Genomic DNA, 57671 nt, shown 5'->3' with positions numbered 1-57671 from the left:
GCCCTCGGCCGTCGCCTTCATCTGGAAGCTCGCCTTCATGGATGGCCGCGTCATTGCGGACCTCCTCATGCGCATCGGCCTCATCGACGGGCACATTGCCTGGACATCCTCGATCTGGCTGTCCCGCCTGACGCTGATCGTCGCCGATATCTGGCAGTGGACGCCATTCCTCTTCATCATCTTCGTGGCCGCGCTTCAGGGGCAGGACGAGGAAGTGGAGGAAGCCGCCCGCCTCGATGGCGCCAGTTGGGGCGCGATCTTCTGGAACATTTCACTGCCAATGATGCGGCCTGTGATCGCCGTGGCGGTGATCCTGCGCGGCATCGACATCACCACCATGTTCGCCAACGTCTTCATCATGACCCAGGGCACACCCGGCGGCGCGACGGAGACGATCAGCTATTTCATCTACCGGATCGGCTTCAAGACCTTCAACTTCGGCTACGCCTCGGCAGCCTCGGTGGTCATGCTGGTTCTCACCGTCATCATCGCGCAGCTTGCCGTCAAGCGCGCCTTCCGTTCCGGGAGGGACTAGGCCATGGCCTCGCAGCGCCGCAACAAGGGCGAAAAGCTCTTCCTGCGTTATCTCATCCTCGGGGCCTGGGCCCTGTTCTGCCTCGCCCCCGTGCTCTGGTTCCTGTCCATCGGCTTCCGGCCGAGGACAGAAATCATCACGCCCCAGCCGATCTACCTGCCGGGCTTCAGCCTTGATGCCTGGCACATGATCTGGCGTGACTGGCCGATGGGCCATTACCTGCGCAATTCGCTGCTGGCGATTGCAGGGTCCGTCGTCATCGATCTGGTGCTGGCCGTGCCGGCCGCCTTCTCGCTCGCCCGCTACCGTTATAAGGGCCGGGAGGACATCGGCTTCTATATCCTCTCCACCCGCATGATGGCTCCCGCTATTGTGGCGATCCCGATCTTCTTCCTGTTCAAGACGATGGGGCTGCTCAACACGGTCTGGGCGCTGATGCTGATCTATGCGGCGGTCAACCTGTCGGTCGTCACCTGGATCATCCGCTCCTACATGCTCGACATCCCGAAAGAGCTGGAGGATGCGGCTCGCACGGACGGAGCCTCGGACCTGCGCATCCTGTGGGAGATCATCATCCCGGCCATCCTGCCGGGTATCATCACCGCAGGCGTCATCGCGGCCATTTTCGCGATCAACGAGTTCCTCTTCACCCTTCTGATCGCCTCCACCAAGGATGCCTATACGCTCTCGGTGGCGCTCGCCAACTTCACCGGCGGATCAGACGGGGTCATCTACAACGCAATTGCCCTCGTCGCCTTCCTCGCGTTCGTTCCGGTGTTCCTGGTGGTGGCTGCCATCCAGAAGCATCTCTCGCGCGGGCTGACGATGGGCGCGGTCAAGGGATAAGCACCATGGCACGTATCGAACTCTCCGGCATCCAGAAGTCCTGGGGCAGCTTCTGGGGCGTGCGCGATGTGAACATCGACATCGCCGACAAGGAATTCATCGTCTTCCTCGGCCCCTCGGGCTGCGGCAAGACCACCACCATGCGCATGATCGCCGGACTGGAGGACCCCAGCGAAGGCGAGATCCGCATGGATGGCGAGGTAATGAATGCCGTGGACGCCCGCGACCGGGATGTGGCCATGGTGTTCCAGGGCTATGCGCTCTATCCCAACATGAGCATCTACGAGAACATCCGCTTCCCCTTGCGCATGCGCGGCGTGCCGAAGGCCGAGCATGACCGGCGCGTGCGCGAAGCTGCCGCCCTCGTGGAGCTGTCGGACTATCTCGACCGCAAACCGGGGGCGCTCTCTGGCGGCCAGCGCCAGCGCGCCGCCCTTGCCCGTGCCATCGTGCGCCAGCCGCAGGTGTTCCTGATGGATGAGCCGCTGTCGAACCTCGACGCCAAGCTGCGGCAGGCGATGCGCGTGCAGATCAAGCACATCCAGCGCCAGCTGGCCATTACAACCGTCTACGTCACCCATGACCAGATCGAGGCCATGACGCTGGCTGACCGGATCGTCATCATGCAGAACGGCACGATCCAGCAGACCGGCACGCCGGACGAGATCTACAACGACCCGGCCAACACCTTCGTTGCAGGGTTCATCGGCTCTCCCCCGATGAACCTGGTGCCGGGGCGGCTGGAGAACGGAACGTTCTCCGCCCCCGGCATCTCCATCCCGGACGTGCGCCTTGCCCACAGCGGGGACGTGACACTCGGCGTGCGCCCGGAAGACTGCCATGTCACCGACAGCGGCGGGCACATGAGCGCGCCGGTCTATGGCGTGGAGCCGACCGGCGATCTCACCTATCTGACGCTGAAGCCCGGCAGCCTGCTGTTCGAGGTGAAGGCCGACCGCAGCTACCGCTCCGATCTCGACCGGACGCAGGCTATCGCCTTCGATCTGTCCCGGCTGTATTTCTTTGACACGGCCAGCGGTCAGCGGCTGCGGTGAGGTGGGCCATGCGGGCAGATTACACATCCATGGGCTTCTACACGTTTGACGCCCTCTGCCGCCCGGTGAACGAGCTTCCTGCGGGCGGCGGCACCCTGTTTGTCGAGGACTTCACGCTGGCCGTTTCCGGCGCGGCCGGCAGTGCCGCCATCGTCGCGGCCAAGCACGGGCTGAAGGTGCGGGCCGTGGGCGGCGTCGGCCAGGACGACATGGGCGACTGGGTGCTGATGAAACTCGGCCGCTTCGGCGTCGACACCAGCCTGATGCAGCGCTGCGAGGGCTTTGCCACCTCTTCCTCCATCGTCACCACGAGGCCAGATGGTGCCCGCCCTGCCCTGCACAAGCGCGGCGCCACGGCCGGCTTTTATGTGGACGATGCGCAGGCCGAAACCGTGCTCGACACGAAGATCCTGCATGTGGGCGGTGTCGGGCTGATGGACCGGATGGACAAGGGCCGCAATGCGGAACTGATGGCGGAAGCCAAGAAGCGCGGTGTCACCACCACGCTCGACGTTTTCGCCTCCACCCGCGATGACCTGCCGCTGGTCAGGCCGCTGCTGGCGCATACGGACTATTTCATGCCCTCCGAGGAAGAAGCCCGCGCCCTGTCCGGGCTGGAGGACTTCGAGGACATTGCCAAATTCCTGCTCGATCAGGGCACCGGGGCCGTCATCCTGACCCTTGGCGCGCTGGGCGCCATGTACCGGGACAACAAAGGCCTTGCCTTCGATCTTCCGGCCTATGCGATCGACGTCGTGTGCACCTGCGGCTGTGGCGACTGCTTCAACGCGGGCTTTGCCACCGGGCTGCATCTCGGCCTGCCGATTGAGGACTGTGTGCGCATGGGACAGGCAAGCTCGGCCCAGAACGCCATGGGCCTTGGCTCGCAGGCTGTTGTGAAAGATCTCGATACGACGCGGAGGTTTATGGCCAACACGGCGCTGCGCCCTTATACTTGGGCGGAAGATCAGGAGTTGCGCCATGAAGCACCCGCCCGTTCCGGGGCCTGAGGAACTTGTCCTGCCGCTCAGGGACATTCTGCGCGGCCTGCGCCAGAAAGCACCGGTGCCAAAGTCGCTTATCGAACCGGCCCTCAACCTGCTGCCGCGTGACATCCGCGCATCGCTGAGCCGCATCGTCGAGGACGTTGCCGGTGAAAAGATCGGCCGCCTGCGTGTGCGCGCCCCTGATACTGCCTCTCTGCAGCGGGCCAGCCTTGCCTTGAAAGGCGGACCCGCTGCCCCTGCGGATTTGGCTGGCGCGCTCGCCTGGGGCGGCGCGGTTTTTCTGGCAGAGGCAGGGCTTTCCACCCTCCTCGTCAGCGAGACGGTGGCCGCGCTCTGCTGGCATGAGGCGCTGGATGAAAGCTTTGACAGCCCGGCGCGTGCGGCGGCGCTGGTGCAGGGGCTAGACCGGCACAGTTTCATCAGCCCGGCCCCCGGCATCGTTTCTGCCGCCATCCCGGACAGCGGCATGGAACCGGCGCGGCTGCGCCTTGCCATGACGGCGCTTGTGGTGTGGTTGCTGGCAGAGCGCTCCGGCACGCCGGGCAGCCTCTCCGGCGAGCATGAACTGCTCCGCATCGCCCTGCTGCTTTGCGACAGCAGCAAGGACGGAATTTTGCACGCCTTCCGCGACCGCGAAGCGCTGGGCAGCCTGCTGCAACAGCTCGCCGAGAGGATCTGACATGAGTGGCCCGCTTGCCAGTTTCGACCAATCCCGCTTGCCGGTACGCAAGGCAATCCGCCGCCTTCGCTGGTTCATTGCCTCCTTCCACGAACATGCAAACGGCCTGAAGAGCGAAACCGGACAGCCCTTCACCGTGGATGACGGCAAGCTGACCGCCGCCTTCATGAGCTGGTACCGCGCCTTTGAGGCGCAGAAGCACAAGGCGGATGCGGACCGGCGCGGCTATGTAACCTTCGCCGCCGGCCTGATGCTGCGCGAGCTTCTGCATTTCGGCCCGCTGACAGCAAAGCGCAGCGAAACCGCAGCGGATGTGCCCGCCCCGCCGGGCGGCGGTGCCCCGGCCGTCTTCTGGCCGGAAGGCCATGCCTATGTCACCTATTGCCTTGCCGTGCGCGCTGCGGTTCTGGCGCAGGAATTCCACACAGAGCCGCATGAAGTGCCGGAGCTTTCGGACCTGCGGACCTGGTGGTCCTTCCGGGAAAACATCCTCGAAGACCCGGACCTTGCCATCAGCTTCCTGGAACTTTTCAGCGGCGAGCAGCCACACTGGACCGCCTCCGCCATCTTCGCCCCGCATCAGGATATTCCACCCTTGCCCCGGCAGCAGTGAGGCCAGACCACTTGCTTTCCTCTCCATCGTCATCCCGGGCCGAACGAAGAGAGGACCCGGGACCGGTGAGCCAAGGGCGGTCGCTTACATCTCAGAAGCCCAATCGGCACCCCGGCTCACCGGCCCCGGATCTCCGCTTCGCTGCGTCCGGGGTGACGATTGAAAGGCTTTTATGCAAGAGAGGCGCGCCCTCACTGTGCCCCGTGCCACGGGCGGGTGCGGATGGGGCGGGCCCATTGCAGGTGCGTGATCACCACCCTGCCCTCCACCACCTCCAGCCAGAGGGCGAGTGCGCCTTTGTCCGTGCGCTCCGGCCCGCCGATGGCCAGCGCCTTTGCGCAAGAACGCGGCAGGGTGAAGCTGCTGATGACCATATCCGCAAGGCGGCAATCCTCCTCCAGCGCCTCAAGGCTGCGGCTGAGAGCCACGCGAAGTGGCGCCACCGCAGCCCCGTCTTCCGAAGGCAGCGGATAGGCATCAACCACGCAGCCGGACGGATCACAGGCCATGTCCCGCGGCAGCAGGCGGCGCGCGTCAAATTCCATCGGCGGAACCCCATCGCCCCGCAGCCAGGTCTCCGCCGCAAAGCCGACCTTGGAGGCCGTGACGCGCAAATCCCCTGAGGCATCGCGCACCGCCACCAGCGCGCCCCTGTCCGCCACCATGATATCCGGCGGGCGGAAGAGCATCAGCGAGGCAAGACCAATGCCGAGCGGCACCGCCGCAAGGGCCCGCCAGCGCCCGTTCGCCAGCAGCAGCATGAAGACAGAGGCCGTGAGCATCACCGCCGCAAGGGCTGGCATCTGCCCCGTCACCCCGTCAGTGTCGCTGAGCGAGGCGGTGAAACTGGCTGAGGCGAGCATCAGGTCAATGCCCCAGGCCATCACCGCCAGCGGCAGATCCGCAAGGCCAAAGGGCAGCAGCAGGAAGGCCAGCACCCCGGCAGGCATGACGATGAAGGAGACGGCGGGCATGGCCAGAAGGTTGCCGAGCAATCCATAGGGCGATACCCGGTCGAAGTGATAGGCCCCGATCACGCCCGTCGCCACACCGGCCACAAGCGATGTCATGGCAAGCCCTCCCGCCCATAACATGACAGATGAAAAAATGCGGTGCGCAAGTCCAAGGCTTGCCCGGCGTGCCGCATTCATCTTCGTGGCCGGACGGCGGGCCCAGTCGTCATAGACCGCAACCAGACAAAGAACGGCGGCAAAGGACATCTGAAAGCCGGGGTCATAGAGATCCTCCGGCGCCACGATCAGCAGCGCCAGCGCCACCAGCGACAGGCTGCGCAGGCTGAGGCCCCGCCGCCCGGTCAACAGCCCCAGAAACACCAGCGAAATCATCAGATAGGAGCGCTGCGTCGGCACACTGGCGCCTGACAGCAGCAGATAGGCGGTTGCCGTCACCAGGGCCACACAGGCGGCGATCTTGTGGATGGGAAGCCGCAACGCCAGCAACGGAAAGGCCGCCAGCAGCGCCAGCGCCGCCGCATAGACCCCGCCCGCGAACAGCGCCATGTGCAGGCCGGAGATCGACAGCACATGCGCCAGCCCGGATTCCCGAAGGTCCTCGACCGCTTCATCTGAAATGAGACTTCTGTCCCCGACAAGTAACGCAGCCGCCAGCGCCGCCCGGTCGCCCTCGCCAAGGGCGGCGCGAATGCCTTCGACAAGGCCCGCTCGCACCGCCTCGATCTGCCGGAGCGCCTTCAGCCGGAGCCCCGGCGGCGGCAGGTCTAGTGTCTCCGGCGCACCCAGCACGAAGCCGGTGGCACCGATCCGGTCATAATAGGCGCGGAAGGCAAAGTCATAGCCGCCCGGACGCACCGGGCCGGAAGGCGGCACCAGGCGGGCCCGCACCTTGATGGCATCGCCAATGGCAAGCTTCTGCGCCTGCCGCAGCACCAGCCGAACCCGCGCAGGCGGTTCACCCCGGCGCGACCAGTGTGCCACATCAACCGTCACCTGCCGGGATCCCCCCGCTCCGGCGATGCCTGAAACGTGGCCGGAAATCTCTGCTGAAACCGGCCCCTTCAGCACGGGCGCAGCAATGCTGACCGTGCGCATGGCCCCTGCCGCTGCCCCAGCCAGAGCCAAGGCCAGAACCAGCGCCACGGCATGAAGCCGCCCGCGCCAATGCGCCCACAGAGCAAAGGCAAGCGCCGCAAAGGCCAGCGCCATCAGCACCCAGCCATTGGGCTCATGCGGGGAGGAAAAATAAAGCGCAATGCCACCGCAGAAGGCAAAGGCCTGCAGCACGGGGGCAAGATCACGCGGGGCCTTACGGCTGACCGCTGCAGCCGGTTTCAGCAGTCCGGCATCGGGCGCATGCGGCTGCTTGCGCCACAGGCGCTCACTATGCCGGTAAAACCAGTCAGGAATGGAGAAGGGGCGGCGCGGCGGCGGCGCCCTGTCATCTGTTGCAGAGCCTGTCAGCCCTGCATCGGCCATGGCCCTGCGGCCCCTGCTTCATACGCCAAACGCAAACCCACCCCACACTGCCGGTGCGCCTCAGAGGCGACAATTCCAGCGGTTTATTCCCTCTGGTTTTGTCTGTTCGCCACCCCTGAATTTTACAGACAACGCCAGACATTTGCCCGGCCGCGCGCCTGTGCTAAAGAGCCAGCAACCGGATTCCGGTTCTGACCGGCATCCCCTCACTCTGACAGAGAAACAACATCCTGACCATGGCTGACCAGATCGTCACGCGCTTTGCGCCTTCCCCGACCGGCTACCTTCATATTGGCGGCGCCCGCACGGCTCTCTTCAACTGGCTCTTTGCCAAGCGCCACGGCGGCAAGATGCTGCTGCGCATCGAGGACACCGACCGCGCCCGTTCCACCAAGGAAGCCGTGGATGCGCTGCTCGACGGCCTGACCTGGCTCGGCCTCGACTGGGACGGCGAGCCCGTGTCCCAGTTCGGCCGCGTCAAGCGTCATCAGGAAGTGGTGGAAGAGATGCTGGCGCGCGGCACCGCCTACCGCTGCTATTGCTCGCCGCAGGAACTGGAAGAGATGCGCGAGAAGGCCCGCGCCGAAGGCCGCCCGCCGCGCTATGACGGCACCTGGCGCGACCGCGACGCCTCAGAGGCTCCGGCTGGCGTTGCCCCGGCCATCCGCCTGCGCGCGCCGCTCGAGGGCGAGACCATCGTTGATGATCAGGTGCAGGGCCGCATTACATTCCCGAACAAGGATCTGGATGATCTGGTCCTGATGCGCTCGGACGGCGTGCCGACCTACATGCTGGCCGTGGTGGTGGACGATCATGACATGGGCGTGACCCACATCATCCGTGGCGACGACCACCTGACCAACGCCGCCCGCCAGACCCTGATCTATCAGGCCATGGGCTGGGACGTGCCCAGCATGTCGCACATCCCGCTGATTCATGGTCCGGACGGCGCCAAGCTTTCCAAGCGCCACGGTGCGCTGGGGGCGGAAGCCTACCGCGCCATGGGCTATCTGCCTGCCGCCATGCGCAACTACCTCGCCCGTCTCGGCTGGAGCCATGGCGACGACGAGATCATGTCCACCGAAGACATGATTTCCTGGTTCGGCCTTGAGTCCATCGGCCGTTCGCCCGCCCGCTTCGATTTCAAGAAGCTGGAGAACCTCAACGGCCACTACATGCGTGCCACCGCCGATGCGGACCTTCTGGTGCACTGGAAGGCCTGCATTGCCCATAACGAGGGCGGCGCCGCCATTCTCGACTGGATGGCTGCCCCCGGCAATGAAGCCAAGGTGCTGGCAGCCCTGCCCGGCCTCAAGGAACGCGCCAAGACGCTGGTGGAACTCACCGAAAGCGCATCATACCTTTGGCGGGTGCGGCCAATTGACCTCGACGAGAAGGCCGGCACCATTCTGGACGCGGAAGGCAAGTCGATCCTTGCCCGCCTCCTGCCGCAGCTCGAGGCTGACGGCACGTGGTCGCTGGAAAGCACGGAAGCTGCCGTCAAGGCCTTCGCGGAAGCCGAAAACCTCAAGCTTGGCAAGGTGGCGCAGCCTCTGCGCGCTGCATTGACGGGCCGCGGCACCTCGCCCGGCATCTATGATGTGCTGGTGGTTCTGGGCAAGGACGAATCCCTTGGCCGCATTGCCGATCAGGCTGCTTGACGCCTGATCGGACAGGTATTTTCAGAATAACGTTCAGCGTTATTTGTTGGAACCAGGCCCATGGCGCAGACGTTTTCGCGCCATGGGCAGTGCAGCATGCAGCTTGCAGCCCCTGCTCAAATGGGATACGCAATCCGGGGCTATTTCAACCGCCGTGCAAGCATCAGGCAGATCAGTCAAGGTCTGCGGCGCTCCCAACGCCAGAATGCACCGGCAGTTCCAGACGAAGGGGTTACCTGAATGGGCGACACGAAAGCCAACCTGACCGTTGACGGCAAGGCCAGCGATTTCAAGATTCTCGATGGCTCCATCGGACCGTCGGTCGTGGACATCTCCACTCTCTACAAAGAGACGGGCATGTTCACCTACGATCCGGGCTTCACTTCGACCGCATCGTGCGAATCCAAGATTACCTACATCGATGGCGACGAAGGCGTGCTTCTGCACCGCGGTTACCCGATCGAGCAGCTGGCCGAGAAGGGTGACTTCCTCGAAGTCTGCTATCTGCTTCTCTACGGCGAACTGCCGACCGCCGCCCAGAAGAAAGACTTCGACTACCGCGTCACGCACCACACCATGGTGCATGAGCAGATGAGCCGCTTCTTCACCGGCTACCGCCGCGACGCTCACCCGATGGCCGTCATGGTCGGCACCGTGGGTGCCCTCTCCGCCTTCTATCACGACTCGACCGACATCACCGATCCGCACCAGCGCATGGTCGCTTCGCTGCGCATGATCGCCAAGATGCCGACGATCGCTGCAATGGCCTACAAGTATCACGTCGGCCAGCCCTTCGTTTACCCGAAGAACGACCTCGACTACGCCTCCAACTTCCTGCGCATGTGCTTTGCCGTGCCCTGCGAGGAGTACAAGGTCAACCCGGTCCTGTCCCGCGCCATGGACCGCATCTTCATCCTGCACGCCGACCACGAGCAGAACGCCTCGACCTCGACCGTGCGTCTTGCCGGCTCGTCGGGCGCCAACCCCTTCGCCTGCATCGCAGCCGGCATTGCCTGCCTCTGGGGCCCGGCACACGGCGGCGCCAACGAGGCTGCGCTCAATATGCTGATGGAAATCGGCTCGGTTGACCGCATCCCCGAATATATCGAGCGCGCCAAGGACAAGAACGATCCGTTCCGTCTGATGGGCTTCGGCCACCGGGTCTACAAGAACTACGACCCGCGCGCCAAGATCATGCAGAAGACCATGTACGAAGTGCTGGAGGCCACCGGCCATGCGGATGACCCGCTGATGCAGGTTGCCCTCGAGCTGGAAAAGATCGCCCTCAACGATCCATACTTCATCGAGAAGAAGCTCTACCCGAACGTCGACTTCTACTCAGGCATCACGCTGCGTGCGCTCGGCTTCCCGACCACCATGTTCACCGTGCTCTTCGCTCTTGCCCGCACCGTGGGCTGGATCGCACAGTGGAACGAGATGATCGAAGATCCGTCCCAGCGCATCGGCCGTCCCCGCCAGCTCTACACCGGCGCTCCGAAGCGCGACTACGTGCCGCTCGCCAACCGCAGCTGAGATCTTCTGATCTGATAAATTCGGAAAGGGCGCCAGACGGCGCCCTTTTTGCTATGTGCATGCAGAGCACGAAAAGGCGGGCTTGAGCATTTTCAAGGCGTGATGCGTCAGCACCAAAAGCCTTGGTATTACGACTTGAGGAGATCCAGCACGATCCGGGCCGCGGCCTCGCTCTGGGAGCGGCCATCGGGCAAGCGCATCATGCCGTCCAGTGCGGTGAAAGCATCCACCTGTGTGTGGCGCTCAGGCGTATCCGTCAGAAGCTTCGAGAGCACCGGCACAAGACGCTCCGGGCTCACTTCCTCATCGAGAAATTCCGGCACGACATTGCGCTCCAGAATGATGTTGGGCAAGACCATGGAAGAAACGCTGGCAATGGGTATGATCTGGTGCAGCTGCTTCAGGCGGCGGTAGAACCAGTCAAGCCGGTAGCAGATGGCCATGGGAACGCCGGAGACAGCCAGTTCCAGCGAAACGGTGCCTGAAGCGGCAAGTGCTGCACGGGCACGGCGGAAGGCCGCAAACTTCGCCGCCTCTCCCCGGATGATCTGCGGCTGCACCGGCCAGCCGGCAACACGCTCCGTAATCCGGTCAGCCAGATGCGGCACAGCAGGCAGCAAAACCTCCAGCCCCGGATGAAGCGGCGCAAGCTGTGTAAGTATCCGGCCGAAATCATCCAGAAGCGCATCCACCTCGCTGCTGCGGCTGCCCGGCAGCAGCAGAAGCACGGGAGCGCCCTCGCCCACCGCCTTGCGCTCACCGGCAGCCGGGCGCAGCAGAGCCGCCTTCTCGATCAGCGGATGACCAACATAAAAGGTGGGCGGCCCGCCGAGGCGCTTGTGGGCCGCCGGTTCAAACGGCAGCAGCGCCAGAACCCGGTCCACATAGACGCTCATCTTCTTCGCCCGGCCAGGACGCCAGGCCCAGACGGAAGGCGACACGTAATCGACAATGGGAATATGCGGCGCGCGCTTGCGCACCCGCTTGGCGACATTATGCGTGAAATCCGGGCTGTCGATGATGATCAGCACATCCGGATTGGCCGCAATCGCCGCGTCGACAGATTGATAGACGCGCCGGACGATGGTGGGCAGACGCTTCAAGACCGCCGTCAGTCCCATCACTGCAATGTCGGACAGCGGAAAGAGGCTCTCCAGCCCCTGATACGCCATCCGCTCACCGCCAACGCCCTCAAAAACGATAGCGCCGCTGTGCAGCTGCTTTAGCGAGGCCATAAGATTGGCACCAAGAGAATCGCCCGATTCCTCGCCAGCCACCAGAAACACCTTCAGCGGACGCCCCGGATTGCCGGTCATCACCTCAGTGTCCATGCTGCATCGCTCCCGTTTCGTGTCAGGCCGAAGAGGAACAATCCGCCTGCTCTGGCGGCCGCCGCCGTCTCGGCTTCATCGGCCACCAGCGCATAGCCCGCTTCCACCGCAATGCCGGCAAGCCCGGCCGCCTTGGCAAGCTCGACCGTCCGCGGGCCTATTGTCGGAAGATCCACTCGAAGGTCCTGCCCGGGCTTTGCCGCCTTCACCAGAACACCCGCCGCCCCCTTGGTCTTGACCCGGCCAATACGCCGCAGCTCGGCGCAACGCGCCAGCATCGCATCGGTGCCCTCGGCCCCTTCCAGCGCGATCACACGCCCGCCGATGGCGACAGCGGCCTGCCCGATATCCAGCTCGCCCAGCCTTTGCACCGCCTTGTAGGCCAGCGCCATATCTGCGGCGGCTTCCTCATCCGGCGTCTTTCCGGCGAGCAACCCGGCACGCGCCAGCAGCGCAGGCGCCACATCGCGCACACCAACAGCCTTGAGGCCTTCCGCTTCAAAGATGCCGATCACACGGGTCAGAAGACTGTCATCGCCGCCGATCATCGCCTTCAGGATGGCCGGCAGGCGGCGCATGGTGCCAAGATCGCCCATGACGGAGGTGAAATCCGGCCTCTTGGTGATGCCGCCAATCAACAGCACCCGGTCGCAGTGGGCCTGTTTGAGGCTCTTGAACAGCTGTCCGATCTGGCCCCAGCCCAGCTCGATATCGGCCTGCGCCGCAAGCTCCGGCTCGGCCTCGCCTTTGATGGCGACCAGATGCACGGGCTCGCCACGGGCCTGCAGGTCGGCCAGGATCAATCCCGGCAGACGGCCGCCGCCCGCGATGATGCCGAGGCATCCTGTGGAGGCCCCGGTCTTTCCGGCATCGCTGGCGGCAGTCATGTCAGGCATCGCCTGCAGGGCCGCGCGGCGTGCAGAACCGGCGCTCACCCTCGACAAGGATGAAGTCTGTTACCTGCTTCACCAGCGGCTGATCCGCCACGCTGTCCGCAATCTTCTGCGCACGGTCACGCAGCGTGCCTTCCTCGCTCTCGAATAGCTCGCGGTAGGCGGCGCGCAGGGCATGGATCTGCTCACGCGGGAAGTTGCGCCGCTTCAGGCCGACGAGATTGAGCCCGCCAAGCCGGGCCCGGTTGCCGGTGACCATGCCAAAGGGGATGAGGTCATTCTCAAGCCCCGCCAAGCCGCCGACAAAGGCGTGATCGCCAACGCGGGTAAACTGGATGACGGCCGATCCGCCGCCGAAAATGACGTGGCTGCCCACTTCGACGTGACCGGCAATCATCACATTGTTGGACAGCACGCAGCCATCCCCCAGATGGCTGTCATGGCCGACGTGAGAGTTCGCAAGGAAAGCACAACGGTTGCCAATAGTTGTCGTGGAGCCGCCCCCTTCCGTTCCGGCGTTCATCGTCACGCCTTCCCGGATGATGCAGTCCTCACCAACGCTCAGCGTTGCATGTTCGCCCTTGAACTTGAGGTCCTGCGCCTGATGACCAATGGAAGCGAAGGGGAAAATCACCGTGCGGGCACCGATGCGGGTATGCCCGGCAACGACGGCGTGGGACTTCAGCTCCACTCCATCGCCCAGCACCACATCCTTGCCGACGTGGCAAAAGGGGCCGATGCGCACGCCATCACCCAGGACGGCCCCATCTTCAATGATTGCAGAGGGATGAATGTGGGACATGATTTCCTCAGGCGTCGACAAGCATGGCGCTGATCTCAGCTTCAGCAACCTTAGCGCCATCCACCTTGGCAATCGCCTCGAATTTCCAGATGTTCGAGCGGTTGCGGATCTTCTTCACATGGAATTCGACCCGGTCACCGGGAACCACGGGCTTGCGGAACTTGGCCTTGTCGATCGTCATGAAATAGACGAGCTGCGGCGTGTAGTCCGAGCCGAGCGAGCTGACGCAAAGAGCACCTGCCGTCTGGGCCATGGCCTCGATCAGCAGGACACCCGGCATAACCGGACGGGCCGGAAAATGCCCCTGGAAATGCGGCTCGTTGATCGTGACGTTCTTGATGCCGATGCAGAATTCGTCGCCATTCATCTCGATGATCCTGTCGATCATCAGGAACGGATAGCGGTGCGGCAGGAGCTCCATGACGCGCATGATGTCTGCGGCGTCGAGCGTTGTCTTCTGGTCTTCCATATCCATAGCCCTCTTGCAGGGAAACCTGTCTTTTGCTGCTGTTTATCGCAGTAGAACGCGCCTGTCAGGCGTCAGATCCACGTTCTGCCAGTTTTTTCAGTGCGGTGATTTCACGGAACCACTGTTTCACCGGTTTGGCGGGCACGCCGCCATAGCGCCCGCCTGCCGGAACCGCGTCATTGACGACGCTGACCGCAGCGATCTGTGCGCCCATGCCGATTTCCACATGGCCGGCAACACCGGACTGTCCGCCAATGGCTACATAATCGGCCAGGGTCGAACTTCCGGAAAGCCCGACCTGCGAAACGATCACGCAGTGGCGGCCGATAACAACGTTGTGGCCAATCTGGACCTGATTGTCGATCTTGGTGCCCTCACCAATCACCGTGTCCCGGTTGGCCCCGCGGTCAATTGTGGTGTTCGCCCCAATCTCCACGTCGTCCTGAATGATGACACGGCCGATCTGAGGCACCTTCAGATGCCCGCCAAGACCCATGGCATAACCGAAACCATCCTGCCCGACACAGACGCCGGGATGAAGGATGACCCGGTTGCCAAGCAGGGCGTGCTGCAGCACGGCATTGGCGCCAATACGGCAATCGCGGCCGACACGCACATTGCAGCCGATGACGGCATTGGGGCCGATATGAGAGCCCGCACCAACTTCGGCGCCTTCTCCGATGACGGCACCCGGCTCGATGACGGCACCCTCCTCGATGACGGCTGCCGGATGCACGGTCGCCCGCTCTGAAATGCGTGTCTCGCCGTAAAAGGGCTCAGGCTTCATGGCCGCAGGAAACAGGCCCGCCAGCACAAGCGCCCAGGCTCTGTACGGATCCTTGCAGACGATGACAGCCACCTCCTCCGGCACTTTGGCCACATGCTTCGGCGCAACGATGCAGGCACTTGCCCGGGTGCTGCCGAGCTCAGCGAGATACTTCACATTGTCGAAGAAAACCAATGCACCCGGCTCCGCATCCTCAAGCGGTGCCACCTTGCTGATCAGAAGAGCCGGATCACCGCGCTGAAGCTCGCCGCCGGACAGGGCCACGATCCGCTCAAGCGGCTGCTCTGCCATGGGCGGGAAAAAGATGGGATCGGACATGAACTGTCTCCCGCAAGATGTTCTGACGAAAAAAGAAAACGGCCGCCGTTTGATGCGGCGGCCGTTGAATTCCTGCTTCTCCGGCTCAGAACCGGGTGCCGCCACCGAGACGGAACACCTGGGTCTTGTCGCCCGTTTCCTTGACGACCGGCACGGCAAAATCCATGCGCAGCGGGCCGAACGGCGACTGCCAGCGGATACCGGCACCCACCGAAGCGCGCACCTTGAAGCTGTTGCTGTTCACACCGTTGGCGCCCACAGCCTGAACCAGCTTGTTGTCCGCATCCCACAACGAACCGGCATCGGCAAAGACGGCACCGCTCAAGCCGAACTCTTCCGGAATGACCGGGAACGGGAAGGTCGCTTCCAAAGTACCCGCCACGTAGAAGCGGCCACCGATGGCATCACCCGTCGTCGCATCACGCGGACCGATGCCCTGGCTTTCGAAGCCGCGCACCAGCTCACCACCCATCATAAACTGATCGGAGATGCGCAGACGCTTGCTGCCGAAGCCCTGGATATGACCGGCACGCAGCGTGACATTACCGACGATCCCGGCATCCGGGAAGATCTCCCGGTAAGCGCGGCCTTCAACGGTCGAGCGCATGAACTGCGTGTCACCGCCGATACCCGCGAATTCCTGCTGGAACTTGCCATAAAGGCCGTTCGACGGGTTCAGGTTGTTATCGAGCGTGTTGTAGATCAGCGCGTAGCCAGCCAGCGACGTCAGATAAGTACCAAGGGCATCGCAAACCGCAGGAGACAGATTCGAGTTGTTCGAACAGGTCGCCAGATTGGTGGCGAGGTTCTTCGGATCCTTAATCTTGGTCTCGTAAATGTTGTAGAACAGCTTCAGAGAAAGCTCATCCTCACGCAGCGGCAGGGTGAAGCCGAAACCACCACCGGTGATCTCTTCATCATAGCTGCGGTAGTCATTGTTCTTCGAAACACGGCGATAGGCTTCGAGATCCAGAGCAATACGGCGGCCCAGGAAGAACGGCTCCTGAAAAGCAAACTCGTAGGACTGGGTGCTCTCACCACCGCCAACGCCAAGCTTGATATACTGACCACGGCCGAGGAAGTTCTTTTCGCTGATGGAGATATCGCCGATCACGCCATCGGTGGTCGAGTAACCAACACCGAACGACACTTCACCGGTTGCCTGCTCTTCCACATCCACGTTGATGATAACGCGGTCGGGCGAGCTGCCACGCTCGGTGGTGATGCGCACTTCCTTGAAGAAACCAAGGTTCTTCAGGCGGCGCTCGGCCTTGTCCATGAGAACACGGTTGAAGGCATCGCCTTCCGCCAGATCGAATTCGCGGCGGATGACATATTCACGCGTCCGGTCGTTGCCGCGGATATTGATCCGCTCGACATAGGCGCGCGGGCCTTCCTCGATGTTGTAGACAAGATCAATCGTCTTGGTCTCGTAGTTGCGCAGGGCACGCGGACGCACCTCGGCAAAGGCATAGCCTTCCCTGGACACCTGCATCGTCAGGTCTTCCATAGACTGCTCGACACGGCGGGAGTTATAGGTGTCGCCAGAGCTTGTGCGCACGTAGGACTTCAGGCTCTCGGGGTCGATAGACGACAGGGAGCTCTGAACTTCCACATTCCCGATCTGGTACTTCTCGCCTTCATCAATCGTGAAGGTCACATAGAAGACGTTCTGCTCGCGGTCGAGATCGGCACTGGCAGCAATGATCCGGAAATCGGCATAACCATTCTGATAATAGAACTGACGCAGCAGTTCCTGATCCGCCGCAAGACGGTCCGGATCATAGGTGTCGGAGCTGCGCAGCCAGCTCAGCAGACCGCTTTCACGCGTGCGGATCACATCGCGCAGGCGGCGGTCACTGAAGTTCTTGTTACCGACGAAGCTGATGCGTTCGACGCCGGTTTTTTCGCCTTCATTGATCTCGAACACCAGATCGACGCGGCCATTGCCACGGTCGATTGTCTTGGGATCAACCGAGGCGCGGTAACGGCCCGAGCGGCGGTATGCTTCCAGAATGTTCTGAACGTCGCTCTGCACCCTGCTGCGGCTCAGCATGGAGCGCTCGGTGGTGCGCACGACGCCCTTGAGGGTTTCCGCGCTCAGACGCTTGTTGCCTTCGAAAGACACACGCGAGATGACCGGGTTTTCCACAACCGTGACAACCAGAGTGCCGCCCTGCTGCGTGATGCGGACATCCTCGAACAGCCCCGTCGCAAACAGCGCCTTGAGCGATTCGTCGATATCGGCCGCAGAATACTGCTGCCCCCGCTTGATGGTCATGTAGCTCGCGACGGTTTCGGCCTCGATGCGCGTGTTGCCACGCACGACGATGGACCCCGCAACGGCTGCCTCCGCAGTGGAAACAAACGACCCGAACGGGTCAGGCAGCATCCCGCCGGTGACAAGGAGCGGCGCCGACAAAATCACGGCGCGGGAGATTTTCCGCAGTCGCTGCATATTCGAGCTATGCCTTTTTTACAAAACTGATCCCGAAGGATCATAGTCAGATTCTTAGCATCCGGCCTTGGTTTTACATCCTTTTGCCGAATACGCAACCGCACGATCCACACGAAACAGATTTCATTTGAATGCGTTGCGGGCATGTCACGCAGGCAGCCAGCGGCCAACAAGACGTGACAGGTCATTCCAGGTCGCAAAAACCATGAGCATCAGCACCAGCGTGAGGCCGATGCGGAAGCCGAATTCCTGCGCTTTCTCACTGAGCGGCCGCCCTCTGACAGCTTCCGCAGCATAATAAACCAGATGCCCCCCATCCAGCATCGGCACCGGCATCAGATTGAGCAGGCCAATGCTGACCGAAAGCACTGCGGCAAGCTGCAGCAGCGGAATGAAGCCAAGCGTCGCCACCTGACCGGCCACTTCCGCGATGCGGATCGGGCCGCCAAGCTGGTCGGCTGGTTCGCGTCCGCGCACGACCTTGCCGATATACTCCACGGTCCGCACCATAACGAACCATGTTTCGTTAATACCCTCTTTCACTGCAGCTGCAGGACCATAAGTTATCTGGATCCGGTCGCCTTGCTGCACAGTCCGCGACACCCCCAGAAGGCCGATACGCTGCACATTGCCGAAGTCGTCCTTCATCTCGCGCAGCTGCGGCGTCACGGTCAGGTCCGTCAACCGCCCCTGCCGCTCGACCTCCAGCCGCAGCGGCACACCGGCACTGACGCTGACGATGCGCTGCAGCTCGGCAAAGGTCTCGATCGGAGTGCCATTGACCGCGGTGATCAGATCTCCGGGCTGAAGCCCAGCCTCCGCAGCCGCACTTTCCGGCTGCACTTCGCCAACAAGGGGCGTTGAAACGACACGGCCAAAAGCGCCGAAAATGAAGGCGAAGATGACGATGGCGAGGATGAAATTCGCGACCGGGCCGGCGGCAACGACGGCCGCGCGCTGCCAGACAGGCTTGGCCATGAAAGCCCCCGCCCGCTGCGCCTCGCTCATGGCCGCCACCTTTTCGTGATCAGGCACACTGGCCGCATTCTCATCGCCGGAGAATTTCACATAGCCACCCAGCGGTATGAGGCAGAGTTTCCAGCGTGTGCCCTTGCGGTCATTGAAGCCGATCAGTTCACGGCCAAAGCCGATGGAGAAGGCCTCCACGTCCACGCCACACCAGCGGGCCACCGCAAAATGGCCAAGCTCATGAAAGAAAACGACAACCGTCAGCACGAACAGGAAGGCTGGCAGGGTGAGCACCGGCTGGGACGACAGGGCTGCGAGAAGATCCATTCACCTATCCTGAACTTGCGCGACACGCGGGTGGCGGAGCGGTCATGTTCCGCCCCTTCCCTGCCCGGAAGATAGCCATCCAGCCAAGGTGATGCCAGATGTATGGCGGAAATTAGTCCCCAGCGCCAAATGCGGCGGGGAAAACTTCCCTCCTGGCGGCGGTCAGGTCAATGCAAAGCGGTTCAGCAATTCGTGAGCCACCGCCCGCGCCTGCATATCAAGCGCCAGGATGCAATCGATGTCTGCAGCCGGAGCAAGATCCTGCCCAGCCGCAAGCTTATCGAGCACCGCCCCAACCAGCCCGGCAATGCCCGTAAAGCCGATCTGCCCGGACAGGAATGCGGCAACCGCCACTTCGTCCGCCGCGTTCAGCGCAGCCGGTGCGCAGCCCCCTGCCCGCATGGCATCCAGTGCAAGACCGAGCGCCGGAAACCGCTTGATATCCGGAGCTTCGAAGGTTAGCGAGCCGAGCTTTGCAAGGTCGAGCCGTGCCCCCGGCACGGGCATGCGGGCGGGCCAGGCAAGGCAGTGAGCGATGGGCGTGCGCATGTCGGCCGGTCCCAGCTGCGCCAGCAGCGAGCCATCGGTATATTGCACCATGCCATGGATAGCCGATTGCGGATGCACCAGAACCTCGATCTGATCGTGGCGCAGCGGGAAGAGATGCGAGGCCTCGATCACCTCCAGCCCCTTGTTCATCAAGGTGGCGCTGTCGATGGTGATACGGCTGCCCATGCTCCAGTTGGGATGTTTCAATGCCTGTTGAGGCGAAACATGCGCCATTTCGGAGAGGGACAGGGTGCGGAACGGACCACCTGAAGCGGTGAGGATGATCTTTTCCACTTCCGCCAGATTGCGGCTCTCCAGCACCTGGAAGATGGCATTGTGCTCCGAATCGACCGGCAGCACCGTTGCCCCTGCCCGCCCTGCGGCGGCCATAAAGAGATCACCGGCGCAGACGAGGCATTCCTTGTTGGCCAGCGCGATGGTGCGGCCCGCTTCAAGCGCTGCAAAAGTGGGGCGCAAGCCGGCAGAGCCGACAATCGCCGCCATCACCATGTCTGCGGGCCAAAGCGCCGCCTCGATGACCGCAGTTTCACCGGCACCGCAGGCAATCCCAGTTCCCGCGAGGTACGCGGCCAGCTCTTCACCTTTTGAAGGATCGGCGAGAGCGGCAAAGCCGGCTCCGGTCTGGAGGGCAAGTTCAGCGAGCCCGGCCGCATCCTGACCGGACACAAGTGCCGCCACTTCAAAATGCTGCGGATAGCGGGCAACGAGATCGAGCGTGTTGCGGCCGATGGAGCCGGTGGCCCCGAGAATGACCAGCCGCAACGGCGCAGTCCGCCCTGCCAGCATTGGCTCAAGCCCTGCCGAAGCGTCCCGGCCCTTCTCTGCCTCACTCACCACAGCCAACCACCCAGGCTCTTGAACTTACTGAAAACCGATGCCGGACATCGGATCGGCAAGACTGCCGCCGAAGAGCAGCCCGCACAGCACCGCGAAGATGGCTGCCGCCACCAGCCCGTCGATCCGGTCCATGATACCGCCATGGCCGGGAATGAGACGCCCGGAATCCTTGACGCCAAAGCGCCGCTTGACCGCCGATTCCAGCAGGTCGCCTCCTTGCGATACAGCGGAAACCGCAAGGCCGAAGGCAAACCAGGACAGCGTGCCGCCCTGCCCCAGAACCGCGACAACACCGAGGCCGCCAAGCGCACCAAAGATCAGGCCGCCGATGGCGCCGGACCAGGTCTTCTTCGGCGAAACGCGCGGCCAGAGCTTCGGGCCCCCGAGCTTGCGCCCGGTGAAATAGGCCGCAACATCGGTCACCCAGACAACCGCCAGCAGGAAGAAGATGTGCAGCTCGCCCTCGCTGCCGCGGCGCAGCAGCATCAGCGCCCCGAGAGCGAGACTGGAATAAAGAATGCCTTCTGCCGTCCAGAAACCGGTCCTGCCGGCCCGGGCAGACAAGATGCTGAGCCCCGCACCGGCGGCCAGCGCGGCAAGGGCCGACAGCTCATGCCCCGTGTAGATCAGCCCCGCAACGGCCAGAAGCGTAGCAAAGCCCGACAGTGCAGGCAGGCCGGCCGGCCGCGCACCGACGATCGCCAGCCATTCCTTCAGGAACAGCGCGCAGCCAAGCAGCGCCAGAGCAAAGAATGCCTCGCCGCCCCGCCAGGCGATGAGAAGCACGAGCGGCCCCAGAATCAGCGCGGAAATGAACCGCAGCTTCAGGTCCGCCATCGGCCCGGCCGGACCGCCGGTTCCGCTGTTGCCATTTGCCCCCCCGGCCATGATCAGGATCCCGTAGCGGTCACGCCGCCAAAGCGCCGCTCACGCCCGCAGAAGGAAGCAAGCGCCGCGTCAAACTCCTCAGGCCCGAAATCGGGCCACAGAACCGGCGTGAAATAGAATTCGGCATAGGCCGCCTGCCACATCAGGAAGTTGGACAGGCGCAGCTCGCCGCTGGTGCGGATGATGAGATCAGGGTCAGGGATACCGGCCGTATCGAGATTGGCCGAAATCTCCGCATCGGTAATGGCCGAAGGATCGCGCCCTTCCGCCAGATATCGCTGCGCGAGCTTGCGCACCGCACGGGTGATTTCATCGCGCGAGCCATAATTGAAGGCGATGACAACGGTCATGCCGGTGTTAGCTGCCGTCACCCGCTCGCTTTCTTCAAGCAGGCTGTGGATGCCCGGATCCAGCCCTTCACGCTCGCCGATGACGCGCACCCGGCAATTGGCCTTGTGCAGTTCGCTCAGATCGCGCTGCACGAAGCGGCGCAGCAGCGACATGAGAAAGCTGACTTCGGTGGGCGGACGGCGCCAGTTTTCGGAAGAGAAACTGTAGAGCGTGATGAAATCGACGCCACGCGAGGACGCATGGCGGATGATCTTGCGCAGCGCTTCCAGCCCATGGCGGTGCCCTTCGGTGCGGGGCAGCCCGCGTGCCTGAGCCCAGCGGCCATTGCCATCCATGATGATGGCGACATGGCGCGGCGCGGCGGCACCGCCGGGAGCGGGGCCTGTCACGCTGGAGCCAGTTTCAGGTCGGCTGGTCATCAAGTCCCCCGGGGTACACTTCCAGGCTGGCGGGGACAGGCACAGAACCAGCCCCCCTTTCAGATCCTCAGACCTGGGAGATTTCCTGCTGCTTCTTTTCCAGCATGCTGTCGGCCTCGGCAATGCGGGCGTCGGTCAGCTTCTGCACGTCATCGGAAGCAACGCGGGCGTCATCCTGGCTGATACTGCCGTCCTTCTCCAGCTTCTTGATGATGTCCATGCCGTCGCGGCGCACGTGACGGATGGCAACCTTGGCGGCCTCGGCATATTTGTGCGCGACCTTGATCAGCTCCTGACGGCGCTCGGCGTTCAGCTCCGGGATCGGCAGGCGCAGCAACTGGCCATCGATCACCGGGTTGAGGCCAAGGCTGGATTCGCGAATCGCCTTCTCAACAGCGCTGACCAGGCCTTTGTCCCAGACCTGGATCGCGACCATGCGCGGCTCCGGCACGGACACCGTGCCAACCTGATTGATCGGCATGGACTGGCCATAGGCGTTGACGACGATGGCATCGAGCATGCTGGAGGAAGCGCGGCCGGTGCGAAGGCCCGCAAGTTCGGTCTTCAGAACACCAAGTGCGCCCTGCATACGACGCTCGAGATCTTTGAGATCGACACCTTCAACCGGCATAACTTCCTCGCTTTGTTTTTCGTTGGCTCACGCTTTGCTGGCGCGGCGCAAACATGGCACAGTCTCGCCGAAAGACAAGACCAACTCAGGCAGAGCCCCTGAATAAGCAGGAGACAGGCGGATGCGCAAGCCGCATTCCGCCACTCTGCATGTCCTGATGCCGGGAGGGCCGGAAAAGCCCCCCGTCCTTCGGAAAATCAGCTGACGACAGTGTAGAGGCCGCGCTCTTCCAGAACGCTCACCAGAGCGCCGGGGGTGTGGATCGAGAACACGATCACGGGGATCTTGTTGTCACGGGCGAGCGCAATGGCCGTCGTGTCCATAACCTTGAGGTTGCGGGTGATCACGTCCTCATAGGTCAGTTCGGTGTAGCGCTCCGCGTCCGGATTGATCTTCGGATCTTCCGAATAGATGCCGTTCACCTGCGTGCCCTTCAGGAAGGCATCGCACTTCATTTCGGCAGCACGCAGGGCCGCACCGGAATCGGTGGTGAAGAACGGGTTGCCCGTGCCGCCGGCGAAGACGATCACGTCGCCGTCTTCCATGTAGCGCTCGGCACCGCGCTGGGTGAAGGTTTCGCAGATGGAGGGCACCGGCACGGCCGAAAGCACGCGGGCCGGAATGTCGTGGCGGCGCAGGGCGTCGGCTACAGTCAGGCTGTTCATGACCGTCGCCAGCATGCCCATGTGGTCACCGGTGACGCGGTTGCCGCCCTTGGCCGCAACAGCCACGCCGCGGAAGATGTTGCCGCCGCCGATCACCACACCCACCTGCGCACCCAGCTTCACCGCACTGGCAATCTCAAGCGCGATCCGCTCGACCACTGCCGGATCGATGCCGAAGGACTGGCTGCCCATCAGGGCCTCGCCCGAGAGTTTCAGAAGCACACGGCGCCAGCGCAGCGGTTTGGACATGGGCATACCTTCCGGTTCAATGATCGTGAAAAAAGGGCTGTCAAAAAAAAGGCGCCGGTTTGATCCGGCGCCCTCTGGGCTTAGTGGCCGGCCGCCGCGGCGACCTCTGCCGCGAAGTCCGTCTCTTCTTTCTCGATCCCCTCGCCAAGGGCGAAGCGGACGAAGCCGGAGAGCGTGACCGCAGTGCCAAGTTCCTTGCCGAGAGCCTCAACGGCCTGCTCGACGGTCTTATCCGGGTCGATAACGAATGCCTGCTTCACGAGGGTCACTTCCTCGTAGAACTTGCGGATACGGCCTTCGACCATCTTCTCGATGATGTTGTCCGGCTTGCCGGATTCGCGGGCCTGCTCGATGAACACGGCGCGCTCACGCTCCACAACGGCCGGATCCAGCTGGTCGACGTTCAGCGACAGCGGGCTGGTGGCGGCAATGTGCATGGCGATCTGGCGGCCCAGAGCGTTCAGCTTGTCCTTGTCGCCGGCCGACTCAAGCGCGACGAGCACGCCGATCTTGCCGAGGCCCTCGGAGATGGCGCTGTGGACATAGGTGGAGACAACGCCGTCGTTGACGGACAGGACAGCTGCGCGGCGCAGGGTCATGTTCTCGCCAATGGTGGCGATGGCGTCCTTGATGCACGCGTCAACGGACTTGTCGGAACCCGGGTAGCCGGCAGCGGAAATCGCCTCGACATCACCGCCAGCGGTCAGGGCAACGGCGGCGACATCGCGCACCAGAGCCTGGAAGCCGTCGTTACGGGCCACGAAGTCGGTTTCGGAGTTCAGCTCGATGACGGCAGCGGTCTTGCCCTTGGATGCAACGCCAACCAGACCTTCAGCCGCCACGCGGCCGGCCTTCTTGGCAGCCTTGGCGAGACCCTTGGCACGCAGCCAGTCGATCGCTGCTTCCATGTCACCGTTGGTTTCGGTCAGAGCAGCCTTGCAGTCCATCATGCCTGCGCCGGTCTTTTCGCGCAGATCCTTCACCATTCCTGCGGTAATGCTCATGGTAGCCTCGTGAATCGGAGTTAAAGCTTCGCACGGTTTAGCCCATGGCCAACCGCGCCTTTATGACGGTTCCCGCAAGAGGGGCATCCGTCAGCGGCATTGCCGCGCCTGACCTCAAAACGGCGCAGCCTTCAGGCCGCTGCCAGGGTCAGAACAGGTGCAGCGCCGGGCGCCGCACCTGCAACAGAATCAGGCGTCAGCCGATTCTTCTTCAGCGTCGAGAGCCGGCTCGACCGGAACGGACTCGGAAGCACCGACGTCGATGCCCATGCCACCCTGGGCGCGGGAGATGCCGTCGAGAGCTGCACGGGCGATCAGGTCGCAGTACAGCGCAATCGCACGGCCGGCGTCGTCGTTGCCCGGAACCGGATAGGTGATACCTTCCGGCGAGCAGTTCGAGTCAAGGATCGCGGCGACCGGGATACCCAGACGGCGGGCTTCCTGGATGGCGATGGCTTCGCGGTTGGTATCAATCACGAAGATCAGATCCGGCAGGCCGCCCATGTCCTTGATGCCGCCCAGGTTCCGCTCCAGCTTCTCGCGCTCGCGGTCCATGAACAGCTTTTCCTTCTTGGTCAGGCCCGAGGTATCCGTGGACAGGGTCTCTTCGAGCTTGCGCAGGCGCTGAATCGAACCGGAAATGGTCTTCCAGTTAGTCAGCATGCCGCCGAGCCAGCGGGCGTTGACGAAGTACTGCGCGCAGTTGCGTGCGGATTCGGCAACAGCTTCCTGAGCCTGACGCTTGGTGCCGACGATCAGAACACGGCCGCCCTTGGCAACGGTGTCGCTGACGGCCTTGAGAGCCTGATGCAGCAGCGGAACGGTCTGGCCGAGATCCATGATGTGGATGTCGTTGCGAACGCCGAAGATGTACGGCGCCATGCGCGGGTTCCAGCGGTGCTTCTGGTGACCAAAGTGCACACCAGCTTCGAGCAGCTGACGCATGGTGAAATCGGGCAATGCCATGGCCCTGAACTCCATATTTTTTCCGGTTGAACCTCCACGGGGAGCGTGCAGCAGCAGCCTGAGGCTGAAGCAGACACCGGAACGGCAAATGGACAAGCCACAGCCTTCCCCCGTGTGTGGAATGGGCGCCTTATATGCGCGCATCTGCGCCATGACAAGCGCAAATGACAGGTTTTGACAGCCTCACCCGCCGTTTTCCGGTGCGGGATCAGGCCAGTTGCACGTCCGTGACGCCCGGCACGGCCTTCAGCGCGCCGGCGATTTCCGGCGACAGACGGTAGCGGCCCGGAAGACGGACTTCCACCTCGCGTTTGCCCTCGTCCAGCAGCACCACCACGTTCACCTCCCCCTCGCCCTTGACGCCGAGGTGGCGCGACAGGCTCTTGAGCGGGCGCGGGTCGCGCAGGAAGACGCGCAGGCTCTTCTGCACGCGGGCGGCCATCACCTCCACCGGATCCACCTGCTCGATGCGGATGGAGGGCTCATCGTCGCGCATGTCGGCGCTGACCAGCACCACCATCGACTTGCCGACTTCCAGCACATCGCGGAACTGGGCGAGCTTTTCGGAGAAGAGCAGCGCCTCGAACTGGCCGGTGGGATCAGAGAAGCGCACGATGCCCATGCGGTTGCCGGACTTGGTCTTGCGCTCCTGCTTGGAGATCACGGTTCCGGCAAGGCGCCCGGCCGACGCACCGCGCTTCACGGCCTCGGAGAACTGCGCCCACATCTGCACCCGCATGCGCTCCAGCAGCGGCGCATATTCATCGAGCGGATGAGACGAGAGATAGAAGCCGATGGCCGCATGCTCGCGCTGCAGCCGCTCAGCCGGCAGCCAGCCGTTCACCTCCGGCAGCTGCAGCTCTTCCTCCGCCCCTGCCCCGCCAAACATGTCGTTCTGGCCAAGGGTTGCGTTGGATTCGGTGCGCTGCGCCAGTCCCATGATGCGGTCGAGGCCCTCGAACACCCGGGCGCGGTTCGGCTCGATACAGTCAAATGCCCCTGCGTTGACAAGGCTTTCCAGCGTTCTCTTGTTCAGGAACTTCGGCGAAATGCGGCTCGCAAAGTCGCTGAGATTGCGGAAAGGCCGGTCACCGCGCACATCCACGATATGCTGCACCGCCTGCTCGCCCACGCCCTTGATGGCGCCCATGGCATAGACGATGCGGCCCTCGTCGACGTCGAAATGCACCATGGAGCGGTTGATCGACGGCGGCATCACCTCGATCCGCATGCGGCGGGCTTCCTGCCGGAAGTCGCCCAGCTTGTCCGTATTGCCCAGATCCAGCGTCATGGACGCGGCCATGAACTCCACCGGATGGTTCGCCTTGAGCCAGGCCGTATGATAGGAAACGAGTGCATAGGCGGCCGCGTGCGACTTGTTGAAGCCGTAATTGGCGAACTTGGCCACAAGGTCGAAGATCGTGCCGGCCTGATCCTTGTCGACGCCGCGCTCCACCGCACCGTCAACGAAACGGGCGCGCTGCACCTCCATTTCGGCGGCGATCTTCTTGCCCATGGCGCGGCGCAGAAGGTCGGCTTCGCCGAGCGAGTAGCCGGAGAGCACCTGCGCGATCTGCATCACCTGCTCCTGATAGACGATGATGCCATTCGTCTCCTTCAGGATGGGTTCCAGCAGCGGATGCAGGTAATCGGGCTCCAGCTCGCCATGCTTGACCGAGTTATAGACCGGAATGTTCTCCATCGGGCCCGGCCGGTACAGCGCCACCAGCGCAATGATGTCCTCGAAACGGTCCGGCTTCATACCCGCGATGGCGCGGCGCATGCCCTGGCTTTCCAGCTGGAACACGCCCACCGTTTCGCCCGCGGCCAGAAGACGGTAGGTCTTCTCGTCATCCAGCGGCACTTCCTCGATCTTGATATGGACGCCCTTGCGCGCGATCAGTTTCAGCGCCGTGTCGATGACGGTCAGCGTCTTGAGGCCGAGGAAGTCGAACTTCACCAGCCCGGCTTCTTCCACCATCTTCATGTTGAACTGCGCCACCGGCATGTCGGAGCGCGGATCGCGGTAGAGTGGGACGAGCTGTTCCAGCGGACGGTCGCCGATCACCACACCGGCGGCGTGGGTGGAGGCGTGGCGGTACAGCCCTTCGAGCTTCTGCGCCATTTCCAGAAGGCGCTCAACCACCTCTTCCTCGCGCGCCGCTTCGCGCAGGCGCGGCTCGTCGGCAATGGCCTGCGCCAGCGTTACCGGGTTCGCCGGATTGGCAGGCACCAGCTTGCACAGCCGGTCCACCTGGCCATAGGGCATCTGCAAGACGCGCCCCACGTCGCGCAGCACGGCGCGGGCCTGCAGCGAACCGAAGGTGATGATCTGCGCCACCTGGCTGCGGCCATATTTCTCCTGCACATAGCGGATCACTTCTTCGCGCCGGTTCTGGCAGAAGTCGATATCGAAGTCCGGCATCGACACACGTTCCGGGTTGAGGAAGCGCTCGAACAGCAGCGAGAAGCGCATGGGGTCGAGATCGGTGATGGTCAGCGCCCAGGCCACCAGCGAGCCAGCGCCCGAACCACGGCCCGGCCCCACCGGAATGTCATGCGCCTTGGCCCATTTGATGAAGTCGGCCACGATGAGGAAATACCCGGGGAACTTCATCCGCTCGATGATCGACAGCTCGAATTCGAGGCGGTCCCAGTAGTCCTTTTCCGTCAGCCCATTGGCAAGGCCGTGGACGCGCAGGCGCTCGGCAAGGCCTTCGCGTGACTGGCGCTTCAGCTCGGCGGCCTCGGCCCGCTCGGCTTCTTCCGGGTCTGCATCAGCACCGGCAAAGCGCGGCAGGATCGGGTTGCGCTTCAGCGGCCGGTAATGGCAGCGCAGCGCAATCTCGACGGTGTTTTCCACCGCCTCCGGCAGATCGGCAAACAGCTCGATCATCTCTTGCCGGGACTTGAAATAATGCTCCGGCGTCAGGCGGCGGCGTTCTTCGTCCGAGATCACCCGGCCTTCGGAAATGGCGATCAGTGCGTCATGGGCTTCATAGTCCTCACGCTTGGGGAAGAAAGCCTCGTTGGTGGCCACCAGCGGCAGGCCCATGTCATAGGCCAGATCGATGAACCCGGCTTCCGTGCGCCGTTCATCGGCCATGCCGTGGCGCTGAAGCTCCACGTAGCAGCGCCCGTCGAAGGATTTCGCCAGCCGGGAAAGCCGCGCCTGCGCCAGCGTGCGGTTGCCGGTCAGCAATGCCTTGCCGATGGGGCCTCTGGCGCCGCCGGTCAGCAGAATGATTCCCTCGGCCCGCGATTCAAGATAGGCGAGCGTCACATGCGGCAGCTGGCCCGTGGGCGTGTCGAGGAAGGCGCGGCTCGTGAGCTCCATCAGGTTGCCGTAGCCGCGCTCACTCGTGGCCAGCAGAACCACGTCGAAAAGCGCCGGATCTTCCCGGCGGCCATCGCCGCCCTCATCGTCAAAGGCAATGGACAATTGACAGCCAATGATCGGCTGAATGCCCGAGCCCCAGGCCTTGCCGGCAAACTCCTGCGCACCGAACAGGTTGCCCGTGTCGGTGATCGCCAGCGCCGGCTGCGCGTCGGCCTTGGCCAGGTCGAGCAGCTTCTTGATCGGCAGCGCGCCTTCCAGCAGCGACAGGGCCGAATGGACGCGCAGGTGAACGAAACCGGGATTTGCAGACATGGAACTTCACTTTCAGGCAGCCGGAGACCCGCCCGCCGGCAGCCGGCACCCGCAAGCGCCAGCCCTTGAAACTGTGTCCCCTACCATGAACGCTCAGCCCTCGCCCTGTCGAGCCCCGCAGGCCGCAGGAAGCGGGAAATGCGTCATGGCAGCGCCTGTTTTCTTTGGATGACCGCAGAAGGCCGCGGCCATGCCTTTCTCTCCTGTCCGATGCCGGAGCAACACCTTGCCAGCATCAGATGGCAGGATCAGTGCACGGCGAACAGCACCTCGCCCCAGACGGCGATGGTGGCAACGAAAATGACCAGCGAACCGAAGGCTGCGACGTCTCTTGCGAAAAAGGTCATGGATACCTCCTCTTGGATCAAGTCATCTGAGCTGGAAGCTCAATATGTATCTATTTTGTTCTCTTCCCGTTCGCCTTTCAAGGCCAAAAAAGCCCACTCCGGATGGAGCGGGCGAAAAGCATCAGCCATAGTGAACAGAATATGAACAGGGCCCGGCACGCAGATGCTGGTACAGGAGGGGTACTAAACTCTGCAACGGGTGGTGTTTGAAACGGACAGCCAGTCAGGCACCAGTTACTCTCACCTCTTGAGGAAGAGATCCTCCGGCGGGGCAGAAGGGGAGGAAACGCCGTGCCGAAGCAACTGAACTGCCGGCGTTCCCCATTCAGCAAATATCAGAGGTCCAACACCTTGCCGTCGCGCAGGGTGATGACCCGGTCCATGCGCCCGGCCAGCTCCATGTTATGGGTGGCAAAGAGCGCGGCAACGCCGGAGGCGCGGACCAGCGCATGGAGCGCATCGAACACATAGGCAGCCGTTTCCGGGTCGAGGTTGCCGGTCGGCTCGTCCAGCAACAGCAGGCGCGGCGCATTGGCGACCGCGCGGGCAATGGCGACACGCTGCTGTTCACCGCCGGAAAGTTCCGAAGGGTGATGGCTGCCGCGCTCGCCAAGGCGCATGTAGTCGAGAAGTTGCGCTGCCCGTTCCGCCGCGACCTTCTTCGGCAGCGTGCGGATCATCTGCGGTATCATCACATTCTCCAGCGCCGTGAATTCGGGCAGGAGATGGTGGAACTGGTAGACAAAGCCGATGTCATTGCGCCGGATCGCCGTGCGCTCATCGTCACTCATGGCGCTGCAGGCCTTGCCGCCCACATAGACCTCGCCCTCATCGGGGCGCTCCAGCAGGCCGGCCAGATGCAGCAGCGTGGACTTGCCGGTGCCGGAGGGCGCGACAAGCGCCACCATCTGGCCACCATCCAGCGTCAGATCGGCGCCCTTCAGGATTTCAAGCTTGCGGCCGGCTTCGTGGAAGACACGGGAAACACCGGAAAGGCGCAGCGCCGGAACGGACATGGGCGGGCTCTTGGCTGGTCTTGCGGAGGATGTGGGGGCGGTGCCGGTCATGCTGCTCATTCGTAACGCAGCGCCTCCACCGGGTCGAGCCGCGCTGCCCGCCAGGCGGGATAGAGCGTTGCCAGCAGCGACAGCACCAGCGCCATGATGAGGATCATGATGGTTTCGCCCGTATCCATTTCCGCCGGCATCCTGGAGAGGAAATAGAGCGTCGGGTCGAAGAGCTGGGTCTGGGTCAGCCAGGAAATGCCCTGACGGATGCTCTCGATGTTGAGGCACACGATCAGGCCCAGCAGGAAGCCGGAGACGGTGCCGACCACGCCGATGCTGGCCCCCGTGATAACGAAGATGCGCAGGATCGAGCCGCGCGTCGCCCCCATGGTGCGCAGGATGGCAATATCCTTGCCCTTGTCCTTCACCAGCATGGTGAGTCCCGAAATGATGTTGAGCGCGGCCACCACCACAATCAGCGTCAGGATCAGGAACATCACGTTCCGCTCCACCTCCAGCGCCGAGAAGAAGGTGATGTTGCGCTGGCGCCAGTCGGTGACGAAAGCCGGGCGCCCTGCCCCGTCCTCGACGGCGGCACGCATGCGGCCGACGCTGTCCGGGTCCTTCACATAGACTTCCACGCCCGTCGCCCGGTCATCCATGTTGAAGTAGCTCTGCGCTTCCTTCAGCGGCATGAAAACGATGGTGCCGTCATATTCCGACATGCCGATCTCGAAGATGGCCGTGATCGGATAGGACTTGCGCCGCGGCGTCACGCCCATGGGCGTCACCGTTCCGCGCGGCGAGATGATGGCAAGATTGTCGCCGATGGTGAGGCCGAGCTGCGCGGCGAGCCGTGTGCCGATGGCAACGCCCTCGCCCGTGTCAAAACCCTCCAGCGTACCCATGCGGATGTTGCCGGCCACCAGCGGCAGGCGTTTCAGATCCTGCTCATAAAGGCCGCGCACCAGCGCGCCAAGGCTGTTGGCGGGCCCTGTCACCAGCGCCTGGCCTTCGACGAAAGGCACGGCCGCCACCACGCCCTCAACGCCCTGCAGGCGTGAAGCGACCGCATCGAAATCCGTCAGCGGCTGATCGATGGGCTGCACCAGCATGTGGCCGTTGATGCCAAGGATCTTCGACAGAAGCTCGGAACGGAAACCGTTCATCACCGCCATCACGATCACAAGCGTGGCAACGCCAAGGGTGATTCCGGCAAAGGAAAAGCCGGCGATGACGGAAATGAAGGAATCACGCCGCCGCGAACGCAGATAGCGCCCGGCCAGCATCCACTCGAAAGGTGCAAAGGCCTTGCCCGGCGCGCGGGACTCCTGCGCTGCCTTGGTGTTCTTGCCCTTACCCGAAACGTCCTTGGGTCCGCTCATGCTCTGCCTTGCGTCCGGAGCCGCTGGCCAAAAGGCCACAAGCGGCAGATCGGTGGTCACTGCGGATAGTACAAGACCGGGCGGAGGAAATCCTGTGTGCCCGGTCCCTTATCCCCCAGATGCGGGAGCCGGAAAGCTGGCTCAGACAGCCAGTGCTTCCCGGACCTTGTTGAAGGCCGCGTCGATGGTGAGCGTTTCGCGGGCTCCCGTGGCCCGCTCCTTCACTTCGATCACGCCATCCTTCAGGCCGCGCGGTCCGGCGATGAGCTGGAACGGCAGGCCAATGAGATCCATGGTGGCGAACTTGGCACCGGCGCGGGTGTCGACGTCGTCATACAGGACTTCGATCCCGGCATTTTCAAGACGCTGATACAGCGCCTCACAGGCCGCATCCGTGTCCGCATCGCCCGGCTTGAGGTTGACGAGACCCACATGGAACGGCGCCACGGAGGCCGGCCAGATGATGCCTTCCTCGTCGTGGCTCGCCTCGATGAGCGCGCCCATCAGGCGCGACACGCCAACGCCGTAGGAGCCCATGTGCACCGGCACTTCCGTGCCTTCCTTGGTCATGACCTTCGCGCCCATGGCTTCGGAATACTTGGTGCCGAAATAGAAGATGTGCCCCACTTCGATGCCGCGGGCGGACACCTGCGCATCGGCAGGCAGCGCGGCGAAGGCGGCTTCGTCGTGCATCTCTTCCGTTGCCGCATAAGGCGTCGTCCACTGGTCGACCAGCGGCGTCAGATCCGAGGCAAAGTCCGTGTTGGCAGCGGGAACCGGCATGTCCAGCAGGCTCTTGTCGCAGAACACAGCGCTTTCGCCGGTCGAGGCCAGGATGATGAACTCGTGGCTCATGTCGCCGCCGATCGGGCCAGTGTCGGCGCGCATCGGAATGGCCTTCAGCCCCATGCGGGCGAAGGTGCGCAGATAGGCGACGAACATGCGGTTATAGGCATGGCGCGCAGCTTCCTTGTCGATGTCGAAGGAATATGCATCCTTCATCAGGAACTCACGGCCGCGCATGATGCCGAAGCGCGGGCGCACTTCGTCGCGGAACTTCCACTGGATGTGGTAGAGATTCAGCGGCAGATCCTTGTAGGAGCGCACATAGCTGCGGAAGATGTCGGTGATCATCTCCTCGTTGGTCGGGCCGAACAGCATTTCGCGCTCGTGGCGGTCCTCGATGCGCAGCATCTCCTTGCCATAGGCGTCATAACGCCCGCTTTCGCGCCACAGGTCGGCGGACTGGATCGTCGGCATCAAGAGCTGGATGGCGCCGGCGCGATTCTGCTCCTCCTCCACGATCTTCTCGATCTTGCGCAGCACGCGAAAACCAAGCGGCAGCCAGGAATAGATGCCTGCGGACTGCTGGCGGATCATGCCGGCGCGCAACATCAGGCGGTGCGAAACGATTTCCGCTTCCTTGGGGGTTTCCTTCAGGATCGGCAGAAAAAAGCGGGACAGGCGCATGGTCTCTCTCTGGTCTTGCTTGGCCCGCAAGCCGGGCCCATATGCGGGACGGCCTGAGAGAAACCGCAGGTGCGGCAAAAACTCAAGCCCCTTGCCGCCAGATGCGCGGTTATCCGCCGTTTCCCGCACTCCGGCGCCGCACAGGCCGCCATTTTCCGAAGCCGGCAAACCGCACCATAAAGCGGCATGCAAAAAGTTTGTGCTTATGCGCTCAAAATAGTGACAAGTTTGTGTCGATGCGCTAGTTTCCACTTCCATAAGAACAGGACGTTGATTTTCAACGTCCGGAGCCACTGAAAAGAGGCATCGCGGTCTGAGTCTTGGGAGGAAGATCCCCCAGGCGCACCTTCGGGTTCGCAGCCGGCACCAGAAGCTTAAAAGAGCACTGGTGTAAACGGGGGAGGTTAGACGCGGAACTTAAAAAGGCAGGACGCAAGTCCTGCTTTTTTTTCGTCCGGATTTTGGGGCGGGATTTCTGGATGTAAGCAGTTGCAGCTTTTTCAGCAGCCCCCGCCTTCAGCCAAGCAAAACCCCACTCCGTCATGCCCTGACTTGATCATGGCATGATGAATACGGAAGAGTTAATACACTATATCTGCCATCCCTACGGCAGAGCCGACAGGACCATATCTTCCGAGCCGGGCTGTCCATCCCGCCACAACGCCGGTTCCGCCGCAAAACTGACTCAACGAGAGCCACCTCAAGCGGCATGTCATCCTGCTTCACTAGAAGTTCAGGATTCCATTCCAAGGGATTCCAGACGCTGCGTCAGATCACACAATCCAGCAGGACATGTGTCCTCACCTCGGCCCCGGCAGCGAAATGTCGTCCAGCGTGAGGCCGGACTGGCGCAGCCAAACGAAACCGGCGAAGACGATGGTCGTCACCACCGTGTTCCACATGGCCACCCGCCACATGCGGTGGCGCGCCGGGGCGCTTTCCACCGTGCCTGGGACGACCTTGCCCTCCTCCTCCTGCGTGCGCACGCCGAAGGGCAGCGCGGCGAAGAGGAGGATCCACCACATCATGAAATAGACAGCCAGGCCGTAGGCAATCGACATTGCAGATCCTTCAGGCTTGTTCGAGTTCGGTCAGGGTGCCGAGAAAATCCTTCGGGTGGAGGAACAGCACCGGCTTGCCATGGGCGCCAATCTTCGGCTCGCCATCACCCAGCACGCGCGCGCCCCGGGCCAGAAGCTGGTCACGCGCGGCCAGAATGTCATCCACCTCATAGCAGACATGATGAATGCCGCCGGACGGGTTCTTCTCAAGGAACTTCAGGATGGGAGAGTTTTCGCCGAGCGGCTCCAGCAGCTCGATCTTGGTGTTGGGCAGGTTGATGAAAACCGTCGACACCCCATGGTCCGGCTGCGGCACCTTGGCCGAGACATCGGCCCCCAGCGTGTCGCGGTAGACGGCGGCAGCCGCGTCAATGTTGCTGACGGCAATGGCCACGTGGTTCAGTCGTCCGATCATCTTTCCTCCTTCGCCCGGCGGGCCAGTTGTCACATGGCCCGCCACGCGCCAGCGCGTGCCTGCGGCCCCTCTCCCAAGGGGCCGTACCGGATCATCATACCCGGGAGACGAGCACCTTGCAGAGCGTCTTCTTGCCCCAGACGTCGTTGACTCTGGAGCGCACGGAACGGCGCACCGCCTCGCTCACCAGATCAGGGTCCTTGCGGCGGGCCTTTGGAATGCTGCCGAAGGCACCGTGCACGGCCTTGATAACGATCTCCTCCATCTCGCCGCCTTCGCCATCCACTTCCGGAATGCCGAAGAGCGCAACGGCCGGATCATCCAGAAGATCGCCGGTCTTGTTGATCACCAGAGACACCACAAGAGCCCCTGCGAAGGACAGCTTGCGCCGCTCCTTCACGCCGGTCTCCTCCGGATCCCCCATGATCCTGCCATCCACCACCGTGATGCCGAATGGCGCTTCATCAATGACTTCGGCACGGCCCGGCGCCAGGCGGATGATATCGCCGTTGCCAGCCACCACCACCGACTTGATCTTCTGTGAGCGGGCGAACTCGCCGTGAGCTGCAAGATGGAACGGTTCGCCGTGGACGGGAACCACCACCTTTGGCTGAAGCAGCTTGTAGAGTTCGGCCAGTTCCCCCTGACGGGGATGGCCGGAGACATGCACAAGCCCGTCCCTGTCAGTGACGATCTCGACGCCAGACTTGGCCAGATTGTTGACGATGGCGCCCACTTCCTTCTCGTTGCCCGGAATGGTGCGGGCCGAGAAGATCACCACATCGCCCTTCGACAGGGCAATGTTGCGGTGCTCGCCCGCAGCGATACGGGCAAGGGCGGCGCGGACTTCGCCCTGCGAGCCGGTGCAAAGCAGCACCGTCTTCTCGCGCGGCAGGAAGCCGTAGCTGTCCTCATCAAGGAACGGCGGCAGATCATCGAGATAGCCCAGCTCGCTGGCCACCTCGATCACCCGGCGCATGGAGCGGCCGACGACGACGAGGTTGCGGTCCGAAGCAGCGGCGGCTTCGGCAATGGCGCGAATGCGGGCGACGTTGGACGAAAAGGTGGTCACGGCGACGCGATGCTTCGCCCGCTTCATGATCTTCGTCAGCTCACCGGCCACATCGCCTTCGGAGGGGCTGAAGCCTTCCCGGTAGGCGTTGGTGCTGTCGCAGATGAGGGCGGTCACCCCCTCCCGGCCAAGCTCGGCCAGGCGGTCAAGGTCGATCGGCAGGCCGACGCCGGGCGTGCGGTCGATCTTCCAGTCGCCCGTATGCACCACCATGCCTTCCGGAAAGCGCAGCGCCAGGGCGCAGGGCTCGGGGATGGAGTGGGACATGGCGACGAATTCGACGTCGAAGGCACCGATCTTCAGCCGGTCGCCCTGTTTCACAAGCGTCACCGGAATCTCTTCGGCGCCCGGCTCGCTCCCGATCTTTGCCTCCAGCAGACCGGCGGTGAAGGCGGTGGCATAGACCGGCACCCGCAGATGCGGCCACAGGTGCATGATACCGCCGTAGTGATCTTCATGCGCGTGGGTGATCACCATGCCGGCAATGCGGTTGCGTTCGCTTTCCAGAAAGCGGATGTCCGGCAGTACCAGATCGATGCCCGGCAGGTCGGGGCCTGCAAAAGTGACGCCGCAATCCACGATCAGCCACGTACGGTCGCCGTCCGGGCCATAGCCATAGAGGCCCAGGTTCATTCCGATTTCGCCAACGCCGCCAAGCGGCAGGAAGACGATTTCGTTGGCATCCGCCATACGGTGTGCTCCTTGCATATTCATGTCCGCCCGTCTCTGCGGTGCGGTCAACCAATGTTTCCGAAGAAAACATCTCCGGCCGAAATTGTTTTTTTGCTGCCGTTGCCAAGCACGAGAACCATCTGGCCGCGCGTATCGATTTCGGCAAAGCGGCCTTCTATCAGCTCTTCCCCCATGCGCACGGCAATCTTCTCGCCCAGCCGCAGCGCCCGTTTCATCCAGGCATCCCGCACCGGATCAAAACCATCGCGCTGCCAGTGGCCGAGCCAGAGAGCGAACTGTTCCGCCAGCCTCTCGAACATCACTTGCGCCGAAACGCGGAAGCCAAGCACGGTCAGATCCGTCGTGGCATAGGCCTCGATCTGCGGATGAGCCGCCACATTGACACCGAAGCCGCAGACGACCCCGGTGCGGCCACCGCTGAGCGGCTGAGCTTCCAGAAGGATGCCGGACAGTTTGCCGCCATCCACCAGAAGGTCATTCGGCCACTTCAGCCGTGCAAGGCCGATAGAGCCGACCGCCCGGTCCACCGCCTCGGCCAGCGCAACGGCGGCCACCATGGGCAGTTCGCCCAGCCGGTCGCGCGGGCCCGGATCGATCAGCAGCACCGAGGCGAAGAGGTTGCCCTTCGGCGACACCCAGGCCCGGCCGCGCCGTCCACGTCCGCCGGTCTGCACATCCGCCAGCACCCACAGGCCGCCCACCTCCCCTGCCCGGCCCAGTTCCATGGCGCGGGTGTTGGTGGACTCCAGCGCTGAGTGCCTTTCAAAACGGAAGCCCGGTGCGCAAGGCACCGGGCCAAATTCTTGCAATGTCCCGCTCATAAGGCTCAGAACAGGCTCTTGGCCGCCGCCGTGGCGATCGGAATGAAGCTCGACACACCGGCAAAGAAGAACAGCACACCGATGCTGGACAGGCCCAGCACGACCCGCAGTTCCACCGGCATCGGCTCGAACTTCTCGGCCGGCTCATCAAAGAACATCACCTTGATGACGCGCAGGTAGTAGTAGGCCCCCACCACCGAAGCGACGACACCGATGATCGCCAGCGGATAGAGCCCAGCCTCGACAGCGGCCGAGAACACGTACCACTTGGCAAAGAACCCGATGAAGGGCGGCAGACCGGCCAGCGACCACATGATGCAGGCGAGCAGGATCGCCATCGGCAGATTGGACTTCCACAGGCCGGACAACTCGCTGATCTCTTCCACCATGCCCGACTTGCGGCGCATGGAGAGGATGCAGGCGAAGGCGCCGAGGGTCATGACCAGATAGGCGGTCATGTAGACGATGACGCCCATCACACCCTGTTCTGTGCCGGAGGCAAGGCCGGCGAGCGCATAGCCCATGTGGCCGATGGAGGAATAGGCCATCAGGCGCTTGATGTTGGTCTGGCCGATGGCGGCAAAGGCACCCAGCACCATGGAGGCGATGGAGACGAAGACCACGATCTGCTGCCAGTCATGGGCAACCGGCTGGAACACGTCGATGACGACGCGCACCAGAAGGCCCATGGCCGCAACCTTGGGAGCGGCCGCAAAGAAGGCGGTGACCGGCGTCGGCGCGCCTTCATAGACGTCCGGCGTCCACATGTGGAACGGCACGGCCGAAATCTTGAAGGCAAGGCCAGCAAGCATGAAGACGAGGCCGAAGACGAGACCGATGGACGCACCCTCCTTCGTCAGCACCGCTGCAATTTCCGGGAAGCCGACATGGCCGGTGAAGCCATAGACCAGCGAGATACCGTAGAGCAGCATGCCCGAGGACAGGGCACCCAGCACGAAGTACTTGAGGCCGGCTTCCGTGGAGCGCACGGAGTCCCGGTTGATCGCAGCCACCACGTAGAGCGACAGGCTCTGCAGCTCGAGGCCAAGGTAAAGGGCGATCATGTCATTGGCCGAGAGCATCAGCATCATGCCGACGCTGGCCAGGAGGATCAGCACCGGATACTCGAACCGGTCGAAGGACTGGCTCTTGGCATAGGCCCAGGACATGGCGATGGCGAAGAACGAGCCGATCAGCACCAGCTGCTTCATGTAGAAGGCAAAACCGTCCAGAATGAAGGCGCCGTGGAAGGTCGTCCCGAGCTGGGCGCCGTAGGGCAGCACGAAGAGCGCTGCCGCCGCGACGAGGCCCATGGCCATGCCATTGACGAGGAAGCTGATTTTCTTGCCGCCAAAGGCGCCAATCATCAGCAGCACGAGGCCACCCGCAGAGAGGAAGATCTCCGGCAGTACGGGCAGAAGGTCGGGCAATTGAGTGGTTTCAGACATTGCGCGCGTCTTTCGTCCAGTCGGGATCAGTGGCTGGCATGGGCGGCAGCGGGAACATGTGCCTGCTGCGCCGGGCCAGCCGCCTCGATGGCTGCATTGTAATTGGTGATCAGGGCTTCCACCGACGCCGCCGTCACATCCAGAACCGGCGACGGATAGAAGCCGAAGAAGATGATCAGAACGACGAGCGGCACCAGAAGCACCTTCTCGCGGAGGTCGAGATCGAGGATCGACTTCAGGCTCTCCTTGTCCAGCGCGCCGAAGACAACGCGGCGGTAGAGGTAGAGCGCATAAGCCGCCGAGAGGATCACGCCGGTGGCTGCGAAGAAGGCAACCCAGGTGTTGGCCTCGAAGGCACCCATCAGCGTCAGGATTTCACCGACGAAACCGCTGGTGCCCGGCAGGCCGACATTGGCCATGGTCAGGATCAGGAAGATCACCGCATAGACCGGCATCCGGTTGACAAGGCCGCCATAGGCCGAAATCTCGCGGGTGTGCATCCGGTCATAGATCACGCCGACGCAGAGGAAGAGCGCGCCGGAGACGATACCATGTGACAGCATCTGGAAGATGGCACCCTGCACGCCCTGCATGTTCATCGCGAACACGCCCATGGTGACATAACCCATGTGTGCAACGGACGAATAGGCAATCAGCTTCTTGATGTCTTCCTGAGCCAGCGCCACCAGCGAAGTGTAGATGATGGCGACGACAGACAGGGTGAACACCAGCGGGGCAAACATTTCGCTCGCCAGCGGGAACATCGGCAGCGAGAAGCGCAGGAAGCCGTAGCCGCCCATCTTCAGCAGCACGCCGGCCAGGATCACGGAACCGGCGGTCGGCGCTTCCACGTGGGCGTCCGGCAGCCAGGTATGCACAGGCCACATCGGCATCTTCACAGCGAAACTGGCGAAGAAGGCGAGCCATAGCCATGTCTGTGCATTCTCCGCGAAGGGATGGCGCATCAGGGCTGCGATGTCTGTGGTGCCGGCCGTCCAGTACATGGACATGATGGCCACCAGCATCAGCACGGAGCCGAGCAGCGTGTAGAGGAAGAACTTGTAGCTGGCATAGACGCGGCGCTTGCCGCCCCACACGCCGATGATGAGGAACATCGGCAGCAGGCTCGCCTCGAAGAAGACGTAGAAGAGCACCAGATCCAGCGCGCAGAACACGCCGATCATCATCGTTTCCAGAATGAGGAACGCGATCATGTACTCCTTCACGCGCTTCTGCACACTCTCCCATGAAGCAAGGATGCAGAAGGGCATGAGGAACGTCGTCAGGATGACGAAGAGCATCGAAATGCCATCGACGCCCATCCGGTAGCCGATGTTGCCGCCGAGCCATTCCTTGCTTTCGACAAACTGGAAGCCCGGGTTGGCGTAGTCGAAGGCGCCCCAGATGAACAGCGACAGGATGAAGGTGAAAATGGTGGTGACCAGCGCAACCATGCGGATGTTGCGCTTTGCTCCGTCATCATCTCCCGGCACCAGGAGAATGGCCAGCACACCTGCCAGCGGCAGGAATGTGGTCAGTGTCAGGATCGGCCAATCGATCATCAGTGCGCTCCCCCGCCGGTCAAAACGCCGGTGAACATCGACCAGGTGACGAGCGCCGCCACACCGATCAGCATCGCAAAAGCATAGTGGTAGAGATATCCGGTCTGCAGGCGCACGACCCAGGACGTGACATTCTGGACACGGGCGGCAACACCATCGGGACCGTAGCCATCGATGACCTTGCCATCACCCTTCTTCCAGAGCTGGCGGCCGGTCCACATGGCCGGACGCACGAAGATGATGTTGTAGAGCTCGTCGAAGTACCACTTGTTCAGCAGGAACTTGTAGAGGCCCTCATGCTCGGCAGCCAGGCGCTTGGGCGTCTCGGGCGAGCGGATGTAGAAGTACCAGGCGGTCGCGAGGCCAAGCACCATCATGACGAAGGGCGAGACCTTGACCCACTTCGGCACCTCATGAATGGCATGCAGGATGTGGTTCTCGGCGCCGGTGAACAGCGCACCCTTCCAGAAGGCATCGTAGCCCTCGCCGGCAAACTGGCTGTAGAACACCATACCGGCCAGAACAGCACCGATGGACAGGATGAAGAGCGGAGCCAGCATCACCATCGGGGATTCATGCACGTGCTTCATCACATCCACCGGAGCCCGCGGCTTGCCGTGGAAAGTCATGAAGGTCAGGCGCCAGGAGTAGAAAGAGGTCAGGCCAGCGGCCACCACCGTCATCCAGAAGCCGTAGAGCGCGAAGGCATTGGCATGCTCACCCGACGAAGCGGCATAAGCAGCTTCGATCACCAGATCCTTGGACAGGAAGCCGGCCAGACCAATGTGCGTGAGCGGAATGCCGACCCCCGTGAGGGCGAGCGTGCCGATGAACATGGTCCAGTAGGTGAACGGGATGTGCTTGCGCAGGCCGCCCATCTTGCGCATGTCCTGCTCGTCCGACACCGCATGGATGACCGAACCGGCACAGAGGAACAGCAGCGCCTTGAAGAAGGCATGCGTGAACAGATGGAACACGGCGATCGAATAGGCACCGACGCCGAGCGCCACAAACATGTAGCCGAGCTGCGAGCAGGTCGAATAGGCGATCACGCGCTTGATGTCGTTCTGCACGAGGCCGACCGTTGCCGCGAAGAAGGCAGTCGTGGCACCGAAGAAAGTGACAACCGTCAGCGCCGTATGGGACAGCTCGAACAGGGGCGACAGGCGGGCGACCATGAAGACACCCGCGGTCACCATCGTGGCGGCGTGAATGAGGGCCGACACCGGGGTCGGGCCTTCCATCGCGTCCGGCAGCCAGGTATGCAGCAGGAACTGCGCCGACTTGCCCATGGCCCCCATGAACAGCAGCAGGCAGACAACCGTCATCGCCGTATGGGCATCGAGCGGATGGCCGAGGAAGTTAAGCACGGCCGCGCCGTGGTCAGCGCCCTCTGCCCCGTGGCCACCAACGACGGCCTGAGCGTTGGCGAAGATCTCCGGCAGGTTGATGGTGCCGAACATCATGAAGACGCCGAAGATGCCGAGGGCAAAGCCGAAGTCACCAACGCGGTTGACGACGAAGGCCTTCATGGCCGCCGCATTGGCCGAAGGCTTCTTGTACCAGAAACCGATGAGCAGGTACGAGGCCACGCCCACGCCTTCCCAGCCGAAGAACATCTGCAGCAGGTTGTTCGACGTCACCAGCGACAGCATGGCGAAGGTGAAGAGCGACAGATAGGCAAAGAAGCGCGAGCGGTGCGGGTCGTGGTGCATGTAGCCAATGGAATAGACATGCACGAGAGCCGACACCGTGTTCACCACCACCAGCATCACCACGGTGAGCGTGTCGATGCGCAGCGACCAGGCGACATTGAGCGCGCCGGAAGAGATCCAGCGCAGGACCTCGACCTCGACAAGCGCCGTTTCGCCGTAGCCGATGGTGAAGAAGGCAATCCAGGACAGCACGGCCGAGACGATCACCAGACCGCTGGTGATGTACTCGCTGGCCGTATGCCCGATCACACGCCCGAAGAGACCGGCAATCAGGAAGCCAATCAGGGGCAGGAAGACGATCGCTGAATACAACATCCGTCCGTTACCCCTTCATCGCATTGATGTCTTCCACGGCAATGGAGCCGCGGTTGCGGTGGAACACGACCAGAATGGCGAGGCCGATGGCAGCCTCAGCGGCTGCCACGGTCAGAACCAGCATGGTGAAAATCTGGCCCATGAGATCGCCCAGGTGTGTGGAGAAGGCGACAAAGTTGATGTTGACGGCGAGGAGCAGCAGCTCCACCGACATCAGGATGACAATCACGTTTTTCCTGTTCAGAAAGATCCCGAAGATCCCGATCGTGAACAGGATGGCCGCGACCGACAGATAGTGCGACAGACCGATTTCCATGGGCGCCTCGCAGTGCTCCCTCGTTTACCCCGATCCGGGCAGAAGAGCATCAGATGCCCCTGCCCGGGTTTAAAACTGCGGTTTCCCGCGTCAAATACCCTTGCCCGGCTCGACCTTGCGGATCTCGATGGCCGACGCCTTGTTGCGCGCAACCTGCGCCGGAACGCTCTGGCGCTTGATGCCCTCACGGTGGCGGAGTGTCAGGACGATGGCCCCGATCATCGCCACCAGCAGCACAAGCCCGGCAACCTGGAAGAAGAAGATGTACTTGGTGTAGAGTACCTGGCCGATGGCCTCGATGTTGGACACCTGATCAAGCGGCGGGATCGGCTGTGAGCCATGGCCCAGCAGGTCCGGCGCGATCACCCAGGCGCCAACGCCCATCAGCAGCTCGACCAGCAGGATGAGCCCGACCAGCGCGCCGACCGGCATGTACTGCAGGAAGCCCTGCCGCAGCTCGACGAAATCGACGTCCAGCATCATCACCACGAAGAGGAAGAGCACCGCCACCGCGCCGACATAGACGACGATCAGCAGCATGGCGAGATACTCGGCCCCCAGAAGGATGAACAGACCAGCCGAATTGACGAAGGCCAGAATGAGGAACAGCACCGAGTGCACCGGATTGCGCGACGAGATGACCATAAAGGCAGATGCCACGGTCACTCCGGCAAACAGATAGAAGAAGAGGGCTTTCAGGATCATGTCAGGACCTGCCTGTCTCGGGCTCTTGCCTTTGGCTCATTCTTGCGTCCCCCGCCGGCCGGCTGGTTCCGCGCATCCCCTGCCCGTCTGATACGGCGGTCAGGGGTCTTGTTTCTTGTGCCTGCCGCCTCAGCGGTAGGGCGCATCCATTGCGATGTTGCGGGCAATCTCCCGCTCCCACCGGTCGCCGTTCGCGAGCAGCTTTTCCTTGGAGTAGTAGAGCTCTTCGCGCGTCTCGGTGGCGAACTCGAAGTTCGGGCCCTCGACGATGGCATCCACCGGGCAGGCCTCCTGGCAGAAGCCGCAGTAGATGCACTTGACCATGTCAATGTCATAACGGGTGGTGCGGCGTGTGCCATCGTTGCGGCGCGGGCCGGCTTCGATTGTGATTGCCTGCGCCGGGCAGATGGCTTCGCACAGCTTGCAGGCGATGCAGCGCTCTTCCCCGTTGGGATAGCGCCGCAGGGCATGCTCGCCACGGAAACGCGGGCTCACTGGCCCCTTCTCGAAGGGGTAGTTCACAGTCGGCTTCGGCTTGAAGAAATAGCGCATCGCGAGAAAGAACGCCGATACGAACTCCTTCAAGAACAGCGACTTTATGGCCTGATCAAGTCCCATCGCCAGAGCCTCTTTGCCTTCCTGCCGCTCAGCCCACGAGCTGAAACGCGGCCAGATACCCGATCACCGGAAAGAGGGTGACCGGAAGAATGAAAACCAGTTTGCGCAGGACTGGCTCGAACCGTACGGCCCATCCGCCGCCCTTGCGCTTGTTCTTTTCGACCACCGCCGACAGCAGCCCGTTCAGGATGCCGTAGTCGAGCCAGCCGATGTACAACCCGATGGCTGCGCCAATCAACCCGGCGACGGAAATATCCATGGCCTTACGGGGCCCAGCCCATCACCTGCAGAACGCCGGCGACAGCCACAACCATGATCAGCGACAGCGGCAGGAAGACCTTCCAGCCCAGACGCATCAGCTGGTCGTAGCGGTAGCGCGGGACCATTGCCTTCACCATGGCGAACATGAAGAAGACAAGCAGCGACTTCAGCAGGAACCAGACGAAGCCCGGCACCCAGGTGAAGGGAGCCGCATCCACCGGCGGCAGCCAGCCGCCCATGAACAGGATGGTCATCATCGCGCACATCAGCGCAATCGACACATACTCGCCGAGCATGAACATCATGTACGGGGTGGAGCCATATTCCACCATGAAACCGGCCACGAGTTCCGACTCTGCTTCCGCCAGATCGAAGGGCGGGCGGTTCGTCTCGGCCAGGGCCGAAATGAAGAACACCACGAACATCGGCAGCAGCGGCAGCCAGTACCAGTTCAGGATCGACAGCCAGGGCAGACCAACGGCCGTCGCCAGACCCGTCTTCTGGGAATTGACGATCTCCGTCAGGTTCAGCGAACCGGCGCAGAGCAGGACGGTGACGATGACGAGGCCGATGGAGACTTCATAGGACACCATCTGCGCGGCAGAGCGCAGGGCCGACAGGAAGGGATACTTCGAGTTGGAGGCCCAGCCGCCGATGATGATGCCGTAGACGCCGAGCGAGGAGATGGCGAAGATATAGAGAATGCCCACGTTGATGTCGGCAATCACCCAGCCATCGGCCACCGGTACCACGGCCCAGGCGCTGAGCGCCAGAAGCACGGTGAGGAGCGGCGCCAGCAGGAACAGGCCCTTGTTGGAGCCCGCCGGAATGACCGGCTCCTTCAGCACGAACTTCAGAAGGTCGGCAAAGGACTGCAGCAGCCCCCAGGGGCCAACCACGTTCGGGCCCCGGCGGATCTGCACGGCAGCCCAGATCTTGCGGTCGGCATAGAGGATGTAGGCGATGATCACGAGGAGCACCACCATCAGCAGCACGCTCTGGAACGCCATCCAGAGGAACGGCCAGCCGTAGGTCGTCATAAACTCCGACATCGTTGTCCCCTGCCCCTTATTCCGCTGCCGCCGCCAGGCGCGACTTGGCCAGTGCGGAACATTCCGCCATGACCTTCGACGCGCGGGCGATCGGGTTCGTCAGATAGAAGTCGCTGATCACGTTGGTGAAGGCGACGGAGTTGGTCTTGCCGCCAAGACCGGCCAGAGCCTCCACGTCAGCCGGATTGCCGGCTGCGATGGTGCCGATGGCCGCCATGTGCGGGAACGCCTCGAAGAGCTTGGCGCGCAGCTGCGCCAGGCTGTCGAACGGCAGAGCCTTGCCGAGAACCGCAGACAGGGCACGCAGGATGGCCCAGTCTTCACGCGCTTCACCCGGGGGGAAGCCGGCACGGTCGCCCAGCTGGACGCGGCCTTCAAGGTTCACGTAAAGGCCGGACTTCTCGGTATAGGCAGCCCCCGGCAGGATGACGTCGGCGCGGTGCGCGCCCTTGTCCCCATGTGTGCCCTGATAGACCACAAAGGCACCGGCCGGGATCTCGATCTCGTCGACGCCCAGCAGGAACAGCACGTCGAGGCTGTTTTCAGCCAGGATCTGGCCGGTGGACAGTCCGCCCTCACCCGGCACGAAGCCGATGTCGAGCGCGCCAACCTGGGCTGCTTCCGTGTGCAGGACGCTGAAGCCGTTCCAGTCTTCCCGGACCGCGCCGCGCGACTGGGCGAGCTTGGCCGCCAGCGACAGGACCGCAGCCCCGTCCGGACGGTTGATCGCGCCCTGACCCACGATGATGAGCGGCTTCTTCGCACCGGCGAGGAAAGACGCATCGTCGATGAGCGAAGCCAGCGTGTCGGGGCCAGCGCCCTTGTAGGTGGCCGGATAGGTGAGATCGGCGTTCTGGCCGATCACGGAAATCTCGACCTTGCCCTTGACCCAGCGCTTGCGCAGACGGGCGTTGAGCACCGGAGCTTCGAGGCGCGGGTTAGTGCCGATCAGAACGATGGCATCGGCCTCGTCGATCCCGGCAACCGTGGCGTTGAACAGATAGCTGGCGCGGCCATGCTTGGGATGCAGCGGCGAGCCGGGGAAACGGCTGTCGATGTTCTTCACACCGAGGCTGTCCATCAGGCTCTTCAGCGCAAACATCTCTTCCACGCTGGACAGCTGGCCGGCGAGCGCGCCAATCTTGTCAGAGGTGGTGGCCTTCACCTTGTCCGCGATGATCTGGAAGGCTTCGCCCCAGCTCACCGGAACCAGCTTGCCATCCTTGCGGGCGTAGGGCCGGTCGAGGCGCTGGGTCTTCAGCCCGTCCCAGATGTAGCGGGACTTGTCCGAGATCCACTCCTCGTTCACCTCTTCATTGAGGCGCGGCATGATGCGCATCACTTCGCGGCCACGGGTGTCGACGCGGATGGCAGAGCCGAGCGCGTCCATGACGTCGACGCTTTCCGTCTTCACCAGTTCCCAGGGACGGGCATTGAATTCGTAAGGCTTGTGCGTCAGCGCACCCACCGGGCAGAGGTCGGCCACGTTGCCCTGCATTTCGGAGGACAGCGCGGCTTCCAGATAGGTGGTGATCTCCGCATCCTCGCCGCGGCCGATCAGGCCCATGTCGGCAACGCCGCAGACTTCCGTGGTGAAACGGACGCAGCGCGTGCAGTGGATGCAGCGGGTCATGATGGTCTTGACCAGCGGGCCGAGATGCTTGTTCTCGACAGCACGCTTGTTTTCGGCAAAGCGCGAACTGTCCACACCATAGGCCATGGCCTGGTCCTGAAGGTCGCACTCGCCGCCCTGGTCACAGATCGGGCAGTCCAGCGGGTGGTTGATGAGCAGGAACTCCATCACCCCTTCGCGGGCCTTCTTGACCATCGGGCTCTTGGTCAGCACCACCGGCGGTTCGCCGTTCGGGCCGGGCCTGAGGTCCCGCACGCCCATGGCGCAGGAGGCGGTCGGCTTCGGGGGCCCGCCCTTCACTTCCACAAGGCACATGCGGCAGTTGCCGGCAATCGAAAGCCGGTCGTGGTAGCAGAAACGCGGCACTTCCGCGCCTGCTTCCTCGCAGGCCTGCAGCAGCGTGTAATCTGCCGGAACGTCAACTTCCTTGCCGTCGATGATCAGCTTTGTCATCGCCTGTCTCCGAATTCCGTTCCCGGTTACTCTGCCGCGGCCAAGGCCTTGGGAGCCCTGGTCTTGGCCACGTAGTCGTCAATGCGGGCCTCGATCACAGGCCGGAAGTTCTTGATCAGGCCCTGGATCGGCCAGGCTGCCGCATCGCCAAGGGCGCAGATCGTGTGACCTTCCACCTGCTTGGTGACGTTGAACAGCATGTCGATTTCCTCGCGCGAGGACTGGCCCTTGACCATGCGCTCCATGACGCGCCACATCCAGCCGGTGCCTTCACGGCACGGCGTGCACTGGCCGCAGCTCTCGTGCTTGTAGAAATAGCTCAGGCGCGCAATCGCCTTGATGATGTCGGTGGACTTGTCCATGACGATCACCGCCGCCGTGCCGAGGCCGGAGCCGAGGCCGCGCAGTGTGTCGAAGTCCATCGCCGTGTCCTTGATCTGCTCGCCGGTGAGGCAGGGAACGGACGAGCCGCCCGGGATCACCGCCAGCAGATTGTCCCAGCCACCGCGAATGCCGCCGCAGTGCTTCTCGATGAGTTCGCTGAACGGAATGCCCAGCTCCTCCTCGACCGTGCAGGGACGGTTGACGTGGCCGGACACGCAGAACAGCTTCGTGCCTGCATTGTTCGGCTTGCCGAGACCGGAGAACCAGGAGGCGCCCCGGCGCAGGATCGTCGGGGAAACGGCGATCGATTCCACGTTGTTCACCGTGGTCGGGCAACCATAGAGGCCGACGTTCGCCGGGAACGGCGGTTTCAGGCGCGGCTGGCCCTTCTTGCCCTCTAGGCTTTCGAGCAGCGCAGTCTCTTCACCGCAGATATAGGCACCTGCGCCGTGATGGACGTAGATGTCGAAGTCGTAGCCGTTCTTGTTATTCTTGCCGATCAGCCCGGCGTCATAGGCCTGGTCGATGGCAGCCTGCAGGCGCTCGCGCTCACGGATGAACTCGCCGCGCACATAGATGTAGGCGGCAATGGCGCCCATGGCGAAACCGGCGATCAGGCAGCCCTCGACCAGCGTGTGCGGGTCGTGGCGCAGGATCTCGCGGTCCTTGCAGGTGCCCGGCTCGGATTCGTCCGCATTGACCACCAGATAGGACGGGCGGCCGTCGCTGGCCTTGGGCATAAAGGACCACTTGAGACCGGTCGGAAAGCCAGCGCCTCCGCGCCCGCGCAGCCCCGAACTCTTCATCTCCTCGATGATCCAGTCGCGGCCCTTTTCGATCAGCCCCTTGGTGTTGTCCCAATGGCCACGCTTGCGGGCGCCCTCAAGGCCCCAGTCGTGCAAGCCGTAGATATTGGTGAAGATCCGATCCTGATCCTTCAGCATCTTGCCTCTCTCACCCCTCGTTCTTGGCTGCGGCTTCAGCAGCCTTGCGGGCGGCCACTTCGGCCCTCACACGCGCAACTGACACTTCAGCCGAATCCGGTACGCCGTTGAAATCCTTGCCACCACCGTTGATCGACGGACCGGCGAAGGCGTGCGAAGCCTTCTCTGCGCCATCCACCACATGCGGCACGGGAAGAACGCCCTGCGTGTCGTCGGCAATGTCCGTCAGCGACGTCGGGCCGCCTTCCGGAGCTCCGAAACGGCGGTTGATCTGCGGACCGGGTGTCACTTCGCGGCCGGCGGAAATGTCGTCGATGAGCTTTTCAAGGCTCTCCGGCGTCAGGTCCTCGTAGGTGTCCTTGAAGATCTGGACCATGGGCGCGTTCACGCAGGCACCAAGGCATTCGACCTCTTCCCAGGAGAAATTGCCGTCAGCCGAAAGTTCATGCGCATGAGCGGCGATCTTCGACTTGCACACGCGGATCAGGTCTTCCGCGCCGCGCAGCTGGCAGGGCGTGGTGCCGCACACCTGGATATGCGCCTTCTTGCCCACCGGCTGCAGCTGGAACATGGTGTAGAACGTCGCCACCTCCAGCACGCGGATGTGCGGCATGCCCAGCATTTCCGCGATGTAGCGGATTGCCGGCTCACTCACCCAGCCTTCGTTCTGTTCCTGTGCGCGCCACAAAAGCGGGATCACGGCCGAGGCCTGACGGCCAGCCGGGTAACGGTCGATCACCTTCTTCGCCCAAGCGAGATTTTCCGCCGTGAAAGCAAAGCTTTCAGGTTGTTCAGCGGCAAGTCTGCGAACCGCCATGGTCCTTTTCCCCGTTCCGTGCCCTGTGGGCCGCTGCCACTCCGGTCCTGCCCTGCCCCCACCCTCTTGCGAGGGATTCGAGACGGTCGAGCCAGAAGCGGCTGCGTGTGGCGAAGAAGTCGTAACCTCTGCGCCGGTTGGTCTTGATACGGTCCAGCTCACCGAGCGGGCCGAGTTCAAAAAAGTCGTGTCCGGCATGGCCGAACAACCGCATTCCGCAATCCTCGCGCAAGTAGCGCGAAACGGCATGGCTGCGGTCGCTGCCATGCTCCTCGTAGATCACGAGCACATCGCGCATCAGAAGCGCCACACCACCGCGCAGCGCTTCGATCTCGATGCCCTCCACATCCAGCTTCAGGACCAGCGGCCCCTCCTGCGGAATGTGTCCATCGTCCACGAGGCGGTCCAGCGTGACCGAAAGAACCTCGCCCTTCGGCTCCACGCCGGCCTGAGGCACAACGGATCGCGCCTCATGCTTGGCCCCGTAGAAACGGAGCACATCGTCATCCCGTCCGGCCACCGCCCGGTTGAGGCAGGTGACCCTGCCGCCGTTCGCCGCCACATTCGCCTCAAGCAGCGCGAAACTGGCAGGATCCAGCTCGATTGCGGCCGCCTTGTGCCGGCCAAACCGCTCGCTGGTCACCTTCAGCGACCAGTATCCGTAATTTGCACCGCAATCGATGAAGGCATACTCACAATCCTTCACCGCCAGCAGCAGCGCCTCCACCTCTTCCTCGTAGGTATCGCGAGGATCCAGCAGAAGCCCCCAATAGCCGTCGCCATAGGGAAAGCAGAACGTCATGTCCTGCGTGAACCTGACAGCCACCTTGCGGCGGCTTGGCAGCAGGCAGCGGATCAGCCGCGCCGCATGCGAGAACCCCAGATCGTCCAGCGGCCGCAGCGCCTTGGCTGCCATCCGCGTCAGAACCAGTCCCGCGTGCTCCACCGGCGTCGCATTCGAGATCGCGCCGCTGGCCTTGTCCACGCAGATCGGGGCTCCTGTCAGATCCATTCCCTAGCGGTCGACCTCCCCGAACACGATATCGAGCGAGCCAAGCACTGCGGAAATGTCGGCCAGCTGATGCCCGCGGCAGAGGAAATCCATCGCCTGGAGATGGCTGTAACCCGGCGCCTTGATCTTGCAGCGGTATGGCTTGTTGGTGCCATCCGCCACGAGGTAGACGCCGAACTCACCCTTCGGCGCTTCCACGGCGGCGTAAACTTCGCCGGCCGGCACGTGGTAGCCTTCCGTATAGAGCTTGAAGTGGTGGATGAGCGCTTCCATCGACCGCTTCATCTCGCCCCGCTTCGGCGGCACGATCTTGCCGTCGGTGGACGAGACCGGACCGGTCTCCTTGGTCAGGCGTTCAAGGCACTGCTTCATGATGCGGATCGACTGGCGCATCTCTTCCATGCGGATGAGATAGCGGTCATAGCAGTCGCCGTTCTTGCCGATCGGGATGTCGAAGTCGAGGTCGCCGTAGCACTCATAGGGCTGCGACTTGCGCAGATCCCAAGCTGCGCCCGAGCCGCGCACCATGACGCCCGAGAAGCCCCAGGCCCAGGCCTCTTCCAGCTTCACAACGCCGATATCGACGTTACGCTGCTTGAAGATGCGGTTGTCGGTGAGAAGGCCCTCGATATCGTCCAGCGTCTGCAGGAACGGATCACAGAAGTCCCAGATATCATCCAGCAGCTGGCGCGGCAGATCCTGATGGATGCCGCCCGGCCGGACGAAGGCAGCGTGCATGCGCGCTCCGCAGGCCCGCTCATAGAACACCATCAGCTCTTCACGCGGCTCGAAGCCCCAGAGCGGCGGCGTCAGTGCGCCAACGTCCATGGCCTGCGTCGTCACGTTGAGAAGATGCGACAGGATGCGGCCGATTTCCGAGTAGAGCACACGGATCAGCTGCCCGCGCATCGGCACGGTGATGCCGAGCAGACGCTCCACCGCCAGAGCAAAGGCATGCTCCTGGTTCATCGGCGCCACGTAGTCGAGGCGGTCGAAATAGGGAACTGCCTGCAGATAGGTCTTCTGCTCGATCAGCTTCTCGGTGCCGCGGTGCAGCAGACCGATGTGCGGATCAACGCGTGTCACCACTTCGCCGTCCAGTTCCAGCACAAGGCGCAGCACGCCGTGCGCCGCCGGATGCTGCGGACCGAAGTTGATGTTGAAATTGCGAACCTGAGCCTCAGCCATGCCGCCCGCCCTTAATTCGTCGTTGCCTTCTCATCGCCGGGAAGCACGTAGTCCGTGCCTTCCCAGGGCGAGAGAAAGTCGAAGTTGCGGAATTCCTGTGTCAGCCGGACCGGCTCATAGACGACGCGCTTCTTGTCGTCGTCATAGCGCACTTCCACGTAACCGGTTACGGGGAAGTCCTTGCGCAGCGGGTGGCCGTCGAAGCCGTAGTCCGTCAGGATACGGCGCAGATCCGGGTGGCCGGAGAAAAGAATGCCATACATGTCGTAGGCTTCGCGCTCGAACCACTCGGCACCGGGGAAAACGGGCGTCAGTGACGGAACCGGCGTGTCCTCGCCGGTCGCCACCTTCACGCGGATGCGCTGATTCTGCACCGGCGACAGGAAGTGGTAGACGACATCGAAGCGCTTGTCGCGGAAGGGATAATCCACACCGCAAATGTCCGTCAGATTGACGAACTTGCAGCTCGCATCATCGCGCAGGAAACGCACCACATCGATGATATCCTGGGCCGGAACGGTCAGCGTCAGCTCGCCATAGGCAACCTGCCACGACAACAACCGGTCCTTCAGCGCCAGCCCGATATGCTCGCCGAGTTCCTTCAGCGTCTCATCCATCGTTTTGTTCCCGACCCTTCCGGACCTGACGGCGCGGATCCCTCAACCCGCACCTTGCATTCTACACGGTGCTGCCCGGGCCTTGCGCCCGGACGGCCTTAGCGTTCGATCGTGCCTGTGCGGCGGATCTTCTTCTGCAGCATCAGCACGCCATAAAGCAGCGCCTCTGCCGTCGGCGGGCAGCCCGGGACATAAATGTCAACCGGCACGATGCGGTCGCAACCGCGCACCACCGAATAGGAATAGTGATAATAGCCGCCGCCATTGGCGCAGGAGCCCATGGAGATGACGTAGCGCGGCTCCGGCATCTGGTCGTAGACCTTGCGAAGCGCGGGCGCCATCTTGTTGGTCAGCGTGCCGGCGACGATCATCACGTCTGACTGGCGCGGGCTGGCGCGCGGCGCAAAGCCGAAGCGCTCCGCATCATAGCGCGGCATCGACATCTGCATCATTTCCACGGCGCAGCAGGCCAGACCGAAGGTCATCCACATCAGCGAGCCGGTGCGGGCCCACTGGATGAGGCTCTCGGTCGAGGTGACCAGAAAGCCCTTGTCGGCCAGTTCGTCATTGACCTGCATGAAGAAGGCATCGGAAGCCCCGGCGGGCTTGCCCGTGGCCGGATCGATCACACCCTTCGGAGCGGGTGCAACCAGCGTGCCCGAAGATGTGGTCAGTCCCATTCCAGAGCCCCCTTCTTCCATTCATAGATAAAGCCGATGGTCAGCACGCCGAGGAAGGTCATCATCGACCAGAAGCCGAGCCAGCCCAGATCCCCGAACACAACGGCCCAAGGGAAGAGGAAAGCCACTTCCAGATCAAAGATGATGAACAGGATCGACACCAGATAGAAGCGCACATCAAACTTCATGCGCGCATCGTCAAAGGCGTTGAAGCCGCACTCGTAGGCCGACAGTTTTTCAGGGTCCGGCTTGGAATAGGCCAGCAAAAACGGCGACACCAGCAGCGCCAGGCCAATGACCAGCGCAATACCGATGAAGACGGCAATCGGGAGATAATCCCGCAACAGATCTTCCATGTCTTTCGCGTCCTTGCACTTGGCGGGCCGGATCGGGAGGAGATCCGGTGGTTCCGGCACGCGCCCCACTCATAGGAGTACGACTCGAGCCTGTCAAACGCCCCGATCTTACCAACATGCGAGCGCACGCTTAGCTCACGCGCATGGGCAAAGCAAGAGCCGAAAGCAGACAGCGCAATCGCCTGCAGGAGCCAGCTGCCGCCGCCATCACCGGAAAACCATGCCCTCCGCTACGGCAGAAGAGCATTACGCATATCCTCTTGCAGACAAGCTAGAGCGCAAACTGCATTGGGAAAGCCCCTGCGAGCCCCCCCGAAACGCCCCAATCAACCATCTAGACCAGCCCCCAGCGCCGCGGCCAACCGCCGCAGCCCCCCCCCCCTGTCCGCCCTGCCCGCCGGACGGCCATTTCATAAACGTGGAAAGTTTTTACCAGGCATGAAAAAAGCCCCGCAAAGGGGGCTTCATCAAGTTCCGTAAGTGGCGCGAGTGACGGGGCTCGAACCCGCGACCTCCGGCGTGACAGGCCGGCACTCTAACCAACTGAGCTACACCCGCACACTTTACGAAACGGTTGCCAAACCCTTTGAAAGGGAATGGCGCGAGTGACGGGGCTCGAACCCGCGACCTCCGGCGTGACAGGCCGGCACTCTAACCAACTGAGCTACACCCGCTTCGTTTCCCCCGCAGCAACCTTCCGGCGCCGCGAAGTGGTGCCGATGTACGGCGGCCCCGGACGGAAGTCAAGCACCCCTGAACCGGCGAATGACCTGTTTTTCAAAAAAGGCAGAAAACCGCCATCCCGCACCGGCGGATCGGCTGCAGCTCTGTGGATAAATTCTCACCGCGCGCAAAAAACCGCAGACTTATCCAGAAAACCACCAGTCACCACACATCCGGAGTTTTGCGTTCGCAGACGGATGCAATCAGAGAAATACATAAAGCTAACGCAGCGTTTTCTGTATTATTAAGCGATAGAATGCATAGTTCAGATGGGTCGGACTACGTATCTGAGAAACTTTAAAATGAAATTCGGAACACCGACGACTGTCAGCGGCAAACTCTATGCCCTCGCCGGATTGTTCAGTCTGTGTTTCGCGGCTGCCTTTGCGTACCAGCTCTATGCACTTGGTGAAAACCTGAACGCCTTCAAGCGTACGGAAATCAAGAGTGTTGTTGAGGCGGCGCAGAATGTGGCTCTCACCTATCAGGCCCGCGCGGCCAAGGGCGAGATGAGCGAATCCGACGCACAGCTTGCCGCCCGCAACGCCCTGCGCGGCATGCGCTATAATTCCGGCAAGGATTATGTCTTCGTCTATGACGCTGCCGGCACCAGCCTCGTGCATCCGGCCAAGCCTGACAATGAAGGCAAGAATCTGATCAACTCCACCGATGGAGATGGCAAGCAGCACATCCGAGAGTTCGTGACGGAGGCGAAGGCGAAGGGCAGTGCCTATGTCGCCTATTCCTGGAAGGATCCGAACAACGTGGTGCTGCCGAAGGTGAGCTATGTCTCCTATTTCGAGCCTTGGGACTGGGTGCTGGGCTCCGGTGTGCTTCTGGAAGACATCAACGCGGCCTACTGGCGCACAGCCATCAGCAGCGCCGGCCTCATGGCTGTGCTGGTTCTGGCCTGTGTGACGCTCGCCGTTCTCGTCGCCCGCTCCATCGCCCGCCCGCTGCGCAGCCTGTCGCTGCGCATGCTGGAAATCGCTGACGGCAACTTCGGCTCACAGATTGAAGGCACTGGCCGCGAGGATGAAATCGGAGACATGATCCGGTCCGTCAACGTGTTCCGCGACAATGGCCTTACCCGGCAGCAGCTGGAAAGCCAGAGCGAAGCCGGCCGTCTTCGCGAGCATCAGCGCCAGGAGGCGATTGCCCGCCTGATCGAGAATTTCCAGGTCGAGTCGCAGCAGGCACTCAGTGTCGTCGCCGAAAACACCGGCCGCCTCAATGAGGCAGCTGTTGCCCTGAAGCAGATCGCAACACGCACGGAAGAAACCTCCGGCAGCGCAGCGGCCGCCTCCGAACAGGCCACCGCCAATGTGCAGACCGTCGCCTCGGCCGCAGAGGAGCTCTCCGCCTCCATCGGCGAGATCAACCGTCAGGTCAGCCAGAGCAGCATCATCGTCGGCAAAGCAACCTCCAGCGCCGCCCAGTCGAACCAGAAGGTCGCCAGCCTTGACGCTGCCGCTCAGAAGATCGGCGAGGTCGTAAGCCTTATCCAGGCGATTGCCGAACAGACCAACCTGCTCGCCCTCAACGCAACGATCGAAGCCGCCCGCGCCGGTGAGGCCGGCAAGGGCTTTGCTGTCGTCGCTGCGGAAGTGAAGGAACTGGCCAACCAGACCTCCAAGGCAACGGAAGAAATCTCCTCGCAGATCTCCGCCATCCAGGCCTCGACACGTGAAACGGTTGCCGTGATCGAAGAGATCACCAACATCATGGAAGAGGTGAATGGCTACACCGGCGCCATTGCCGGAGCCGTGGACGAGCAGGGCAAGGCGACGCGGGAAATCTCCGCCAACGTTCAGGAAGCCGCTCAGGGAACCCGTATGGCCACGGAAAACATGCATCACGTCGCCGACGGAGCAACCCGCACCGCACAGACAGCGGAAGACGTGCTGCAGAACTCCGGTCAGACCGCCAAGAGCACCGAGGACCTGCGCAACCGCATCGAGACCTTCCTGCGCGCTGTCGCAGCCGCTTGACATCAGACCCGGTGGGCTGGCCCCTCCCCTGCATTGTCAGAAACCGGCGGATCACTCCGCCGGTTTTTTGCTGGGCAGATGTCTGCTGCAGTCCCTGGCCGGACCGTCAGATGTCCGCTCCCGCCTCAAGAGGGAACATGGCGAACTGATTCTTGCCGTTTTTCTTGGCCGCATACATGGCGCAATCAGCCGCGTGCAGAAGCAGATCGCTTTCGCATCCGTCGGACGGATAGTGCGCAATGCCGATGGATGCGCTGACGCAAACGGCCTCCTTCCCGATATCGATCGGACGGGCGATATCCGTCAGCAGATGCTGGGCCAGCGCTCTCACCGCATCAACTCCGGAGTTGGCGTCAACAATCAGCGCGAATTCATCGCCGCCAAGACGAAAGCTGCCTGCGCTGGCACACAGGCTGATGCGGCGGCTCACTTCCTTGAGAACATCGTCCCCGGCGCGGTGGCCATAGGTGTCATTGACGGCCTTGAAGCCATCAAGATCAATGATCAGCAGAAAGAACTCAGCCGCCTCCCCCTTGGGCTCCGTCCAGCCAGACAGTTCTGCATTGAAAAGATAGCGGTTGCCCAGGCTGGTGATCTGGTCGAAATGGGCTGCGCGCCACAGGTCAAGCTGACTGTTATAGGCGTCCGTGATGTCCTGCAGAACACCCTGAATCACCGGCTCGCCGAGCTGGTTGACGCTGCCATGGCCTGCAATCTTGAAACGGCGGACCAGACCTGACGGATGGCTGAACTCCACTTCATGGGACACGGGCGCCAGGCTCGGCAGATCCGGCTGCGCCAGCATATCCTTGATCATCCTGCGGACGGCGGGCGCAAACGGCCGCAGAGCCGTTTCAAGATCGATTTCCGTGCCGCTGCTGATTCCGTAAAGCTCGTAGGTCCGGCCGGACCAGAGCATCCGTCCCGTCCGGAGCTCGTAGGTCCATGCCCCGATGCCTGATAGAGCCTCAAGCTGGGCAAGCCAGGCGGCGCGCCGCTCGGCATCGCTCTTGAGGCTGAGCAGTTGCTCTTCAAAGGAGCGCCGCTCCGGCGCCGGAAAAACGGCAACATCGTAGAGCCGCGGCGAGACCCTGGTCCGGACCGTCATGTTGACCAGAACAGGCGTGGACGAAGACGCAGCCTGCAGGCTGAGCGCGACTTCAAAACAGGCGCCTTCTATGTGCAGCAGCGGCGCCAGAACACTTTCGAAATAGATCTGGCTTGGCCTGCTCAGGAAGCTGCTGAGGCGCTTGCCCTCTGCTGCAGATTCATCAATTCCGGAAAGGCGGCAGAACAGCCTGTTGGCATGGGTGACGCGGAAGGAGGCATCGGTGACCGCCAGCGCGCAAGGGACATCATACCATGCGTCAAGAAGCCCGGAGACGTCAGCTGAGGGGGATGGGGAGCCCGGCATAGCACCTGATCTGTTCAATGACTTCGGCAGGATGGCTCACATGCGGACAATGGCCCGTAACCTTGAGCTCGACGAACTGCGCATTGGGCATCTGCGTGGCCACATAGCGGCCGGCAGTCTGCGGCGCGATGACATTGATCGGCCCCCACGGACGGGTCCAATTTGATTGTTAGTGCAATGATGGTCGTGGCGCCAGCGCGGGCGGCATTGCTGGTTGGGGTTGCAGGG

General features: G+C 62.7%; 49 protein-coding genes and 2 tRNA genes (1 of these 51 running past the window's edge). 9 read left to right on the top strand and 42 right to left on the bottom strand.

The window, feature by feature from the left end:
• The 6 genes in view from ASC48_RS08575 to ASC48_RS08550 are tightly spaced (at most 8 nt apart) and all read left to right on the top strand, a layout consistent with a single transcriptional unit that may run on beyond the window.
• Positions 1–535: the 3' portion of a carbohydrate ABC transporter permease gene (locus tag ASC48_RS08575; protein ID WP_055455356.1), read on the top strand. It extends 407 nt beyond the left edge of the window; 535 of the gene's 942 nt are visible here — the last part of the coding sequence; the start codon falls outside the window, past its left edge; it ends in the stop codon at positions 533–535.
• Positions 536–538: 3 nt separating this feature from the next.
• The gene (locus ASC48_RS08570; RefSeq protein WP_055455355.1) at positions 539–1381 is read left to right on the top strand and encodes a carbohydrate ABC transporter permease; all 843 of its coding nucleotides are present in this window, start codon (positions 539–541) and stop codon (positions 1379–1381) included.
• 5 nt (positions 1382–1386) lie between these two features.
• Positions 1387–2436: an ABC transporter ATP-binding protein gene (locus ASC48_RS08565; RefSeq protein WP_055455354.1), complete on the top strand. Its 1050-nt coding sequence runs from the start codon at positions 1387–1389 to the stop codon at positions 2434–2436.
• An 8-nt stretch (positions 2437–2444) separates the two neighbouring features.
• A complete protein-coding gene (locus tag ASC48_RS08560) occupies positions 2445–3446 on the top strand; it encodes a carbohydrate kinase family protein (protein WP_055455353.1) in 1002 nt (333 codons plus the stop codon).
• On the top strand, positions 3418–4122 hold the full coding sequence (locus tag ASC48_RS08555) for a hypothetical protein (RefSeq protein WP_055455352.1): 705 nt from the start codon (positions 3418–3420) through the stop codon (positions 4120–4122). Before ASC48_RS08560 ends, ASC48_RS08555 begins: the two co-directional genes overlap by 29 nt.
• A gap of 1 nt (position 4123) precedes the next feature.
• A complete protein-coding gene (locus ASC48_RS08550; protein ID WP_055455351.1) occupies positions 4124–4735 on the top strand; it encodes a hypothetical protein in 612 nt (203 codons plus the stop codon).
• Between the two features lie 191 nt (positions 4736–4926).
• Here the strand turns inward: ASC48_RS08550 and ASC48_RS08545 are convergent, their stop codons facing one another.
• Positions 4927–7188 (bottom strand): ComEC/Rec2 family competence protein, encoded by a 2262-nt coding sequence (locus ASC48_RS08545; protein WP_055455350.1) that lies wholly within the window; start codon positions 7186–7188, stop codon positions 4927–4929.
• A 236-nt stretch (positions 7189–7424) separates the two neighbouring features.
• Between ASC48_RS08545 and gltX the strand changes: the two genes are divergently transcribed.
• Together gltX and gltA are read left to right on the top strand one after the other, a co-directional pair.
• Positions 7425–8849, top strand: coding sequence for a glutamate--tRNA ligase (gene gltX / locus ASC48_RS08540; protein WP_055455349.1), 1425 nt, complete (start codon positions 7425–7427; stop codon positions 8847–8849).
• 240 nt (positions 8850–9089) lie between these two features.
• Positions 9090–10382: a citrate synthase gene (gene gltA, locus ASC48_RS08535; RefSeq protein WP_055455348.1), complete on the top strand. Its 1293-nt coding sequence runs from the start codon at positions 9090–9092 to the stop codon at positions 10380–10382.
• A gap of 128 nt (positions 10383–10510) precedes the next feature.
• Here the strand turns inward: gltA and lpxB are convergent, their stop codons facing one another.
• The 40 genes from lpxB to ASC48_RS08335 all read right to left on the bottom strand — a co-directional run bounded on the left by lpxB (position 10511) and on the right by ASC48_RS08335 (position 53989).
• Positions 10511–11713: a lipid-A-disaccharide synthase gene (gene lpxB / locus ASC48_RS08530; protein WP_082440047.1), complete on the bottom strand. Its 1203-nt coding sequence runs from the start codon at positions 11711–11713 to the stop codon at positions 10511–10513.
• Positions 11698–12600, bottom strand: coding sequence for an LpxI family protein (locus ASC48_RS08525; protein ID WP_055455347.1), 903 nt, complete (start codon positions 12598–12600; stop codon positions 11698–11700). The genes lpxB and ASC48_RS08525 overlap by 16 nt, the downstream gene beginning before the upstream one ends.
• Before the next feature lies 1 nt (position 12601).
• Entirely contained in the window at positions 12602–13408 is an 807-nt protein-coding gene (lpxA, locus tag ASC48_RS08520; RefSeq protein WP_055455346.1) for an acyl-ACP--UDP-N-acetylglucosamine O-acyltransferase, read from the bottom strand.
• A gap of 7 nt (positions 13409–13415) precedes the next feature.
• Positions 13416–13877 (bottom strand): 3-hydroxyacyl-ACP dehydratase FabZ, encoded by a 462-nt coding sequence (fabZ, locus tag ASC48_RS08515; RefSeq protein ID WP_055455504.1) that lies wholly within the window; start codon positions 13875–13877, stop codon positions 13416–13418.
• Positions 13878–13941: 64 nt separating this feature from the next.
• Entirely contained in the window at positions 13942–14982 is a 1041-nt protein-coding gene (lpxD, locus tag ASC48_RS08510; protein ID WP_055455503.1) for a UDP-3-O-(3-hydroxymyristoyl)glucosamine N-acyltransferase, read from the bottom strand.
• 85 nt (positions 14983–15067) lie between these two features.
• On the bottom strand, positions 15068–17308 hold the full coding sequence (bamA, locus tag ASC48_RS08505; protein ID WP_482809925.1) for an outer membrane protein assembly factor BamA: 2241 nt from the start codon (positions 17306–17308) through the stop codon (positions 15068–15070).
• A 279-nt stretch (positions 17309–17587) separates the two neighbouring features.
• Positions 17588–18736 (bottom strand): RIP metalloprotease RseP, encoded by a 1149-nt coding sequence (gene rseP, locus ASC48_RS08500; protein WP_055455344.1) that lies wholly within the window; start codon positions 18734–18736, stop codon positions 17588–17590.
• A 162-nt stretch (positions 18737–18898) separates the two neighbouring features.
• The gene (gene dxr / locus ASC48_RS08495; RefSeq protein ID WP_055455343.1) at positions 18899–20092 is read right to left on the bottom strand and encodes a 1-deoxy-D-xylulose-5-phosphate reductoisomerase; all 1194 of its coding nucleotides are present in this window, start codon (positions 20090–20092) and stop codon (positions 18899–18901) included.
• A gap of 75 nt (positions 20093–20167) precedes the next feature.
• A complete protein-coding gene (locus tag ASC48_RS08490; protein ID WP_208975619.1) occupies positions 20168–21031 on the bottom strand; it encodes a phosphatidate cytidylyltransferase in 864 nt (287 codons plus the stop codon).
• Between the two features lie 2 nt (positions 21032–21033).
• Positions 21034–21801 carry an isoprenyl transferase gene (locus ASC48_RS08485; protein ID WP_055455342.1) on the bottom strand — a complete coding sequence of 256 codons (768 nt, stop codon included), beginning with the start codon at positions 21799–21801 and terminating at the stop codon, positions 21034–21036.
• A gap of 67 nt (positions 21802–21868) precedes the next feature.
• Positions 21869–22432: a ribosome recycling factor gene (frr, locus tag ASC48_RS08480; RefSeq protein WP_055455341.1), complete on the bottom strand. Its 564-nt coding sequence runs from the start codon at positions 22430–22432 to the stop codon at positions 21869–21871.
• Positions 22433–22629: 197 nt separating this feature from the next.
• Positions 22630–23346: a UMP kinase gene (pyrH, locus tag ASC48_RS08475; RefSeq protein ID WP_050473310.1), complete on the bottom strand. Its 717-nt coding sequence runs from the start codon at positions 23344–23346 to the stop codon at positions 22630–22632.
• Between the two features lie 80 nt (positions 23347–23426).
• Positions 23427–24350 carry a translation elongation factor Ts gene (gene tsf / locus ASC48_RS08470; RefSeq protein ID WP_055455340.1) on the bottom strand — a complete coding sequence of 308 codons (924 nt, stop codon included), beginning with the start codon at positions 24348–24350 and terminating at the stop codon, positions 23427–23429.
• A gap of 189 nt (positions 24351–24539) precedes the next feature.
• A complete protein-coding gene (gene rpsB, locus ASC48_RS08465; RefSeq protein ID WP_055455501.1) occupies positions 24540–25316 on the bottom strand; it encodes a 30S ribosomal protein S2 in 777 nt (258 codons plus the stop codon).
• Positions 25317–25524: 208 nt separating this feature from the next.
• The gene (dnaE, locus tag ASC48_RS08460) at positions 25525–28968 is read right to left on the bottom strand and encodes a DNA polymerase III subunit alpha (protein ID WP_055455339.1); all 3444 of its coding nucleotides are present in this window, start codon (positions 28966–28968) and stop codon (positions 25525–25527) included.
• 682 nt (positions 28969–29650) lie between these two features.
• Positions 29651–30331 carry an ABC transporter ATP-binding protein gene (locus tag ASC48_RS08455; RefSeq protein WP_055455338.1) on the bottom strand — a complete coding sequence of 227 codons (681 nt, stop codon included), beginning with the start codon at positions 30329–30331 and terminating at the stop codon, positions 29651–29653.
• Between the two features lie 56 nt (positions 30332–30387).
• The gene (locus ASC48_RS08450; protein ID WP_055455500.1) at positions 30388–31611 is read right to left on the bottom strand and encodes a lipoprotein-releasing ABC transporter permease subunit; all 1224 of its coding nucleotides are present in this window, start codon (positions 31609–31611) and stop codon (positions 30388–30390) included.
• A gap of 237 nt (positions 31612–31848) precedes the next feature.
• Complete coding sequence (gene proS, locus ASC48_RS08445) at positions 31849–33177, bottom strand: proline--tRNA ligase (RefSeq protein WP_055455337.1); 1329 nt, start codon at positions 33175–33177, stop codon at positions 31849–31851.
• 800 nt (positions 33178–33977) lie between these two features.
• Positions 33978–34238 (bottom strand): DUF1467 family protein, encoded by a 261-nt coding sequence (locus ASC48_RS08440; protein ID WP_055455336.1) that lies wholly within the window; start codon positions 34236–34238, stop codon positions 33978–33980.
• 10 nt (positions 34239–34248) lie between these two features.
• The gene (gene mce, locus ASC48_RS08435) at positions 34249–34653 is read right to left on the bottom strand and encodes a methylmalonyl-CoA epimerase (protein WP_055455335.1); all 405 of its coding nucleotides are present in this window, start codon (positions 34651–34653) and stop codon (positions 34249–34251) included.
• A gap of 94 nt (positions 34654–34747) precedes the next feature.
• Complete coding sequence (locus tag ASC48_RS08430; RefSeq protein WP_055455334.1) at positions 34748–36415, bottom strand: ribonuclease J; 1668 nt, start codon at positions 36413–36415, stop codon at positions 34748–34750.
• 47 nt (positions 36416–36462) lie between these two features.
• Entirely contained in the window at positions 36463–37227 is a 765-nt protein-coding gene (locus ASC48_RS08425) for a biotin--[acetyl-CoA-carboxylase] ligase (RefSeq protein ID WP_082440045.1), read from the bottom strand.
• A gap of 17 nt (positions 37228–37244) precedes the next feature.
• Positions 37245–38687 (bottom strand): NADH-quinone oxidoreductase subunit NuoN, encoded by a 1443-nt coding sequence (nuoN, locus tag ASC48_RS08420; RefSeq protein ID WP_055455332.1) that lies wholly within the window; start codon positions 38685–38687, stop codon positions 37245–37247.
• A gap of 26 nt (positions 38688–38713) precedes the next feature.
• On the bottom strand, positions 38714–40249 hold the full coding sequence (locus ASC48_RS08415; protein WP_055455331.1) for an NADH-quinone oxidoreductase subunit M: 1536 nt from the start codon (positions 40247–40249) through the stop codon (positions 38714–38716).
• Positions 40249–42276, bottom strand: coding sequence for an NADH-quinone oxidoreductase subunit L (nuoL, locus tag ASC48_RS08410; RefSeq protein ID WP_055455499.1), 2028 nt, complete (start codon positions 42274–42276; stop codon positions 40249–40251). The genes ASC48_RS08415 and nuoL overlap by 1 nt, the downstream gene beginning before the upstream one ends.
• Before the next feature lie 10 nt (positions 42277–42286).
• Positions 42287–42595, bottom strand: a complete 309-nt coding sequence (gene nuoK, locus ASC48_RS08405; RefSeq protein ID WP_019964668.1) for an NADH-quinone oxidoreductase subunit NuoK — start codon at positions 42593–42595, stop codon at positions 42287–42289.
• Between the two features lie 90 nt (positions 42596–42685).
• Positions 42686–43300: an NADH-quinone oxidoreductase subunit J gene (locus ASC48_RS08400; protein ID WP_055455330.1), complete on the bottom strand. Its 615-nt coding sequence runs from the start codon at positions 43298–43300 to the stop codon at positions 42686–42688.
• Positions 43301–43429: 129 nt separating this feature from the next.
• Positions 43430–43918, bottom strand: coding sequence for an NADH-quinone oxidoreductase subunit NuoI (gene nuoI, locus ASC48_RS08395; RefSeq protein WP_019964670.1), 489 nt, complete (start codon positions 43916–43918; stop codon positions 43430–43432).
• 28 nt (positions 43919–43946) lie between these two features.
• The gene (locus ASC48_RS08390; protein WP_055455329.1) at positions 43947–44177 is read right to left on the bottom strand and encodes a hypothetical protein; all 231 of its coding nucleotides are present in this window, start codon (positions 44175–44177) and stop codon (positions 43947–43949) included.
• Between the two features lie 4 nt (positions 44178–44181).
• The gene (nuoH, locus tag ASC48_RS08385) at positions 44182–45231 is read right to left on the bottom strand and encodes an NADH-quinone oxidoreductase subunit NuoH (protein WP_055455328.1); all 1050 of its coding nucleotides are present in this window, start codon (positions 45229–45231) and stop codon (positions 44182–44184) included.
• A gap of 16 nt (positions 45232–45247) precedes the next feature.
• The gene (gene nuoG, locus ASC48_RS08380; RefSeq protein ID WP_055455327.1) at positions 45248–47317 is read right to left on the bottom strand and encodes an NADH-quinone oxidoreductase subunit NuoG; all 2070 of its coding nucleotides are present in this window, start codon (positions 47315–47317) and stop codon (positions 45248–45250) included.
• A 26-nt stretch (positions 47318–47343) separates the two neighbouring features.
• Positions 47344–48645: an NADH-quinone oxidoreductase subunit NuoF gene (gene nuoF / locus ASC48_RS08375; protein WP_055455326.1), complete on the bottom strand. Its 1302-nt coding sequence runs from the start codon at positions 48643–48645 to the stop codon at positions 47344–47346.
• Positions 48646–48655: 10 nt separating this feature from the next.
• Complete coding sequence (gene nuoE, locus ASC48_RS08370) at positions 48656–49462, bottom strand: NADH-quinone oxidoreductase subunit NuoE (protein WP_055455325.1); 807 nt, start codon at positions 49460–49462, stop codon at positions 48656–48658.
• Positions 49437–50474 (bottom strand): FkbM family methyltransferase, encoded by a 1038-nt coding sequence (locus tag ASC48_RS08365; protein WP_208975618.1) that lies wholly within the window; start codon positions 50472–50474, stop codon positions 49437–49439. The genes nuoE and ASC48_RS08365 overlap by 26 nt, the downstream gene beginning before the upstream one ends.
• 3 nt (positions 50475–50477) lie before the next feature.
• A complete protein-coding gene (locus ASC48_RS08360; RefSeq protein WP_055455324.1) occupies positions 50478–51662 on the bottom strand; it encodes an NADH-quinone oxidoreductase subunit D in 1185 nt (394 codons plus the stop codon).
• Between the two features lie 11 nt (positions 51663–51673).
• Positions 51674–52279 carry an NADH-quinone oxidoreductase subunit C gene (locus ASC48_RS08355; protein WP_055455323.1) on the bottom strand — a complete coding sequence of 202 codons (606 nt, stop codon included), beginning with the start codon at positions 52277–52279 and terminating at the stop codon, positions 51674–51676.
• 98 nt (positions 52280–52377) lie between these two features.
• Positions 52378–52959 carry a NuoB/complex I 20 kDa subunit family protein gene (locus tag ASC48_RS08350; protein ID WP_050473199.1) on the bottom strand — a complete coding sequence of 194 codons (582 nt, stop codon included), beginning with the start codon at positions 52957–52959 and terminating at the stop codon, positions 52378–52380.
• On the bottom strand, positions 52950–53315 hold the full coding sequence (locus ASC48_RS08345) for an NADH-quinone oxidoreductase subunit A (protein ID WP_026355734.1): 366 nt from the start codon (positions 53313–53315) through the stop codon (positions 52950–52952). The genes ASC48_RS08350 and ASC48_RS08345 overlap by 10 nt, the downstream gene beginning before the upstream one ends.
• A gap of 481 nt (positions 53316–53796) precedes the next feature.
• Positions 53797–53873, bottom strand: a tRNA-Asp gene (locus tag ASC48_RS08340).
• Positions 53874–53912: 39 nt separating this feature from the next.
• A tRNA-Asp gene (locus ASC48_RS08335) sits at positions 53913–53989 on the bottom strand.
• A gap of 351 nt (positions 53990–54340) precedes the next feature.
• On the opposite strand from ASC48_RS08335, the gene ASC48_RS08330 reads away from it, so the two are divergent.
• On the top strand, positions 54341–56029 hold the full coding sequence (locus ASC48_RS08330) for a methyl-accepting chemotaxis protein (protein ID WP_055455322.1): 1689 nt from the start codon (positions 54341–54343) through the stop codon (positions 56027–56029).
• Between the two features lie 106 nt (positions 56030–56135).
• Here ASC48_RS08330 and ASC48_RS08325 read toward each other — a convergent pair whose 3' ends face one another.
• Positions 56136–57443, bottom strand: a complete 1308-nt coding sequence (locus tag ASC48_RS08325; RefSeq protein WP_055455321.1) for a sensor domain-containing diguanylate cyclase — start codon at positions 57441–57443, stop codon at positions 56136–56138.
• Positions 57444–57671: the final 228 nt, after the last annotated feature.

Origin of the sequence: Pannonibacter indicus (assembly GCF_001418225.1) — a bacterium.
In the GTDB taxonomy this organism is placed as follows: domain Bacteria; phylum Pseudomonadota; class Alphaproteobacteria; order Rhizobiales; family Stappiaceae; genus Pannonibacter; species Pannonibacter indicus.
Note: the sequence above shows the minus strand (reverse complement) of the source record. Positions and strands in the feature narration are given on the sequence as shown.

Excerpts from the sequence above, each read along its gene's own strand:
- ASC48_RS08570 (WP_055455355.1), top strand. The coding sequence starts at position 539 with ATGGCCTCGCAGCGCCGCAACAAGGGCGAAAAGCTCTTCCTGCGTTAT.
- ASC48_RS08565 (WP_055455354.1), top strand. The coding sequence starts at position 1,387 with ATGGCACGTATCGAACTCTCCGGCATCCAGAAGTCCTGGGGCAGCTTC.
- ASC48_RS08560 (WP_055455353.1), top strand. The coding sequence starts at position 2,445 with ATGCGGGCAGATTACACATCCATGGGCTTCTACACGTTTGACGCCCTC.
- ASC48_RS08555 (WP_055455352.1), top strand. The coding sequence starts at position 3,418 with ATGAAGCACCCGCCCGTTCCGGGGCCTGAGGAACTTGTCCTGCCGCTC.
- ASC48_RS08550 (WP_055455351.1), top strand. The coding sequence starts at position 4,124 with ATGAGTGGCCCGCTTGCCAGTTTCGACCAATCCCGCTTGCCGGTACGC.
- ASC48_RS08545 (WP_055455350.1), bottom strand. The coding sequence starts at position 7,188 with ATGGCCGATGCAGGGCTGACAGGCTCTGCAACAGATGACAGGGCGCCG.
- gltX (WP_055455349.1), top strand. The coding sequence starts at position 7,425 with ATGGCTGACCAGATCGTCACGCGCTTTGCGCCTTCCCCGACCGGCTAC.
- gltA (WP_055455348.1), top strand. The coding sequence starts at position 9,090 with ATGGGCGACACGAAAGCCAACCTGACCGTTGACGGCAAGGCCAGCGAT.
- lpxB (WP_082440047.1), bottom strand. The coding sequence starts at position 11,713 with ATGGACACTGAGGTGATGACCGGCAATCCGGGGCGTCCGCTGAAGGTG.
- ASC48_RS08525 (WP_055455347.1), bottom strand. The coding sequence starts at position 12,600 with ATGACTGCCGCCAGCGATGCCGGAAAGACCGGGGCCTCCACAGGATGC.
- lpxA (WP_055455346.1), bottom strand. The coding sequence starts at position 13,408 with ATGTCCCACATTCATCCCTCTGCAATCATTGAAGATGGGGCCGTCCTG.
- fabZ (WP_055455504.1), bottom strand. The coding sequence starts at position 13,877 with ATGGAAGACCAGAAGACAACGCTCGACGCCGCAGACATCATGCGCGTC.
- lpxD (WP_055455503.1), bottom strand. The coding sequence starts at position 14,982 with ATGTCCGATCCCATCTTTTTCCCGCCCATGGCAGAGCAGCCGCTTGAG.
- rseP (WP_055455344.1), bottom strand. The coding sequence starts at position 18,736 with ATGGATCTTCTCGCAGCCCTGTCGTCCCAGCCGGTGCTCACCCTGCCA.
- dxr (WP_055455343.1), bottom strand. The coding sequence starts at position 20,092 with ATGCTGGCAGGGCGGACTGCGCCGTTGCGGCTGGTCATTCTCGGGGCC.
- ASC48_RS08490 (WP_208975619.1), bottom strand. The coding sequence starts at position 21,031 with ATGGCCGGGGGGGCAAATGGCAACAGCGGAACCGGCGGTCCGGCCGGG.
- ASC48_RS08485 (WP_055455342.1), bottom strand. The coding sequence starts at position 21,801 with ATGACCAGCCGACCTGAAACTGGCTCCAGCGTGACAGGCCCCGCTCCC.
- frr (WP_055455341.1), bottom strand. The coding sequence starts at position 22,432 with ATGCCGGTTGAAGGTGTCGATCTCAAAGATCTCGAGCGTCGTATGCAG.
- pyrH (WP_050473310.1), bottom strand. The coding sequence starts at position 23,346 with ATGTCCAAACCGCTGCGCTGGCGCCGTGTGCTTCTGAAACTCTCGGGC.
- tsf (WP_055455340.1), bottom strand. The coding sequence starts at position 24,350 with ATGAGCATTACCGCAGGAATGGTGAAGGATCTGCGCGAAAAGACCGGC.
- rpsB (WP_055455501.1), bottom strand. The coding sequence starts at position 25,316 with ATGGCATTGCCCGATTTCACCATGCGTCAGCTGCTCGAAGCTGGTGTG.
- dnaE (WP_055455339.1), bottom strand. The coding sequence starts at position 28,968 with ATGTCTGCAAATCCCGGTTTCGTTCACCTGCGCGTCCATTCGGCCCTG.
- ASC48_RS08455 (WP_055455338.1), bottom strand. The coding sequence starts at position 30,331 with ATGTCCGTTCCGGCGCTGCGCCTTTCCGGTGTTTCCCGTGTCTTCCAC.
- ASC48_RS08450 (WP_055455500.1), bottom strand. The coding sequence starts at position 31,611 with ATGCTGGCCGGGCGCTATCTGCGTTCGCGGCGGCGTGATTCCTTCATT.
- proS (WP_055455337.1), bottom strand. The coding sequence starts at position 33,177 with ATGCGCCTGTCCCGCTTTTTTCTGCCGATCCTGAAGGAAACCCCCAAG.
- ASC48_RS08440 (WP_055455336.1), bottom strand. The coding sequence starts at position 34,238 with ATGTCGATTGCCTACGGCCTGGCTGTCTATTTCATGATGTGGTGGATC.
- mce (WP_055455335.1), bottom strand. The coding sequence starts at position 34,653 with ATGATCGGACGACTGAACCACGTGGCCATTGCCGTCAGCAACATTGAC.
- ASC48_RS08430 (WP_055455334.1), bottom strand. The coding sequence starts at position 36,415 with ATGGCGGATGCCAACGAAATCGTCTTCCTGCCGCTTGGCGGCGTTGGC.
- nuoN (WP_055455332.1), bottom strand. The coding sequence starts at position 38,687 with ATGTCTGAAACCACTCAATTGCCCGACCTTCTGCCCGTACTGCCGGAG.
- ASC48_RS08415 (WP_055455331.1), bottom strand. The coding sequence starts at position 40,249 with ATGATCGATTGGCCGATCCTGACACTGACCACATTCCTGCCGCTGGCA.
- nuoK (WP_019964668.1), bottom strand. The coding sequence starts at position 42,595 with ATGGAAATCGGTCTGTCGCACTATCTGTCGGTCGCGGCCATCCTGTTC.
- ASC48_RS08400 (WP_055455330.1), bottom strand. The coding sequence starts at position 43,300 with ATGATCCTGAAAGCCCTCTTCTTCTATCTGTTTGCCGGAGTGACCGTG.
- nuoI (WP_019964670.1), bottom strand. The coding sequence starts at position 43,918 with ATGGGACTTGATCAGGCCATAAAGTCGCTGTTCTTGAAGGAGTTCGTA.
- ASC48_RS08390 (WP_055455329.1), bottom strand. The coding sequence starts at position 44,177 with ATGGATATTTCCGTCGCCGGGTTGATTGGCGCAGCCATCGGGTTGTAC.
- nuoH (WP_055455328.1), bottom strand. The coding sequence starts at position 45,231 with ATGTCGGAGTTTATGACGACCTACGGCTGGCCGTTCCTCTGGATGGCG.
- nuoG (WP_055455327.1), bottom strand. The coding sequence starts at position 47,317 with ATGACAAAGCTGATCATCGACGGCAAGGAAGTTGACGTTCCGGCAGAT.
- nuoF (WP_055455326.1), bottom strand. The coding sequence starts at position 48,645 with ATGCTGAAGGATCAGGATCGGATCTTCACCAATATCTACGGCTTGCAC.
- nuoE (WP_055455325.1), bottom strand. The coding sequence starts at position 49,462 with ATGGCGGTTCGCAGACTTGCCGCTGAACAACCTGAAAGCTTTGCTTTC.
- ASC48_RS08365 (WP_208975618.1), bottom strand. The coding sequence starts at position 50,474 with ATGGATCTGACAGGAGCCCCGATCTGCGTGGACAAGGCCAGCGGCGCG.
- ASC48_RS08360 (WP_055455324.1), bottom strand. The coding sequence starts at position 51,662 with ATGGCTGAGGCTCAGGTTCGCAATTTCAACATCAACTTCGGTCCGCAG.
- ASC48_RS08355 (WP_055455323.1), bottom strand. The coding sequence starts at position 52,279 with ATGGATGAGACGCTGAAGGAACTCGGCGAGCATATCGGGCTGGCGCTG.
- ASC48_RS08350 (WP_050473199.1), bottom strand. The coding sequence starts at position 52,959 with ATGGGACTGACCACATCTTCGGGCACGCTGGTTGCACCCGCTCCGAAG.
- ASC48_RS08345 (WP_026355734.1), bottom strand. The coding sequence starts at position 53,315 with ATGGAAGATCTGTTGCGGGATTATCTCCCGATTGCCGTCTTCATCGGT.
- ASC48_RS08330 (WP_055455322.1), top strand. The coding sequence starts at position 54,341 with ATGAAATTCGGAACACCGACGACTGTCAGCGGCAAACTCTATGCCCTC.
- ASC48_RS08325 (WP_055455321.1), bottom strand. The coding sequence starts at position 57,443 with ATGCCGGGCTCCCCATCCCCCTCAGCTGACGTCTCCGGGCTTCTTGAC.